General features: G+C 44.5%; 58 protein-coding genes, 2 tRNA genes, 3 pseudogenes and 1 other annotated feature (1 of these 64 running past the window's edge). Of the genes and pseudogenes, 34 read left to right on the top strand and 29 right to left on the bottom strand.

Features of this window, described 5'->3' with window-relative positions; genetic code table 11:
- Positions 1-406, bottom strand: partial view of an NAD(P)H-dependent glycerol-3-phosphate dehydrogenase gene (locus MAS10914_RS0114780; protein ID WP_017316717.1) — the 5' end (the start) only. It extends 515 nt beyond the left edge of the window; the window shows 406 of its 921 coding nt (coding positions 1-406); it begins with the start codon at positions 404-406; the stop codon falls past the left edge of the window.
- A 158-nt stretch (positions 407-564) separates the two neighbouring features.
- Entirely contained in the window at positions 565-1,443 is an 879-nt protein-coding gene (gene lipA, locus MAS10914_RS0114775; protein WP_017316716.1) for a lipoyl synthase, read from the bottom strand.
- 126 nt (positions 1,444-1,569) lie between these two features.
- Between lipA and MAS10914_RS0114770 the strand changes: the two genes are divergently transcribed.
- The 5 genes and pseudogenes from MAS10914_RS0114770 (at position 1,570) to MAS10914_RS32830 (ending at position 3,059) form a co-directional block, all read left to right on the top strand.
- Positions 1,570-1,643, top strand: a tRNA-Pro gene (locus tag MAS10914_RS0114770).
- Between the two features lie 303 nt (positions 1,644-1,946).
- A pseudogene (locus MAS10914_RS0114765) lies at positions 1,947-2,129 on the top strand (RNA-guided endonuclease TnpB family protein); the annotation flags it as partial.
- Positions 2,130-2,184: 55 nt separating this feature from the next.
- Entirely contained in the window at positions 2,185-2,412 is a 228-nt protein-coding gene (locus tag MAS10914_RS0114760; protein WP_017316714.1) for a hypothetical protein, read from the top strand.
- A pseudogene (locus MAS10914_RS31590) lies at positions 2,402-2,801 on the top strand (type II toxin-antitoxin system RelE family toxin). Before MAS10914_RS0114760 ends, MAS10914_RS31590 begins: the two are co-directional and overlap by 11 nt.
- 18 nt (positions 2,802-2,819) lie before the next feature.
- Positions 2,820-3,059, top strand: a complete 240-nt coding sequence (locus MAS10914_RS32830; protein ID WP_071599831.1) for a hypothetical protein — start codon at positions 2,820-2,822, stop codon at positions 3,057-3,059.
- Here MAS10914_RS32830 and MAS10914_RS0114750 read toward each other — a convergent pair.
- Positions 3,005-3,877 (bottom strand): hypothetical protein, encoded by an 873-nt coding sequence (locus MAS10914_RS0114750; RefSeq protein ID WP_017316712.1) that lies wholly within the window; start codon positions 3,875-3,877, stop codon positions 3,005-3,007. The genes MAS10914_RS32830 and MAS10914_RS0114750 overlap by 55 nt on opposite strands.
- Positions 3,878-3,901: 24 nt before the next feature.
- Between MAS10914_RS0114750 and MAS10914_RS35565 the strand changes: the two genes are divergently transcribed.
- The 3 genes from MAS10914_RS35565 (at position 3,902) to MAS10914_RS0114740 (ending at position 8,253) form a co-directional block, all read left to right on the top strand.
- Positions 3,902-4,099, top strand: coding sequence for a hypothetical protein (locus tag MAS10914_RS35565; protein ID WP_232224165.1), 198 nt, complete (start codon positions 3,902-3,904; stop codon positions 4,097-4,099).
- Between the two features lie 138 nt (positions 4,100-4,237).
- Positions 4,238-4,825 (top strand): hypothetical protein, encoded by a 588-nt coding sequence (locus MAS10914_RS0114745; protein WP_017316711.1) that lies wholly within the window; start codon positions 4,238-4,240, stop codon positions 4,823-4,825.
- 122 nt (positions 4,826-4,947) lie between these two features.
- Entirely contained in the window at positions 4,948-8,253 is a 3,306-nt protein-coding gene (locus tag MAS10914_RS0114740) for a CHAT domain-containing protein (protein ID WP_017316710.1), read from the top strand.
- A 104-nt stretch (positions 8,254-8,357) separates the two neighbouring features.
- On the opposite strand, the gene MAS10914_RS0114735 is transcribed toward MAS10914_RS0114740, so the two are convergent.
- Both MAS10914_RS0114735 and MAS10914_RS32825 read right to left on the bottom strand, forming a co-directional pair.
- Complete coding sequence (locus MAS10914_RS0114735) at positions 8,358-8,795, bottom strand: DUF6918 family protein (protein WP_017316709.1); 438 nt, start codon at positions 8,793-8,795, stop codon at positions 8,358-8,360.
- 544 nt (positions 8,796-9,339) lie between these two features.
- Positions 9,340-9,537, bottom strand: a complete 198-nt coding sequence (locus tag MAS10914_RS32825) for a GUN4 domain-containing protein (RefSeq protein ID WP_269635089.1) — start codon at positions 9,535-9,537, stop codon at positions 9,340-9,342.
- A 254-nt stretch (positions 9,538-9,791) separates the two neighbouring features.
- Between MAS10914_RS32825 and MAS10914_RS0114725 the strand changes: the two genes are divergently transcribed.
- From MAS10914_RS0114725 to recJ, 3 genes are all read left to right on the top strand, one after another.
- On the top strand, positions 9,792-10,619 hold the full coding sequence (locus MAS10914_RS0114725; protein WP_017316707.1) for a PD-(D/E)XK nuclease family protein: 828 nt from the start codon (positions 9,792-9,794) through the stop codon (positions 10,617-10,619).
- A 29-nt stretch (positions 10,620-10,648) separates the two neighbouring features.
- Entirely contained in the window at positions 10,649-11,290 is a 642-nt protein-coding gene (locus MAS10914_RS0114720) for a GNAT family N-acetyltransferase (protein ID WP_017316706.1), read from the top strand.
- A gap of 148 nt (positions 11,291-11,438) precedes the next feature.
- Positions 11,439-13,808 carry a single-stranded-DNA-specific exonuclease RecJ gene (gene recJ, locus MAS10914_RS0114715; protein ID WP_017316705.1) on the top strand — a complete coding sequence of 790 codons (2,370 nt, stop codon included), beginning with the start codon at positions 11,439-11,441 and terminating at the stop codon, positions 13,806-13,808.
- Positions 13,809-13,814: 6 nt separating this feature from the next.
- Here the strand turns inward: recJ and MAS10914_RS0114710 are convergent, their stop codons facing one another.
- On the bottom strand, positions 13,815-14,516 hold the full coding sequence (locus MAS10914_RS0114710; protein WP_017316704.1) for a YdcF family protein: 702 nt from the start codon (positions 14,514-14,516) through the stop codon (positions 13,815-13,817).
- Positions 14,517-14,816: 300 nt separating this feature from the next.
- Between MAS10914_RS0114710 and ctpB the strand changes: the two genes are divergently transcribed.
- The 3 genes from ctpB (at position 14,817) to MAS10914_RS0114695 (ending at position 18,120) form a co-directional block, all read left to right on the top strand.
- Entirely contained in the window at positions 14,817-16,163 is a 1,347-nt protein-coding gene (ctpB, locus tag MAS10914_RS0114705; protein ID WP_017316703.1) for a carboxyl-terminal processing protease CtpB, read from the top strand.
- 148 nt (positions 16,164-16,311) lie between these two features.
- Complete coding sequence (locus MAS10914_RS0114700) at positions 16,312-17,280, top strand: glycosyltransferase (RefSeq protein ID WP_017316702.1); 969 nt, start codon at positions 16,312-16,314, stop codon at positions 17,278-17,280.
- Positions 17,281-17,424: 144 nt separating this feature from the next.
- The gene (locus MAS10914_RS0114695) at positions 17,425-18,120 is read left to right on the top strand and encodes a response regulator transcription factor (protein ID WP_017316701.1); all 696 of its coding nucleotides are present in this window, start codon (positions 17,425-17,427) and stop codon (positions 18,118-18,120) included.
- Between the two features lie 608 nt (positions 18,121-18,728).
- On the opposite strand, the gene MAS10914_RS0114690 is transcribed toward MAS10914_RS0114695, so the two are convergent.
- Positions 18,729-19,010 (bottom strand): Npun_R1517 family heterocyst differentiation transcriptional regulator, encoded by a 282-nt coding sequence (locus MAS10914_RS0114690; protein WP_017316700.1) that lies wholly within the window; start codon positions 19,008-19,010, stop codon positions 18,729-18,731.
- Between the two features lie 471 nt (positions 19,011-19,481).
- On the opposite strand from MAS10914_RS0114690, the gene MAS10914_RS0114685 reads away from it, so the two are divergent.
- The gene (locus MAS10914_RS0114685) at positions 19,482-20,027 is read left to right on the top strand and encodes a LeuD/DmdB family oxidoreductase small subunit (RefSeq protein ID WP_017316699.1); all 546 of its coding nucleotides are present in this window, start codon (positions 19,482-19,484) and stop codon (positions 20,025-20,027) included.
- 52 nt (positions 20,028-20,079) lie between these two features.
- On the top strand, positions 20,080-20,454 hold the full coding sequence (ndhM, locus tag MAS10914_RS0114680) for an NAD(P)H-quinone oxidoreductase subunit M (RefSeq protein ID WP_017316698.1): 375 nt from the start codon (positions 20,080-20,082) through the stop codon (positions 20,452-20,454).
- 137 nt (positions 20,455-20,591) lie between these two features.
- On the opposite strand, the gene MAS10914_RS35560 is transcribed toward ndhM, so the two are convergent.
- The 5 genes from MAS10914_RS35560 to MAS10914_RS0114660 all read right to left on the bottom strand — a co-directional run bounded on the left by MAS10914_RS35560 (position 20,592) and on the right by MAS10914_RS0114660 (position 24,168).
- Positions 20,592-20,735 carry a hypothetical protein gene (locus MAS10914_RS35560; RefSeq protein WP_232224164.1) on the bottom strand — a complete coding sequence of 48 codons (144 nt, stop codon included), beginning with the start codon at positions 20,733-20,735 and terminating at the stop codon, positions 20,592-20,594.
- Positions 20,736-21,083: 348 nt separating this feature from the next.
- Positions 21,084-21,353 carry a hypothetical protein gene (locus MAS10914_RS0114675; protein ID WP_017316697.1) on the bottom strand — a complete coding sequence of 90 codons (270 nt, stop codon included), beginning with the start codon at positions 21,351-21,353 and terminating at the stop codon, positions 21,084-21,086.
- Between the two features lie 404 nt (positions 21,354-21,757).
- Positions 21,758-23,170 (bottom strand): amidohydrolase family protein, encoded by a 1,413-nt coding sequence (locus tag MAS10914_RS0114670; protein WP_017316696.1) that lies wholly within the window; start codon positions 23,168-23,170, stop codon positions 21,758-21,760.
- Between the two features lie 17 nt (positions 23,171-23,187).
- Entirely contained in the window at positions 23,188-23,502 is a 315-nt protein-coding gene (locus MAS10914_RS0114665) for an Mpo1-like protein (protein WP_017316695.1), read from the bottom strand.
- 138 nt (positions 23,503-23,640) lie between these two features.
- Complete coding sequence (locus MAS10914_RS0114660) at positions 23,641-24,168, bottom strand: sterol desaturase family protein (protein ID WP_017316694.1); 528 nt, start codon at positions 24,166-24,168, stop codon at positions 23,641-23,643.
- 224 nt (positions 24,169-24,392) lie between these two features.
- Here MAS10914_RS0114660 and MAS10914_RS0114655 point away from each other — a divergent pair, with 224 nt between their 5' ends.
- Both MAS10914_RS0114655 and MAS10914_RS0114650 read left to right on the top strand, forming a co-directional pair.
- The gene (locus MAS10914_RS0114655) at positions 24,393-25,523 is read left to right on the top strand and encodes an SGNH/GDSL hydrolase family protein (protein WP_017316693.1); all 1,131 of its coding nucleotides are present in this window, start codon (positions 24,393-24,395) and stop codon (positions 25,521-25,523) included.
- A gap of 18 nt (positions 25,524-25,541) precedes the next feature.
- The gene (locus MAS10914_RS0114650; RefSeq protein ID WP_017316692.1) at positions 25,542-27,236 is read left to right on the top strand and encodes a GH3 auxin-responsive promoter family protein; all 1,695 of its coding nucleotides are present in this window, start codon (positions 25,542-25,544) and stop codon (positions 27,234-27,236) included.
- Here the strand turns inward: MAS10914_RS0114650 and MAS10914_RS30215 are convergent.
- Positions 27,202-28,398 carry an MFS transporter gene (locus MAS10914_RS30215; RefSeq protein ID WP_033365266.1) on the bottom strand — a complete coding sequence of 399 codons (1,197 nt, stop codon included), beginning with the start codon at positions 28,396-28,398 and terminating at the stop codon, positions 27,202-27,204. The genes MAS10914_RS0114650 and MAS10914_RS30215 overlap by 35 nt on opposite strands.
- Before the next feature lie 157 nt (positions 28,399-28,555).
- Here MAS10914_RS30215 and MAS10914_RS0114640 point away from each other — a divergent pair, with 157 nt between their 5' ends.
- The 4 genes from MAS10914_RS0114640 to MAS10914_RS0114625 all read left to right on the top strand — a co-directional run bounded on the left by MAS10914_RS0114640 (position 28,556) and on the right by MAS10914_RS0114625 (position 33,588).
- On the top strand, positions 28,556-29,647 hold the full coding sequence (locus MAS10914_RS0114640) for an aromatic ring-hydroxylating dioxygenase subunit alpha (protein ID WP_017316690.1): 1,092 nt from the start codon (positions 28,556-28,558) through the stop codon (positions 29,645-29,647).
- A 476-nt stretch (positions 29,648-30,123) separates the two neighbouring features.
- On the top strand, positions 30,124-31,404 hold the full coding sequence (locus tag MAS10914_RS0114635) for an aminotransferase class I/II-fold pyridoxal phosphate-dependent enzyme (RefSeq protein WP_017316688.1): 1,281 nt from the start codon (positions 30,124-30,126) through the stop codon (positions 31,402-31,404).
- Between the two features lie 82 nt (positions 31,405-31,486).
- On the top strand, positions 31,487-32,635 hold the full coding sequence (locus tag MAS10914_RS0114630; RefSeq protein WP_017316687.1) for a hypothetical protein: 1,149 nt from the start codon (positions 31,487-31,489) through the stop codon (positions 32,633-32,635).
- On the top strand, positions 32,632-33,588 hold the full coding sequence (locus tag MAS10914_RS0114625; protein ID WP_017316686.1) for an NAD-dependent epimerase/dehydratase family protein: 957 nt from the start codon (positions 32,632-32,634) through the stop codon (positions 33,586-33,588). The genes MAS10914_RS0114630 and MAS10914_RS0114625 overlap by 4 nt, the downstream gene beginning before the upstream one ends.
- A gap of 126 nt (positions 33,589-33,714) precedes the next feature.
- On the opposite strand, the gene MAS10914_RS0114620 is transcribed toward MAS10914_RS0114625, so the two are convergent.
- Together MAS10914_RS0114620 and MAS10914_RS0114615 are read right to left on the bottom strand one after the other, a co-directional pair.
- On the bottom strand, positions 33,715-34,497 hold the full coding sequence (locus MAS10914_RS0114620; protein ID WP_017316685.1) for an ABC transporter ATP-binding protein: 783 nt from the start codon (positions 34,495-34,497) through the stop codon (positions 33,715-33,717).
- 288 nt (positions 34,498-34,785) lie between these two features.
- Entirely contained in the window at positions 34,786-36,027 is a 1,242-nt protein-coding gene (locus tag MAS10914_RS0114615; protein ID WP_017316684.1) for an FtsX-like permease family protein, read from the bottom strand.
- Between the two features lie 254 nt (positions 36,028-36,281).
- On the opposite strand from MAS10914_RS0114615, the gene MAS10914_RS0114610 reads away from it, so the two are divergent.
- Positions 36,282-37,961 (top strand): serine/threonine-protein kinase, encoded by a 1,680-nt coding sequence (locus MAS10914_RS0114610; protein ID WP_017316683.1) that lies wholly within the window; start codon positions 36,282-36,284, stop codon positions 37,959-37,961.
- A gap of 243 nt (positions 37,962-38,204) precedes the next feature.
- Entirely contained in the window at positions 38,205-40,118 is a 1,914-nt protein-coding gene (locus MAS10914_RS0114605; RefSeq protein ID WP_017316682.1) for a serine/threonine-protein kinase, read from the top strand.
- Between the two features lie 284 nt (positions 40,119-40,402).
- Here MAS10914_RS0114605 and MAS10914_RS0114600 read toward each other — a convergent pair whose 3' ends face one another.
- The 9 genes from MAS10914_RS0114600 to rplS all read right to left on the bottom strand — a co-directional run bounded on the left by MAS10914_RS0114600 (position 40,403) and on the right by rplS (position 45,455).
- A complete protein-coding gene (locus MAS10914_RS0114600; RefSeq protein WP_017316681.1) occupies positions 40,403-40,777 on the bottom strand; it encodes a response regulator in 375 nt (124 codons plus the stop codon).
- Positions 40,778-41,094: 317 nt separating this feature from the next.
- Positions 41,095-41,505 carry a 50S ribosomal protein L7/L12 gene (gene rplL / locus MAS10914_RS0114595; RefSeq protein WP_017316680.1) on the bottom strand — a complete coding sequence of 137 codons (411 nt, stop codon included), beginning with the start codon at positions 41,503-41,505 and terminating at the stop codon, positions 41,095-41,097.
- Between the two features lie 113 nt (positions 41,506-41,618).
- Positions 41,619-42,203 (bottom strand): 50S ribosomal protein L10, encoded by a 585-nt coding sequence (gene rplJ, locus MAS10914_RS0114590; protein WP_017316679.1) that lies wholly within the window; start codon positions 42,201-42,203, stop codon positions 41,619-41,621.
- 91 nt (positions 42,204-42,294) lie between these two features.
- Positions 42,295-42,493 (bottom strand) — a sequence feature (ribosomal protein L10 leader region).
- Between the two features lie 52 nt (positions 42,494-42,545).
- Entirely contained in the window at positions 42,546-43,259 is a 714-nt protein-coding gene (gene rplA, locus MAS10914_RS0114585; protein WP_017316678.1) for a 50S ribosomal protein L1, read from the bottom strand.
- A 125-nt stretch (positions 43,260-43,384) separates the two neighbouring features.
- Positions 43,385-43,810 (bottom strand): 50S ribosomal protein L11, encoded by a 426-nt coding sequence (rplK, locus tag MAS10914_RS0114580; protein ID WP_017316677.1) that lies wholly within the window; start codon positions 43,808-43,810, stop codon positions 43,385-43,387.
- Positions 43,811-43,815: 5 nt separating this feature from the next.
- Positions 43,816-44,457, bottom strand: a complete 642-nt coding sequence (nusG, locus tag MAS10914_RS0114575) for a transcription termination/antitermination protein NusG (protein WP_017316676.1) — start codon at positions 44,455-44,457, stop codon at positions 43,816-43,818.
- Entirely contained in the window at positions 44,457-44,678 is a 222-nt protein-coding gene (gene secE / locus MAS10914_RS0114570) for a preprotein translocase subunit SecE (protein ID WP_017316675.1), read from the bottom strand. The genes nusG and secE overlap by 1 nt, the downstream gene beginning before the upstream one ends.
- A 193-nt stretch (positions 44,679-44,871) precedes the next feature.
- Positions 44,872-44,944 (bottom strand) — tRNA-Trp (locus MAS10914_RS0114565).
- A 148-nt stretch (positions 44,945-45,092) separates the two neighbouring features.
- A complete protein-coding gene (gene rplS / locus MAS10914_RS0114555; RefSeq protein WP_017316673.1) occupies positions 45,093-45,455 on the bottom strand; it encodes a 50S ribosomal protein L19 in 363 nt (120 codons plus the stop codon).
- 146 nt (positions 45,456-45,601) lie between these two features.
- Here rplS and MAS10914_RS0114550 point away from each other — a divergent pair, with 146 nt between their 5' ends.
- From MAS10914_RS0114550 to MAS10914_RS36195, 3 genes are all read left to right on the top strand, one after another.
- A complete protein-coding gene (locus MAS10914_RS0114550) occupies positions 45,602-46,570 on the top strand; it encodes a glycosyltransferase family 2 protein (protein WP_017316672.1) in 969 nt (322 codons plus the stop codon).
- Positions 46,571-46,785: 215 nt separating this feature from the next.
- The gene (locus tag MAS10914_RS31585) at positions 46,786-47,496 is read left to right on the top strand and encodes a dynamin family protein (RefSeq protein ID WP_232224163.1); all 711 of its coding nucleotides are present in this window, start codon (positions 46,786-46,788) and stop codon (positions 47,494-47,496) included.
- Positions 47,497-47,574: 78 nt separating this feature from the next.
- Positions 47,575-47,703 (top strand): hypothetical protein, encoded by a 129-nt coding sequence (locus MAS10914_RS36195; RefSeq protein WP_017316670.1) that lies wholly within the window; start codon positions 47,575-47,577, stop codon positions 47,701-47,703.
- A 125-nt stretch (positions 47,704-47,828) separates the two neighbouring features.
- Here MAS10914_RS36195 and MAS10914_RS0114535 read toward each other — a convergent pair.
- Positions 47,829-48,410 (bottom strand): annotated as a pseudogene (locus MAS10914_RS0114535) (IS66 family transposase); the annotation flags it as partial.
- Entirely contained in the window at positions 48,346-48,711 is a 366-nt protein-coding gene (locus MAS10914_RS35555) for a DUF6444 domain-containing protein (RefSeq protein ID WP_017316668.1), read from the bottom strand. The gene MAS10914_RS35555 and the pseudogene MAS10914_RS0114535, both read right to left, overlap by 65 nt.
- Positions 48,712-48,807: 96 nt before the next feature.
- Between MAS10914_RS35555 and MAS10914_RS35550 the strand changes: the two genes are divergently transcribed.
- Positions 48,808-49,137, top strand: a complete 330-nt coding sequence (locus tag MAS10914_RS35550) for a hypothetical protein (RefSeq protein WP_017316667.1) — start codon at positions 48,808-48,810, stop codon at positions 49,135-49,137.
- 163 nt (positions 49,138-49,300) lie between these two features.
- The gene (psb34, locus tag MAS10914_RS34255) at positions 49,301-49,456 is read left to right on the top strand and encodes a photosystem II assembly protein Psb34 (protein ID WP_017316666.1); all 156 of its coding nucleotides are present in this window, start codon (positions 49,301-49,303) and stop codon (positions 49,454-49,456) included.
- 24 nt (positions 49,457-49,480) lie between these two features.
- Here psb34 and MAS10914_RS36190 read toward each other — a convergent pair whose 3' ends face one another.
- Positions 49,481-49,615 (bottom strand): hypothetical protein, encoded by a 135-nt coding sequence (locus MAS10914_RS36190; protein WP_269635056.1) that lies wholly within the window; start codon positions 49,613-49,615, stop codon positions 49,481-49,483.
- A gap of 97 nt (positions 49,616-49,712) precedes the next feature.
- Positions 49,713-50,897, bottom strand: a complete 1,185-nt coding sequence (locus MAS10914_RS0114515; RefSeq protein WP_017316665.1) for an RNA-guided endonuclease InsQ/TnpB family protein — start codon at positions 50,895-50,897, stop codon at positions 49,713-49,715.
- 72 nt (positions 50,898-50,969) lie between these two features.
- Between MAS10914_RS0114515 and MAS10914_RS34980 the strand changes: the two genes are divergently transcribed.
- The 4 genes from MAS10914_RS34980 to MAS10914_RS31580 all read left to right on the top strand — a co-directional run bounded on the left by MAS10914_RS34980 (position 50,970) and on the right by MAS10914_RS31580 (position 54,512).
- A complete protein-coding gene (locus tag MAS10914_RS34980; protein ID WP_198014977.1) occupies positions 50,970-51,137 on the top strand; it encodes a hypothetical protein in 168 nt (55 codons plus the stop codon).
- A gap of 669 nt (positions 51,138-51,806) precedes the next feature.
- Positions 51,807-52,361 carry a reverse transcriptase N-terminal domain-containing protein gene (locus MAS10914_RS30200; RefSeq protein WP_017316664.1) on the top strand — a complete coding sequence of 185 codons (555 nt, stop codon included), beginning with the start codon at positions 51,807-51,809 and terminating at the stop codon, positions 52,359-52,361.
- A 599-nt stretch (positions 52,362-52,960) separates the two neighbouring features.
- Complete coding sequence (locus MAS10914_RS0114505; protein WP_084786453.1) at positions 52,961-53,530, top strand: reverse transcriptase N-terminal domain-containing protein; 570 nt, start codon at positions 52,961-52,963, stop codon at positions 53,528-53,530.
- A 490-nt stretch (positions 53,531-54,020) separates the two neighbouring features.
- Complete coding sequence (locus MAS10914_RS31580; RefSeq protein ID WP_017316662.1) at positions 54,021-54,512, top strand: reverse transcriptase/maturase family protein; 492 nt, start codon at positions 54,021-54,023, stop codon at positions 54,510-54,512.
- Between the two features lie 17 nt (positions 54,513-54,529).
- Here the strand turns inward: MAS10914_RS31580 and MAS10914_RS0114495 are convergent, their stop codons facing one another.
- Positions 54,530-56,575, bottom strand: coding sequence for a recombinase family protein (locus MAS10914_RS0114495; protein ID WP_017314043.1), 2,046 nt, complete (start codon positions 56,573-56,575; stop codon positions 54,530-54,532).
- Positions 56,576-56,766: 191 nt separating this feature from the next.
- On the opposite strand from MAS10914_RS0114495, the gene MAS10914_RS36185 reads away from it, so the two are divergent.
- Positions 56,767-56,898, top strand: a complete 132-nt coding sequence (locus MAS10914_RS36185) for a hypothetical protein (protein ID WP_269635038.1) — start codon at positions 56,767-56,769, stop codon at positions 56,896-56,898.
- Positions 56,899-56,943 lie beyond the last annotated feature (45 nt).

Raw genomic sequence — 56,943 nt, 5'->3', positions numbered from 1 at the left:
CCGCTGAAGCGACACTGCTAGCAACGACCGTTGCAGCAGGCAATTCCTGTTGTATTTCTTTAGATAAATTGGGACCAGAGAGAACAACGACTGCATGGGTAGGGAAAGCTTCTTGCCAAATTTGTGAGGGTGTACAAGTGGTTTGAGGATCTAAGCCCTTTGTTGCTGTCACAAAAATAGTCTCTGGGGAAACGGGCGAAGAGACTAGTTGAGACGTAACGGCTCTCACACCCTTCATTGAAACAGCAGAAAGGATCATATCAGCACCTTGTATTACCGTAGCCAGCGTTTCGGAACTCCGACGCGACCACACGCGCACTTCATGACCATTAGCCTTTGCCAGAACTGCAAGAGCCGTCCCCCAAGCACCGCCACCTAAAATTGTGACCAATTTTTGATTAGTCATTCGTCATTACTTACAGCGGTTTGCAACTGGGTGAGGTACACAAAGACATAATCAACCACAGATGGACACAGATGGACACAGATAAATTAGTACTTCATTCAGAACAGAAGCGCTATATATATTTTCTCCCCCTACTCCCTCCACTTCCCCGACTCCCCCTACTCTCTCAGCCGGGGGTAACGCTCCATCAATTCCCTCACTTGCTCTGCATGATAGGAACTTCTTGTCAAGGGTGAGGAAACAACTTGTAAAAATCCTAGTTCTTCACCGAAGGCTCTCCAAGCAGCAAATTGGTCTGGGGTGATAAATTCATTCACCTTCAAATGTTTTTGACTGGGTTGAAGGTATTGCCCAATGGTCAAAATATCGCAATCCACGGCTCGTAAATCTCGCATAACTTGGCGGACTTCCTCATCGGTTTCGCCCAGTCCCACCATAATACCGGATTTGGTGTATACCCAAGGTGCAAGTTCGCGAGAACGCTGCAACAATTCCATTGTCCGTTCATAGTTCCCCTGCGGACGTACGCGTCGATACAGACGAGGAACAGTTTCTGTGTTGTGGTTGAGAACTTCTGGTTGTGCTTGGAGAATCAACTGTAGCGCCTCCCAGTGACCGCACAAGTCGGGAATGAGTACCTCAATAGTGGTTTGGGGTGAGATAGTGCGAATAGCTTCAATACATCTGACAAACTGTGAAGCCCCTCCATCTGGCAAGTCATCGCGGTTGACAGAAGTGATAACCACATGATTCAGTTTCATGCGGCGTACAGCTTCCGCCAGTCGTGCTGGTTCCGTAGAGTCCAGTGGTTTGGGTTTTTTCTCAAAGTCAATATCACAGTAGGGACAGGCTCGTGTACAAGCTGGTCCCATAATTAAGAATGTCGCTGTCCCAGCCTTAAAGCACTCACCAATATTTGGACAGGACGCTTCCTCACAAACCGTATTGAGGGCTAAATCCCGCAAAATTTCTTTAACGTTACCAACGCGTTCCCATTGAGGCGCTTTTACCCGCAACCAGTCTGGTTTAACACTCACAATCCGCTTCTACCACTTTATTTGTACAAAGTAAATGCTAGCAAGGTTCATGGGTTGGTGGATGAATTTGCATACTGCTTTGTCATTCAGCACTCTTTGTGATATCTTATATAAGAGTTATTGTGCCGGGATGTGGCGCAGCTTGGTAGCGCACTTCGTTCGGGACGAAGGGGCCGCTGGTTCGAATCCAGTCATCCCGATTGGTGTACATTGGCAAATTATATGTCGCGATTCGCAAATTCGTGTTGTTTTTCGCACATTAATGTCGCTTTGGTGGTTTTAATATAGGTAATTTAATTACACTAAGTTTTCGCAAATTAATGTGCAGACGGTCTTGATATGAAGTTCATTTCACCACTTTTGTAATGTAATGACGAACTTCAGAATCATCCCGAACGAAGTGCGCCTTTCAACCTTCCCATTGAAAAATGTATCTGTGAAGTAGCAATAACAAAAATTGCTATTCTCCTTTAACCCACCCCTAGCCGGGATGGTCGTTGAAACTTATGCAATCTAACGATTTGGTAGCCTATGAAGACTTGAATGTGAAAGGGTTGGTACGTAATCGTCATTACTGCAAGTCAATCAGCGATGCTGGCTGGTCAACTTTTCAGTCATGGTTAGAGTATTTTGGTCATAAGTATGGAAAGGTAACAGTTGCTGTGCCTCCCCACAATACAAGCCAAAAATGAACGAAGTTCAACTTATTGATGAATCACCAACAAACCGAGATATTAACTTATGCTAATTGATAAAATTATCCAAGAACTGCGAGACATTCCCGAAGATAAATTAGCAGAAATTTATGCCCTAATTCACTACTTTCGCCTGGGCTTAAAGGAAGAGTTATCTGCTGAAGAAACACCCAATGAAATTGTAATTGAAGGTATTCACCAAGGCATACGAGAGGCGTTGAGTGGACAAACTATACCCCTCTCGGAAATGTGGGAAGGTATTGATGCAGAGTGAACCATCGCCCATTCAAATTGCTCTTACACCACGTTTTAAAAAGGATCTACGAGAACTTGCTAAAGGCTATCGTTCAATTCGTAGTGATTTACAACCATTAATTGAGCAACTTCAAGCAGGTGAAATCCCTGGAGACAGAATTGCTGGAGTTAAATATCAGGTTTTCAAAGTTCGTCTCAAAAATAGCAACATTCAAAAAGGAAAAAGTGGAGGCTATCGAGTCATTTATTATCTAAAAACTGCTCAAGGAATCATCCTCACTACATACAATTTATTCTAAATCCGATATTTCTGATGTTAGTAATGAAATCATTGAAGAAGCGATCGCACAATATGAAAAAGAAAATCAAATAGTTGACAGTGGACAATTAACAGTGGACAGTGAATAATTTTAGCTGAATTTAAACTTGCTGAAAGAAACTAGAGTTTATCAAGAAGCGAAAGAAGAAGGTAAGGAAGAAGGAAAACTAGAAACCAAATTGGAAATGATACCAATTCTGACTTTTCTCAACTGCGGTGTAGTGGATCGCCTTCTCACCTTCGATGCTGCCCAAGAATTGATTCCAGAGGCGAACTGTAAGCTAGATTTTGTTTATTTAGAAACTTCTGGGCTACGAATCAATATATGTCCTTTCTCACCTTGTTGAACAGCCAACACCGCTGGACGTTCATTAGGTTTTGCATTTGGGGGCAATGTTTGAAACAAATAAATCCAGCCGCCACGTTCTAGGAGTATGCGCCAAACTCGTGGTTGATTGGGATTGCTAGTATCATTATCTTCCCTGCCACGCAGGTCATCGAATAAACCTCTATCTCCTATAATTCGGTAGCCTTTTAAAGCTGGATCTGCAAACACATCATCAAGTTTGCGTCCTAATGCAAATTTTTCTTCAGGTGTAATTAAGGTTACAACAGGTAAGGTGGAATTTTGACCAGCGTCTCGACGAGCATCTGCAATGCCTTGCCACCGAGCCAACCAAAATATGAAAATTAATACCCAAGATACTATAACTATTTCATTCACCAATGAGCGCAAAAAATCAACCGAACGCAGTTGCACAAAAGTAAAAGTCGCCAGAGAATCTAATTGTTTACCTATCCATGAACGCCTACGTTGGGTTGCAGGGATGACTCGATTTGATCGAAATCGCTTGAATGTGTTAACAAATGCTTCAGTTATTATCCAAATGAGCCATAAAGTGAATTGAATCGCAATGACCGCTAGGAGAAAAGCGAATACGGTTCTCAATATTGCCCAACCATCTCCTAGAAATATTTGTAGGGGAACAAAAAGAAAAGACTGTGCCGGAAAGTCGAGGTTAGTGACTTCTAGTTGAAAAAAGTAGAAATATGACCAGCGGTAAATCCAGCCTGCAAAAAACAGCGCAATACCCAGTAAACCAACGACACTGGCAAATTTACCTAAAATATTGGTTTCCTGGCTAGGTTGGGGAGCTTGGGTCACAAAAGCATTCCAAAAGTAAAGAAATTGGCAATTTTAATACAGAATTGTACAACTTGTAGTGTCGTCTATGTCATTCTGAGTGGAGCAAAGCGGAACGTAAGCGCAAAGCGCACGCTAAGAGCGAACGCGCAGCGTGTCCCCTTGGGACTCAGAATCTCCGAGATACTTCGCTACACTCCGTTTCGCACCCTGCGGGAAGCCGCAGAAGCGTCTACAGTATGACATTCTCGACTTTGCGTAAGTCCTGAGTACTATCTATCAATTCATCAATATTATTTGCCTTATTTTACGGAAATTTCTTAAGTTGTTGAGAAGTATAACTAAAGAAAGTGAAATGCTATAGAAAACACTTTTAAAACTATGAAACCTTATTTTAAGGGATTAGTTGTAGCAGTTTTAGCTACGGTAACAGGACTAGCAGCAAATTTCCAAGCTGTTACTGGTCAGAATGTAGAAAAGAAAAATTTCTTGTTGACACAAGCACAAGTCCAAGTGCAGCCAGTTGCAGTTTCTGTAGCGTTACCAGAACTCGCACATATCTCGCTTAAGGGGGGTAAATCACTTAGTGGACGAGTCACAGCAATTGACCCATCAGGGCAAACACTATTGATGCAGCGTAGTGGCAAAACCCTCTCGATTCCTTTAAAAGATGTTGAAAAAGTTGTTTTCAGAAATAGTGCTCTAGTTTACAAAAGTGATGAACGTCCGGTTATACGCGGTCAACGAGAACGCCCTCAAGGTCAGCCAGTCACTTGGAGCAATCTTCCACTGAGTAATTTTACAATTAAAAACGCTACTGAGGCGGTGGTAAACTTAGTGCCGTCTGTAGTTTCGCTAGAGCGGTTGCGCGGTATTCAGTCAGTAGCAAAAGATAGACAGTATGTGGTGGATGAAATGCAGTTTAATCTGCAACAAAAAACAATGTCTATTCGAGCCACACCCTATTAACAGTTATCAGTTACCAGTTATCAGTTACCAGTTATCAGTTATTAGTTATCGGTTAATACTTACTGTTTACTGTTCACTGTTCACTGATTTAACACCAGAGCGAATTGATATGAATTGGTTGTATGAAAAAAATTATCAGTCGTCTACTGGCTTTGGGTGTGTGCATAACTCCTGTTTCCGCGTTGCTCATGGTTCAACCCAGTTGGGGACAGGTTCAAAGTTCTAAAGCTCAACAAGCAGAACGATTGTTAGAGCAAGGAATACAACAAACACAGCAATACCAACACCAACAGGCAATACAAATATTTCAGCAAGCTCTCACTCTTGCACGAGAACTGCAAGATAAAAAACTGGAAGCAACTGCACTGGTTTGGCTTGGTTTTAACCACAACCAAATTGGTGAGCGTCAGCAAGCACTAGCGTACTACAACCAATCTCTGCTCCTATTTCGCGCAGTCGGCGATCGCTCAGGCGAAGCCACAACCCTCAATAACATCGGTCTAGTCTACGACGCTTTAGGACAAAAGCAAGAAGCACTCAAGTTCTACAACCAATCTCTGCCCCTTTCTCGCGCCGTCGGCGATCGCTCAGGCGAAGCCACAACCCTCAATAACATCGGTGGAGTCTACGACGATTTAGGACAAAAGCAAGAAGCACTCAAGTTCTACAACCAATCTCTGCCCCTTTCTCGCGCCGTCGGCGATCGCACAGGCGAAGCCAGAACCCTCAATAACATCGGTGGAGTCTACTCAGATTTAGGACAAAAGCAGAAAGCACTCAAGTACCTTAACCAATCTCTGCCCCTTAGACGCGCAGTCGGCGATCGCACGGGCGTTGCAACAACCCTCAATAACATCGGTCTAGTCTACTCAAATTTAGGACAAAAGCAAGAAGCACTCAAGTACTACAACCAATCTCTGCCCCTTAGACGCGCAGTCGGCGATCGCACGGGCGTTGCAACAACCCTCAATAACATCGGTCAAGTCTACTCAGATTTAGGACAAAAGCAAGAAGCACTCAAGTACTTCAACCAATCTCTGCCCCTTTCACGCGCAGTCGGCGATCGCACGGGCGTTGCAACAACCCTCAATAACATCGGTCTTGTCTACTCCGATTTAGGACAAAAGCAAGAAGCACTCAAGTTCTACAACCAATCTCTGCCCCTTAGACGCGCAGTCGGCGATCGCACGGGCGTTGCAACAACCCTCAATAACATCGGTGGAGTCTACGACGATTTAGGACAAAAGCAAGAAGCACTCAAGTTCTACAACCAATCTCTGCCCCTTAGACGCGCTGTCGGCGATCGCACAGGCGTTGCAACAACCCTCAATAACATCGGTGGAGTCTACGACGATTTAGGACAAAAGCAAGAAGCACTCAAGTTCTACAACCAATCTCTGCCCCTTTCTCGCGCAGTCGGCGATCGCACGGGCGTTGCAACAACCCTCAATAACATCGGTAAAGTCTACTCCGATTTAGGACAAAAGCAAGAAGCACTCAAGTTCTACAACCAATCTCTGCCCCTTAGACGCGCTGTCGGCGATCGCACGGGCGTTGCGAGAACTCTCAATAACATCGGTCTTGTCTACGACGCTTTAGGACAAAAGCAGGAAGCACTCAAGTACTACAACCAATCTCTGCCCCTTACACGCTCCGTCGGCGATCGCTCTGGCGAAGCCACAACCCTCAATAACATCGGTGGAGTCTACTCCGCTTTAGGACAAAACCAAGAAGCACTCAAGTACTACAACCAATCTCTGCCCCTTTCTCGCGCAGTGGGCGATCGCACGGGCGTTGCGAGAACTCTCAATAACATCGGTGGAGTCTACTCCGATTTAGGACAAAAGCAAGAAGCACTCAAGTACTACAACCAATCTCTGCCCCTTTCTCGCGCAGTCGGCGAGCGCTCTGGGGAATCTATAACTTTAGGTAATATTGGTATATTGTACCGGGATATAAATCGACCTACTGATGCCATCTCAAATTTAGAGCAATCTCTCAAAATTATCTTGGAAATGCGCCAAGGTTTACAGCGGCAAAATCGTCAAAAGTTTCTTGAGGTTAACGATTGGAGGAGTGCTTATCTAGTCGATGTCCTCATCGAGCAGAAACAATATGCCAAAGCTTTTGAATGGGTTAACTTATTCACCACGGCTGATTTAGCTGATTACACTCGCTTGATTAACGCCAAAGTTGCCAATCCACAAGTACAGCCAAGGCTTGACAAGTGGAATAGGCAAAATCAAGAACTCGAAGCTTTGCGACAGCAACTACAAGATAAGTTTTCTGAGGGTTTATCTCAACAAGTTCGGCAATTAGAAGCACAAGTTTACAAAGATGCTGAAGACATTTCCCAGCGTTATCCTGAAGTGGCAGAACTGTTTGAAACCACACCCCCAGATATTGAAAAGCTGAAATCTTCTATCCCAACAGGAACGGTTGTTGTTCAACCAGTCTTACTGAATAATTCTATTGCTATCTTTGTTTTAACCAAAGACCGTTTGAATGTGGTTAAAACACAGATTGATCGTACTAAATTTAATAAACTTCTCGCCAAGTATCTCACACAAGTGCAAAATGATGGTGATGATAGCTATATCGAAACTGGCAGCAGCCCACTCTACGATATCCTGATTCGCCCTGTAGAGAAAGAAATTCAGGCTTTGTCTCCCAAAGAGTTAAGTATTATCGCCAGTGGTAAACTCCGTTACCTTCCTTTTGAAACTCTTTACGACAAACAAAAACAGGAATTCTTAATCAAGAAATATCCTGTCAACTATCTCACCCGCATTTCTACTCGTTCTTTAGAACCACCGACAGCGCAGAATCTTGTAAACCAACAACAAGCTGTCTTGGCATTTGGTAATCCCGTACCTCGTGATCCACAAAATTTACCAGGCGCAGAGCAAGAAGTTAAAAATATCACTCAACTGTTTCCCACAAGTCAAGCTTACCTCCACGAAAAAGCCACGCTGAACAACTTCAAAACTTACGCCTTCCGCTTTCCCTTGCTGCATTTAGCAACTCACGGTTGCTTCCAAAACCAAGATTGTAAAAAATTAAACTTAAAAAAGAATACATTACTCTTTGCCGATACTCAATTTGATATTGCTGATGCTGCTCGTTTGGGGCTACAAGGTACGCAACTCCTGACTCTTAGCGCTTGTCAAACTGCTCAAGCAACCAATTCTTCTGGAGAGGGAATTGTAGGTGTTGCTTACATATTTGAGCGTGCTGGTGCTAAAGCAGTGATGGCGGGTTTGTGGGCGGTTGATGATCCAGCAACGCAGAAACTGATGATTTCGTTTTATCAGAACCTCAAGCAAGGTATGAGCAAAGGTGAAGCACTGCAAAAAGCGAAGCTAGAGCAAATTGAGCGTCATCCTTATTATTGGTCACCGTTTGTCTTGATTGGTGATGCGCGTTGAAGATTCGCGAGCCAAGTAGGAAATTTTAGCGCGTTGATGACTCGATAAGCATCTCAAGATAAAATGTTGAGATGCTTATCGATTCATAACTATTGAATAGGCGTTTAGCTGTTGGCGTAGTTATCGATTATCTTAGCTAAACCCGGTACCGCTTCCTCTACATGCTTCTTAGCTGAGTTGCGGAGTTTGTTATATACACCCTGCACGGTCGTGTTTTTGCTTTTCTCGATTCTGGCGTCGGTGACGCCCAGCAGTGCGTCCGCTGTGCGAGACCGGTTTTGTGTGAGATGTTCGACCGCGTCGCCCGTCTGTTTGCCCTCACTCCAAATGGGATCGAGTGCCGCGAAGGCTTGCGGCAGAAGTCTCCCGATGGCTTGGGTACAGTAATTGGGAGCGATACCCTTGACGGCAGCGTAGCCGGCTTTTAATGCCAGACCAGAAACTCCTCCCATTGTAGCGACCTGCGTGTCTATCAACTTTGTGCAGTCAGCCACGACCATATTCTTTTTATCTGGGTTTGAGAGACCATCGCTAAGTCCCATTTCGATTCTCCTTAATGTCACGCTTAATTTCTATGCAACTAATTTTCCTGGCGAGCAGGAAATTATAGAAAATGATATGAGAGTTAGAGGATGTTCGTAACCTTTTTCAGGTTAGATCAACTTAGTTCACCGAGAAAAAGTGAGCCAAAAGAAAACTAAAGCCATGACTTAAAAGAAGTTAAACAGTTAGGTGAAAAATCATGGTTAAATATGTTTTCTTCTTGCATGGTTAGAGTTATTTTGGAAATGCCTAAAGTACTGCACCCAATCAGGTTTCGTAACTAGTTTGATGTTTCAAGTGAATTTTCAACATTAACTGTTCTAACCATGATTGCTCTTTGTATCAACTAAAAAAACAATAACATCTTAAAACGATTCATAGCTTTGTTAAGTAGGAAAACAAAGTAATTTCATCATTTCTTTAATAACCAGTCAGAAAAGTTAAGATTAAATTAGGTAGTGATAATTTTTGGGGACGGACATATTTCAAATATTCTTAGACTTTCATGGTAGCAAGTTACAGCCTTGCTACTTTTTCCTCTATTTATAAAATTTGTAAAAGCTGGTCAATGGTGCGTAGGTCTCGTGCTGGCAATTTTTGGATGGATGGGACATTCAGCAAATTCCCCTCTCGACCAGCTGCTTTCAGTATGACCATTTCCGTTTCTTGGTCAGCCTCTTGCCACCGCCCATATGCTAATAAGTCACCCAGTCTAGTGTAATCTACACCACAAGCGCTAATCAGCTTTTCCGGATTGTTCCGATTTATTTAATCTCAAAATCAAGATTTTTCACTAGAGTATCAATGCTCCTGAAGGGATAGGCATAAGTGTAATTACTTACTAGTCTAGCTTTGATGAAATCAGCTATCATCTGCATCTATAAAATAAAGCAAGAAGCGATTTTGTCGTTTTAAGCTGGTAAGTTGCATAAGTACATATGCTGGCAACGCGCTTGCTTTTCTCAATATAAGTGCTAACCTCTAAAATAGTATGTATGCAGTCAACTCAAACACAACTCTTGCGACTTTCGCAAGGACAACTGAACATCTTAGAACGTTGTCCCCGCCAATTTCAATACACCTACTTAGAACAACTCCATTCTCCCGCAGATCCAGAACATGAGGAACGGCAGACTTTAGGAAGTCGCTTTCACCTGCTGATGCAGCAGCGAGAAATGGGTTTACCCATTGATACTTTCCTGCAAGAAGATGCCCAGTTGCAAAGCTGGATGAGAGCTTTTGCTGATGCAGCACCAGACATTTTAACACCTGCACCTGGTAGCCAAACTTTCCGCGAAAGTGAACACTACCGAACTCTGCAAGTTCAAGACTATTTGCTCACAGTTATCTACGATTTATTGATTGCAGACAACCAGCAAGCACAAATTCTTGACTGGAAAACTTATCCCAAACCGCCCAATAAAAGCAAGTTGGAACAAAACTGGCAGACACGTCTTTACCTGTATGTTTTAGCTGAAACTAGCGATTATCTGCCAGAAAATATTTCAATGACTTACTGGTTTGTCCAATCAGAAGGTCAGCCGCAAAGTATTAAATTTAGCTACAACACTGTTCAGCACCAACAAACAGCAAAGAGACTTAATCAACTTTTAAGTCGATTAACCTATTGGATGGAACGTTACCAATTGGGAGAACCATTTCCACAAGAACCAGAGGGTAGCAAAGCTTGCGATTACTGTCAGTATACAAAGCGTTGCGATCGCTCCCAACACGGTTCTGAACAAATGCCTACAGCAAAGTCTCCTATAACAGTAGACACGAACTTACTGAATCTAGCTAGCATTCAAGAAGTCACTCTGTGAATTACAGATAACTTCTTGATTATTATTTTATGCATTTTGATGAAATCGAAGCGGTATATGTCCGCGAATTAGGAATAGATGACATAGCCCCCGTTTATCACTTGGGGGAAGAGTTATTTACCAGCGATTTATATCCGTATTTATATCGTTGCTGGGATGAGTGGGAGGTGATAGGGCTTTACAACACAGATCCAGAATACTGCCTTGTTGCAGAAGTTGATGGAGAACTGGCAGGATTTATTTTAGGAACTATTATTACCAAAGCATCCTGGACTTACGGATACATCCTGTGGTTAGGAGTCAGTCCTAAATTTCAGCGTTGCGGCGTGGGAGACAGGCTGGTTGATAAAGTCATTGCACGTATGATTGAAGATGGGGCGCGGTTCATGCTGGTAGACACTGACCCAGCAAATACTCCAGCCGTGAAGTTTTTTAACCGCAAGGGTTTTGGTAATGTCCGTCAACACGTTTTCTTGTCGATGAATTTAAGCAGGCACGAATACTATGGCAGACTGATTGAATACGAACACCAAAAAGCTGAAAGGGCAGGTTACAAGCGTTCTCGTCCTGCTATAAGAGCAACACGCAAGTCTGATGGAGTTGCAAGTGAAGTCGCCTTGAATACTTTGGTAAGTGAACCTCATACCTCTGAGGAAGAAGCGCCCGTTTAATTAACTTAACTGCCAAAATCATAATTTAGTATTTGGAACCGCAGATGGACGCAGATGCACGCAGATAAATCATCTGTGTCCATCTGTGTCCATCTGTGGTTTTATTTCTCAGAACTCGGTTTTTGTTCATAGATATCTTAATCTCTATATGTCAGAACAACAGTGGATCCTTGCGACAACTGAACAACCCCCAGAATGGTTTATCCAAGCGGTGAAGCAATATGCACCAGCATCAGGTGGATATTTTGCAGCACAGCTGTTATGGCAACGAGGAATACGAGACGATGCACAACTAGCGGCTTTTGTCAATCCAAAAGCTTATCAACCCGCGAATCCGTTTGAGTTTGGACAAGAAATACATCGGGCGGTGGAACGGTTGCAACAAGCACGAGAGACTGGTGAAAAAATCGCTATTTGGGGAGACTTTGATGCTGATGGTATCACGTCTACTGCTGTGTTGTGGGATGGCTTGGGACAATTTTTTGCCCAAAACACTCAGCTTATTTACTACATTCCCAATCGCTTAACAGAATCACACGGACTGAATTGTCAAGGAATTGAGAGATTAGCAAAACAAGGTTTTCAGTTAATTGTGACGTGTGACACTGGCAGTACAAACATTAGTGAAATTACTTATGCCAAGCAACTAGGTATAGACGTTATAGTTACAGACCACCACACCTTACCTCCGGAACGTCCCCCAGTGACGGCAATTATTAACCCCCGCTATTTGCACCAGACGCATCAGCTGTTTCATCTTTCTGGAGTAGCGGTGGCTTACAAGTTAGTGGAAGCCCTTTATCAAACCCTACCAAATGTCCCGCAACAACCGCTACAGGATTTATTGGATTTAGTTGCGGTTGGGTTAATTGCTGACTTGGTGCAGTTGAGTGGAGATTGTCGTTACTTGGCACAATTGGGAATTGGGCAACTGCAAGAAGATTTTAAAAAAACACCAGGGATGCGAAGGCGACCAGGGGTAGGGCGATTATTGGAATTATGCCAAAAAAGTGGCGATCGCCCCACAGATATTTCCTTCGGTTTGGGTCCACGAATTAACGCAGTTAGTCGCATTCAAGGGGATGCCTCTTTTTGCGTGGAATTACTGACCAGTCGCGACCAAAAGCGTGTCAATGAACTTGCAGAAGTCACAGAATTAGCGAACACTCGCCGCAAATCTTTACAGAAAGATGTTGCCCAGCAAGTCGCGCAAAAGCTTTCCAAAATGGACTTATCAACTACTAGCGTCATCGTCCTAGAAGACCCCCAATGGGCTGTTGGCGTTTTGGGGTTAGTCGCAGGACAAGTCGCACAGGAGACAGGACGCCCAACTATCCTTTTGAGTACGGAGGGAGTAGGGGGATTAGGGGGAGAAAATACTTCTTCCTCTTCCCCATCTTCCCCCACTTCCTCCACTTCCTCCACTCTTCTTGCCCGTGGTTCCGCCCGTTCGGTCAACTCGGTTGATTTATACCAATTGGTCAAACACCAGTCACATTTGTTGCATCGATTTGGCGGACATCCCTATGCAGCAGGATTAAGTCTGCCTGTAGAAAATATTCCATTATTTACAGAGGCGATTAACCAAAGGTTGCGCCAATCTTTAGGAGGAACAACCCTGACACCGACCGTGCAAGCAGATTTAGCTGTAACAGTGGCGGACTTGGGGAAAGAGTTATTTTTAGAACTAAAACTGCTAGAACCCTGTGGAATGGGAAACCCAGTTCCAAAACTTTTGATTCAAAACTGCTGGTTTGAAAATGCTTGGCATCGTAATCAACAAGATTGGCAAGGGAAAAAGGTACAGTACATAAAAGCTGAGTTTGATATTCGGGATGGTTCGACGAGAAATCCTTTTCCTGGTGTGTGGTGGGGACACTACAAAGATGAATTATCTATAGGAAGGTGTGACTGCATCGCTGAACTAGACTACAACACCTTCAAAAAACGCTACGAAATCCGACTCATGGCGGTGCGTTCTCGTCAGCAATCAGCAATCAACAATCAGAACTCAGCACTCGTAATAGATTGGCGCAACATCTCCACTCTCCCCCTCCTCCCCTCTCCCACTTCCCCCCTCCTCCTCAAAGATTGTCCAACAAGTTGGGAGGATTTACGCGCGCATTTGAGACGTTCACTGCACAACCAACAACCTCTAGCGCTTGCTTGGTCAAAACCAGACCCCAAACCACCAGAACAAATCTGGCTTACCCTTGTGGGACTTGCCAAATATCTCAGTCGCACAAATCAACTTGTGACCCGTATGCAGTTGTTGGAAAAACTTGGTATCAATGACCAAGCCTTACTTTTAGGGTTAAGAGGTTTGAAATATTTGGGTTTCAAAATCTCACGCCAAGACCGTTTGTTAACTTTCAGTCAGCATTCCACTATTGAACCCTCTCTAGCAGAAGCTGCTGTGGAAAAATTTTTAGCCGCTGTTCGCGAAGAACAATTTCAGCGTGAGTATTTTGCTGAAGTACCCTTATCAACAATTGAGGCGATCGTCAATAGTCAATAATCTCCCCTACTCCCAAATTTGACCCTGACGTTCGCATTGAAAACCCTGATTCTGCCAAAAATTCATATTTACCTCTGTCAATCTCGTAATATTGGAACATTGCGGCTGAATAATCGGGCTGAACCCTGCCCACAACAAACTACGTGTGACATCTAGTCCTGTTTTGAGCCAAGACTCCTTATTTCCTGGAACACCTTGCTCTTGAACAATGTCTGGTTCCACCCAAATACCATGAACACCAAAAAGAATCTGTGCCATCCATTTAGCACGCGGGAAGTGCGTCGGCGAGGTAATTAGCTTCACCTTATGCACCCCCCAACGGCGGAGGATGGGAATGGAATAGTAAAAATTACCGAAGGTGGAATCCGCGCACTTTTCCAACCAAACATTTTGCATTCTCTGGAGGGCTTGCCGCTGAAAAATCAGCCAAATACAGGGGTCTGGAGAACCTCGAGAAATTAAAATAGGGGTTTGCGGGTATTGTTTTGCCAACTGGGCAACATAAATTTCCCGACGAATGCTGCCACCAAGCACAAAAAAGGCATCTGTTTGCTTGGAAGATACAGAAAGTAAGGTTATAGTGTTAAAAACTAGCCAGCTGACTAACACAAGGCACAGCCCAAAAGTTAGTCTTTGTAAAAATTGCCGCCTTCTGGGCAATTGCTCTGACACTGAGCTAAGTGGACTGTTTGTAACTTTACGTCTCATAATCGCTACTCAATACAAGCTTTCTTTCGTAGAGTCGGCAACACCAGTTGAGCCAGCTAAGTGCTATTTTATAGGGTAATATTGACTGCTTATATGGCACTGATGAAAGTACCACATAGTGGCAGTAAGCTTGCGAGAGAAGTAAGCTAGAGTTAAAAAGCTGCATGAACAGGATGCAGTATTCTCAAAGAACATCAAGGAAAAGTGATGAAGAAATTATAGTTGAGAAGAAAAACTTATAAACCCCAGGAAAGCCGGATTGCTACACTGTCAACAACACAATTATTCCAGCTAATATACATGAATCGATCTGCGAAACGTTACTCGCCGCTCCAACTAGCCTTTATTAGCGGAGCAATCGCCTCAACTGCTACATTGTCCGCATTTGGTTCAGTTTGGTGTCGCTCCGTGCGTGCCGCTCTCCAAGATAGCCCGAAAGCGGTAGTCGACGTAGTCTGGCAACTAGTGAATCGTGAATATGTAGATGGCTCATTTAACAAACAAGATTGGTTAGCAGTTAGGCAAAGTCTGCTCAGTAAAGACTATACTTCCCAACAAGAAGCATACACTGCTATCCGCCAAGCATTAGAAAAATTGGGGGACCCTTACACTCGGTTTATGGATCCCAAACAGTATGAAGCCCTAACTAATCAAACATCTGGGGAAGTCTCTGGAATTGGCATTCGGATGGAATTGAACGAGCAAACCAAGAAGCTCACCGTTATCGAAGCCATAGAAAATTCCCCTGCACTCAAAGCTGGTATTAGATCTGGCGATTGGATTGTGGCAATTGACGGCAAACCCACAAGCCAGATGAAAGCGGAAGATGCGTCAAACCTAATTCGCGGCAGAGCAGGTACTAAGTTGACTTTGCGGCTAGGAAGAAATGGGCAGAGTGCTTTTGATGTGAATCTGACACGGGCAAGTATTGAAGTGCCGACAGTGCGTTACAGCTTGAAGCAAGAAGGCAATCGCCGCGTTGGTTATATACGCCTGCGAGAGTTCAGTGCTCATGCTGGAACTCAGATGCGACGCGCTATCCGCGATTTGAATGCTAAACAAGTCGATGGCTTTGTATTGGATTTGCGTAGCAACCCTGGCGGTTTGTTGCAGGCGAGCATTGAAATTGCCCGGATGTGGATGGATAACGGTGCCATTGTCAAGACTGTGGACCGTAAGGGAGGAAGTGAAGAAACTAAGGCAAATCACACTGCCCTGACAAAACGCCCTGTGGTGGTACTAGTGGATAACAATTCAGCTAGTGCTAGCGAAATCCTGACGGGCGCACTCAAGGATAATAACCGAGCGGTCGTTGTTGGCAGTCAAACCTTTGGTAAAGCCTTAGTACAGTCGGTTCATGAACTCGCAGATGGTTCCGGCGTAGCTATCACTATAGCTCATTATTACACTCCTAAGGGAACAGATATCAATCACAAAGGGATTGCGCCAGATATCAAATTAGACCTAACAGAGGCACAACAACGTCAACTAGCAGCAAATCCAGATTTGTTAGGAACTAAGAATGACCCTCAATATGCACGAGCACTAGCAGTTCTATCTAGCAACAGCTTTGCTCGACCCACTCAGCAAAATCAACCATTGCAACAACAACCCATGAGCAATCGCGCTACAGATTTGAAATTTTAGCTGAACTTCCAAATTTTGGATTGGGAATACTGGACAAAGGAGACTGGTTAGTAGTTAGTAGTTAGTAGTTAGTAGTTAACAACTAAAAACTAAAAACCAACAACAAACAACTAACAGTCCTCAATTCCTAATCCAAAATCTTAAAGCTATGAATAGTGAAGCAGTTGAGACAACCACTGTTAATACCTTCTTACCAAAGGTATCAGTGGTTGTGCCTATTTATAATGGTGAGGCTGATTTACCAGAGTTGATCTCTTGTCTTTTGGCTCAAACTTACCCAAAACACCGGGTAGAGTATTTGCTGGTGGACAATAATAGTGGCGATCGCACTTTTGCCTTACTTAAAGAAGCTGCCGAAAATAGCTCTATCACAATTCGTCCCCAGAGCAAAAATCACATTCAAAGCTCCTACGCCGCCCGTAACGCTGGCATTCGCGCTGCAAGTGGTGAGATACTTGCCTTTACCGATGCGGATTGTCGTCCGCAACCCGAATGGCTTAATGCATTAATTGCGCCTTTCGTCAAGTCAGATGTTGTCATTGTTGCTGGTGAGATTGTGGCGCTACCGGGAAGGACACTGCTAGAACAACATGCAGATCGTCAAGAAACCCTCTCACAAAAGCACACCCTTGCTCATCCCTTCTGTCCCTACGGTCAAACTGCAAATTTAGCGATACGACGACAAGCTTTGGAACAAGTGGGTTTGTTTCGTCCTTATCTCACCAGTGGTGGGGATGCTGATATCTGTTGGCGAATTTTGCGGCAAAATATCGGACGTTTAGAATTTGCCCCCAATGCTATTGTAAGGCATCGCCACCGCGCCACCCTCAAGGAACTAGAAAGTCAATGGCGGCGCTACGGGCGCTCAAATCGTTATTTGCATGAACTCCACGGTGTCGATTTGATGCGCGACATGACCCTCACCGAATGCTTCTACCGTCTGGGACGTTGGTTGGTGAAGGAAGTCCCAAGGGACAGCGTGAAGGCTTTAACAGGTAAAGCTAGGCTTATCGATTTAGTAAGTACCCCAATTGGATTGTACACTGCTAGAGCGCGTGCTGCTGGGCAACGGGAAGCCAAGTTGCCGGAGAACGCCATGATAATTGAGCGGTTGTGATCATTCTGGATTGTGAATTTTTGATTTTAAATTACGACTTGAGAATTAACTTAAAAGTAAACATTATTCTCCCCATCACCCTAGTAGCCCAGCGTCACTTAATTTCGCTAAATTGGAGAAAAGTCGCGCAAAGGGAAACGGTAAATGGCAGCTCAATTGTTACTGGTAGATGATGAACCGGGATTGCGTGAAGCCGTCAAAGACTATTTGCAAGAAAGCGGTTTTGGCGTTCAAGTTGCCAGTAACGCCCGAGAGGGCTGGGAGTTGATGCAGCAAAACACACCTGACTTAGTGATTTCTGACATCATGATGCCACAGGTGGATGGCTACCAGTTCCTCAAGCAACTGCGGGAAGATCCTCGCTTCCGATCGCTGCCAGTGATATTTCTCACTGCTAAGGGCATGACAACTGATCGCATCCAAGGTTATCAAGCTGGTGTTGATGCCTATCTGCCCAAGCCCTTTGATCCAGATGAGCTTGTGGCAATTGTTGAAAATTTACTGGAACGGCGCGTCGCTAGGAGTCCAGCGACAAGTGAAGACGGTGAAGCGCCTGATATCACCGAACTTGCCAATCAAATTGCCCAAATTAAAGCTTTGTTAACTCAAAAAAATGCAATAGCTCAATCTCCGACACCTTTTGCCATTGACTTAACCCCCAGAGAACAAAGTGTTTTAAACTTGGTTGCTGAGGGGTTGATGAATAAAGAAATCGCTCGTCGTTTAGAAACGAGCGTCCGAAATGTAGAGAAGTATGTTAGCCGTTTGTTCAGTAAAACCGGCACCAATAGCCGTACAGAGTTAGTTCGTTTTGCTTTAGAACACGGTCTTGCAAAGTAGAGATGAACCAAGAAAACAGTAGGCAGACGGCTCAAGTGAAGAATGGCTTTGGTTGAGTCTTCTGCCTTTGTGTTTTCTGGTTTAAGATGTCGGAAAGTTACTTATAGCGACTTTGATGTCTACTTCTTCCCACTTCTACCAAGCCAGAAGAACCCTAACTTTGAGCGCGTACGTGAGTTTGAGGCTAGCTGACCCTACTTAACTAATTGAAAAAAGGCACAATTTATTGCCAATACTGACTAGCTCGATTTTTGCTGATTTTAGTCAGATTTATCTAAAAAATAGCAGAAAATTTGGGTCTTATTCAAGCTCCTTCAATTTCTGGAGGAATAATGTGGATGATAGAGCAATTACCCTGAAATCTAAATTTTTCATAACCATAACCCCGCTAAGAAGCCAGGCATGAATGCAACATCTAGTAGGCACCCATTTGTGTCCGTCGTGCTAAGGGTGAGAGCTATTGCAAGCCCCAGCGCTATGGTTCGTGGAGGTTGGTTAAGCAAGCCAAGTCATTATTAGAACAAATCAACCAATGGGCAAAGTCAACGAAAGCCAATATTTTATGCCCGATACATTATTTGTCACTACTCGGATGACAACAAATTTAACTATTGACTCACCTCAGCAGAGTTGCGTAAGCGCATCAGGCGACGTCGCATTTGCGGGGATGCCTTCAACTCAGGCACTTCTTGCGCCTTAACAGTTGTATGTAAGGTTTCTAAAAAGTCGTCAGATCCCTCAGTTAAAGCGTCTAGCAGTACCTGCAGAAGTTGGTCGCGATCGCCTAACAGACTTTTTTCCTCTATTAACCGGAATTTCAGATGGATTTCGCACTCATAAACACCTACATCGATACTATTTACCTGCCGTTGTAATGCTTCAGAGTTCATAGTTTTTAGGCTTCCTTGTACTAGATGGGAATTTGGGTGAGCAGCTATCTTTCAAGCAAGAATTCCTTATATTTTTTTACTCTCAAAGTGTTTGAATTAACAATTCTTGTTTGTCAATAAGCAATGGAATCGCATTTTACTCTCCTGTTTACTTTCAAGCTGACTTTCACGGTCTAGATTCTCAGGTTTTTACAATAGGTATGGTTCAAGTAAACCATAACTATTATTCAGTTTTTAAGATTCTATGCAATAAAGTTTCTGTAAGAACTTGTTTGAGCTTTTTAAAGGTTTTTACATCAACTTTATCTAAACGTCAATAACAGTTTGAGATTTTACTTAACAACTCGTGCTACTACGTAAGTAAATTCGCTGATTATTTTCTCTCTCAATGATAGCCAGACATTGCTGCACCACAATTCCGTAAAATTACTAAATGTACGATTTTTTTATTTAAAAAGGCAGGAAACCTAAATGACCAAAGTAATTAGGGGTAAGATTTTTGTTCTCGATGACAATATAGACACAGATCAAATTATTCCAGCCGAATATCTCACCTTGGTTCCTTCCAAAGCGGATGAGTACGAAAAGCTTGGAAGTTATGCTTTAGCTGGCTTACCCAATCGCTACGGCAAATTTATAGTTCCAGGCGAAATGAAAACAACCTACCCGATAATTGTGGCAGGAGAAAACTTTGGCTGCGGTTCCTCACGGGAACATGCCCCCATAGCCTTGGGCGCTAGTGGTGTCAAAGCAGTAGTTGCCCAGTCCTATGCCCGCATCTTTTTCCGCAATTGCGCTGCTACAGGTGAACTTTATCCTTGGGAGTCGCTGGAAAGGTTATGCAACCAGTTTGAAACAGGTCAAGAAGTATCAATAAATTTTGAAGGCAATCAATTGATAAACCACACCCTTGGTCAGATATACAACCTCAAACCCTTAGGAGACGTGGGACCAGTGATTGATGCAGGTGGTATCTTTGCCTATGCTCGTCAGACAGGCATGATTTCTTCCCGCTAACAATTCCGTCTACAATGATTTCAGCGCGATTAACCCACATATCTAACTGCTTATGGACAACCCGATGCTGCTCAAGTCCACAACCCGGCACATACGGATTTTTGCCGCTGAAATAGACCGGGATGGAGAACTCGTTCCCAGTAATCAGGTTTTAACCTTGGATATTGACCCAGACAACGAATTCAACTGGAATGAAGATGCTCTGCAAAAGGTTTATCGCCAGTTTGATGAGCTGGTAGAAGCATATAGTGGTACAGACCTCACAGACTACAACTTACGCCGCATTGGCTCGGACTTAGAGCATTTTCTGCGCTCACTCCTGCACAAAGGCGAAATCAGCTACAGTCTGTCCGGACGTGTCATTAACTACAGCATGGGACTTCCCCAAGTTGCATCTAACGAAAATCAAGAGAGTTATGGGTTATGAATCAAGAGTGAAGAGTGAAGAAGTTTTTGTATTTTCTTTCTTCTTTCTTCTTTCTTTTTCTTAATGATGATTCTCAATGGGAAAATTCCCAAAATACCAGGCTGGTCTGCTGTTAATGCAGCCTGCCTTTTCTTTTGCTAGTTGTACTCAACTCTTAGGTATACGCTGCTATCCTCAGTACTGATACCTTTTTCTTCCATTTTTGCTTTAATTGGGACAGGATGGTGAATTGCTAGATTCTCAAATTCCTCTCCCCAACTTACTTGGTATGGTTCAGTCAAATTTTGGGAACTTAAAACTTGAAGTGAAGTGAGATAAAAGAAACCTTAACGCTATTGACTATTGCTCGTTAACTATCAACGGTCTTATCCCCTATACTTTAGTCGGGGGATGATCTCAAAAAATAGTTGCACTACCCAAGTCTAATATTTGCCTATAAAGAAATGTCAGCCGGTTGAGTAGTGATTCACAACAACCATTATGCTGATTCTTTTTGTCCTACTTTTAAACTAGTTGGTAATGCACTCATTGCCATTAAACTAGACAAACCGTTAGATTTAGTTCATAAAAAGCGGTCGGCAATTAGCTACCTGAAAGCTAATTGCTAACCGCTGACCGCTAAATATCTATTACCAAATCCTATTGCCTTCTTCGTCAACTCGTGCTTGTCGAATGACATCAGAAATCTCTTCCGCATCTTTCACATGATGTAAAGCCTTTTTCTCACCATTTGGCTCGTCAACGACAAAATAAGTTGGAACTTCAATATGGTCTCCTGTGATATCTGGAGAATCAACGGCAAGTTGTTTTGCCTTTTCTTCAACGGTTTGTGGTTCTTCAGAAATCACATCACCAGGGTTAACTGCACGATGAATATCTTTTTGTGTGTTATCTTCCATGAGACTCTCACCAGTTATTAAATGTGTCAAATTTGTGCTGTTCCAAGTGGTGGGTTTAGCAATAAGACAAAGCAGAGGTCTTTGCTAAGAATGAACAGCACTTAACAACCTTAGTTAAAGCTGCCCTCAGCTTTAACTAAGGTTAATTAAATTCCACCTACTTACAAATTAAGGAAAAACCCAATTTATCTCCTCTTTCTGATGGAGTAAGTAGGTTAACAAAAAAAACGTAAAATAGGGGGAGTGCAACAATGAAGTGATGAGCACTGCCTGCCCCATCAAGAATAACGCTGACCACTGAAGAAGACCTTATTCTTAAGTAAGAATTTGAGTACCTGTGTGCGCCTAAAGGTGCAAGCACGGTTCCTGATCACAGGGGTGGAGCGTTACCGCTCCCCCTTGACTCAATCCTGAACGATGCTGGTTAGACTCGAGGTCTCCTCCAGTAGTTTAATGGGCAAGGATTGGCGCAAGCGATCGCCATAGAGAGACAGTGCATTGCCGCCAAGCAGGAGTTCTAAATGCTCTCGGTCATAATCGGCGACAGAGGCAGCATCCTTAACACAGTTATGGAGTACGCCGTCCCAGTGACCGTAATCGCCTGAGAAACAAGCCACACGCTTACCTACGTCCCCCATCCCAGCAGGAAGATAAGCAGGAGCGGGGTCATCTGATTCAAAAGAGGTGAAAATTTGACCTCTCTCAAAGTACTCCATGGGGTCTCTATGACGAAGTTCATAGTGTTCATAGAGGCTGGCATCATCAATCTGAGTGGGGTCATGCTGGGCATTCCACAAAAGGTCAAAGAGGTTTTTCGCCTGACTAATCAGGTTGATATTGTTGTGCGTGCCTCTTTCCTGAATCATCAGCTTGGTGAACTCCATCAAGGAGGGGCGATAAGGATGCTTAGGGTCAAAGTCGCGGATGCGTTTTTCCCAATGCTCGTGAAAGGCATGGGCAAGATCCGGCAACCAACCGCAACCACCTTCTAAAAAGCCTACTCGCAAAGTGGGGAATTGCTCAAATGCACCATCAAAAATCATCCGCGCCAAAGCTAATTGTTGCTGGTTGCGCTGCACAAAAACGTGCGTGAGGACGAAGGTTTCCATATGGTCTGCAATCCCACCCACCATGGAAGAACCAGGACCACCGTGAATACCAAGAGCAACATTCAAGTCTACTGCTGCTTGGAGGATGGGACGAAAGTCAGGATGGCTAATCGCTTTACAAGTGCGGATCTCTGGGAATGCTTCTGGTGCTTTGGGATGGGGGATTGCTAAGTTCGGGGCAACAGCAACGCCAATCATGCCGAGTTCATTAACGCAACGATGCATTTCCGCAACCGCAGCGTCTACGTCTTGTAGAGGTAAGACACCAATTGGTTTGAGCCGATTATCGTATCCCCGGCAGTCATCGGCAATGTAACTGTTGTAGGCACGACAAAGTGCTACGCCCAAGTCCTTGTCCATAATGCTAGAGAAGATTAAGTTGAGCGTGCCATAAATGACATGAACATCAACACCTTCTTGATCCATATGTTCAATCCGTACGCGATTGAACATAGCGCCTAGAGTTGTGTCGGGATGAAGCGTCCGGAAACCACCTTTACCCAGCCCCTGAGGTTGCGGGAACATCCGCATCAAGTCATTTTTACCCGTTACCGGGTTAAAATCCATGATTCGCGCCCGTTGGTCGCCGAGACTATCGCTGACTAAACCAATGCGATCGCGAAACTCCCGCTCAAGATAATCCCGCATCACTAAGGGATTTTCTATCTTATGGGCATCTGCATCAATTACCACTAGACCTTTGTACATGAATTCTCCTCTTAAATTTAGGCAGTCTGGCGCTTAAAGTAAGCCCAAGCTTGACGTAGACCAAACAAGTTCTCAAACGACCACATGATCGAGACTAAGATAGTAATCCCGGGATACTTGACAAAAGCGGGTTCATTCTTCTCAAAAAATGCATGTCCGCCCAGAGCAAAAACTTGGGTGAGCACCAAGCAAACGAGCGTCCACCGCCAATCGTAGAACAGCGAAACGACAGCTGCGATCGCCAAGATGTTCGTTAAGTGGTGCAAAATCTGGTTGATGGGATGCCGATGACTCGCCACAAAGTGGGTTTTGGCTTCCTGGAAGTAGCTCAAATTGATTCTCCTGCGGTGAAACCCTAATCAGTCAAACTCCAAGCTTTGTAGGCAAAGATATCACTAACATTCTTGCCAAAGTGAGAGATTGACATTTTTTTAGTTATTTAAACCAAATTTTTGGTAGTTAAGACGCTTCTACCTCCACCGGAGTTGTAAATAACCCCGTGGCTGCTGACTCAGTTCCTCTTCACCCAGCCATTCAACAGGTTTGTAAGTGCCAAAAACATGATCCCACCAATCCACTGCTAGGCCAAAGTTGTGATGCCACATACCGTATTTGTGATGTACGTAGTGAACCGGCATCTTCATCCAGAAGCACTTGGTTGGGTTTTCGTGCTGTAGCTGATGGGCATAAGCTGAGAAGGCGGCATAAACTAGTCCGCCGAGGAACCAACCGATTCCAGCTTCCCAAGAGTAGAAAAACATTAAGCACATGACCACAAAACTGCCCCTGACATAGTCTCGAAACTCCCACAGCACCCCTTGTCCTTCGTTGCGACGGTGATGGTCGCGGTGACGTTCACCAATCCGGGGTGAGATGTGCATTAAGCGATGTAGCCAATATTCCACTAAACTAGCCAAGACAAACGCTAGGGCAAAACAGGCGATTCCTACTCCTACGGAGAAGGCTGGACTAACGGAAAGCTTCTCCAACGCGGTCATGGACTCCCTTCCTCACACTTGTTCTGTATAGCAACGTATATCCAGAATATTCTAATATCCTATAGGGTAACGAACATATCATTCCCAACAATGCACGCCATTTTCTTTAAGAAAACATGACTGTTCCAACAAGTTTTGACATAATTAGTTCTTTGAGTCAATGAATTCTCAGAAAAATTGTTAATCTGAGAATTCAAACATTGGAAAATAGCAAAAACTTTTAAATGAGAAACAAAAATATCAAAAAAGCAATCTTAATAACAGGATCTCTGTTACCTTTTCTGTTGCCTCTGCAAGCAACAGCCGCAACTTTTAATAAAATGTATGTTTTTGGTGACAGTCTATCCGATACTGGCAATGTATTTAATGTCACTCAAGTTGCTAATCAACTCAATCCTACCATATCAATCGACCCGCCAAGCCCACCCTACTTTAATGGACGTTATTCCAATGGTCTGATCTGGGTGGATTATCTAGCAGATGCTTTGGGAGTAAACCTGACTCCATCCACTAACTTGGCTGTAGGTTCTCCTATCACAATCACTCCGAGTGGTGAATTTGGAGTGAATTCTTTGTTCAATGGTGCGACGACCACCCAAAGCGTTAACTTTGCCTTCGGCGGTGCGACATCAGGCTTAGGTAACGCTAGCGATCCAAGTTTACCAGGAGTGCTGACGGAAATAGAAGCATTTACAAGCGACTTGGCGCGAGTCAATCAGTCTGCTGATTCGGAAGCGCTGTATATTGTATGGGCTGCTGGTTCTAATGATATCAGTGCTGGTAACTTAAGTAGTACGGTATTTGCGGAAAATGTATCCCAAGGGGTAACATCGCTGTTTAATGCCGGTGCGAGAAACATCATGGTGCTTAACACGCCTGATTTGGGAAACACACCCAGCGCGCGTAGCCTTGGTTCCAATGTTTCTACTTTGCTGACTCAATTGAGTTTGGCTAATAACTCCAGTTTAGCCATCACCTTCAACAACTTAAATCAAACACTTCCAGGCATCAACTTAATACCTATTGATGTCAATTCTTTATTTCAAGAAGCGATCGCCAATCCAACAAAATTTGGTTTCTCAAATGTCACTGAAGCTTGCTTAGATTCAGTCACTTTGATCGCCTGTACTAACCCAAACGAATATTTATTTTGGGACAGCATCCATCCGACGACCGCAGCCCATGCGATAGTAGGAGAATTAGCCTTTGAGAAACTGAAGTCCAAGCCTGCGGCTGTGCCAGAACCAACGTCTTCAGCATCTCTAGGGATGCTCATGCTTGTATGGTTGCTGCGGACTGTAACAGGGGCTAGTAAAAGTTTCTGGCGGCGTTGTCACCCCGTCAGACATTCTTGACACAAGTGTGAGGATTTCATGACCAATTTCTTGCTGCTACCTTTGACGGTTGTTGCTGAACGTGCTAAAGAAAATTTTGTTAAGAAAACCCGTCAAACCGATGCGGTGCAGGAGCAGTTTTTACACCAACTGTTACTCGCTCATAAAGATACCGAAATTGGTCGCAAATATGGGCTAAGAGATATCAAAACTATTGAGCAATTTCAAAAGCAGATTCCAGTTCTGCCTTACAGTAGCTATGAAGCGTATACCGAACGAATTGCCCAAGGTGAAAAAAATGTTTTAACCCCTGATCCAGTTGTTTATTTAAATCTTACAAGTGGTTCAACTGGAAAAAAGAAACTCATCCCAGTTACTCAGAAATTTCAGAATTCTTTGCGAAAGGCTAACCTAAGCAGCATTGGCTTTTTAATTGCAGCTTTACGAGCCAGGAAATTACAGTTTGGCAAAATGTTAGCAACTAACTCAGTACAACTGTTAGGACGTACAACTGGGGGTATTGAGTACGGTCCAGCGAGTGTCGGAGTCCTTCGTATGGGCAAGTTTGTCTACGAGCAACTGTTTGCTCACCCTTACGAGACTCTGTTGCCTGGCGATAGCCTAGCCCGCCACTACATCTCCCTGCTTTTTGCCCTCAGCGAAGCGTCCGTGCGGGGAATAGGGGCAAACTTTCCCATGCTCGTCCTGCGAACCTGCCAATACTTGGAGCGCTATACTGAAGACCTGCTCCAAGACTTAGAAAAAGGGACTATAGCGAGTTGGTTGGAACTGGAACCCGAATTGCGATCCAAATTAGAGCAAAGATGGTCAGCAAAACCCAGCCGTAGTCAACAATTACGAGAAATCTGGAAGTCAGAAGGACTGCTCACCCCAAAACTTGTTTGGCCGAAACTATCCTTTGTCGCAACAGCACGCGGAGGAACGTCAGATTTTTACTTTGAACGGTTTCCCACCTACTTTCAAGACACCCCAGGATTTGGTGCAGTCTACTCATCTGCAGAAGGGACTGTTGGGATTAACCATGACCTTGATAACGATGGCAGCATTCTAGCAATTGAAAGTGGCTTTTTTGAGTTTATTCCGCAAGACCAGTGGGAAGCAGAGCATCCGAAAACGGTACTTGCCAATGAAGTCAAGACAGGAAAACTCTACCGGATCGTCATGACCAACTATAGTGGTTTCTATCGTTACGATGTTGGGGATGTTGTGGAAGTCTTGGGGTTTTACGAGCAAGCTCCACGACTCGTATTCCGTTATCGTCATGGTGGACTGCTTTCTTCGATAACGGAAAAGACAACAGAATTTCATGTGACTCAGGTGATGCAGACACTCCAACAAGAATTTGGCATAAGCTTAGAGGATTTTTGTATTACCTTGACAGCAAATGATATTCCTGCCCATTATCTAGTCAACATTGAACTCGCCTCCGGTCAAAAGCTGAATGTTCCTCAAGCCTTTCTAGAGAGGTTTGACCACAAGCTAAAGGAAATTCATACTTCCTATGAAGTCAAGCGCCCAGGTCAAATCCCACCGCCTCGGCTGAGGATTTTAGCCCCTGGAAGCTTCACTATCCTCCGCCAACGTCAGCTGCAAAAGGGAATTCCCGATTCTCAACTGAAATTTCCCCATATCAGCGAAGACCGGAGTTTTCTCGCTGGACTGAAGGTAGAGCAGGAAGTTAGGCTTCCGGAAGATCGGGAGGATTCCGATTAACGTATTTAGTATTTGTAGCAACTAGGAACAGCAATAGCCCTGCCACCAGACATACACTTGCTGCGGTATAAAAGACTTCTTCGAGTCTGCCATAACTGAGCACTGGTCCAAGTAGGATGGGACAAAGGAACTGTCCTAAGAAACCAGCACCCGTTCCAGCTGCTAGCACACTTGAGCGCAGTTTTGCAGGGGCTAGGTTTGCGAGGGCGTTGTAGAGGTTGGGTAGCACAATGCCAAATCCCACGCCAAAAAGCACCGCTGTCAGCACAATCAAGCCTAGTTGGCGCAGGAACGGGATCGTTCCCAATGTTACAGCCATCAATCCAAAGCCGAGTGCTGTGGAACGCTCTAAGCCGAAGCTTTGAGCGAACTGCCTAGCTCCAAATGCTGATATACTAGCAGCCCCAACTGCCCGTGATGCTAGGACAACGCCATTCAGGGCTGCTCCGGCTCCAATCGTTGCTTTGAGGTAGAGCGGTGCATAGATGACCACAGTATACATCGCGATTGATGCCAGACTAAGGGACAGTAACAACCATAATGTATAGCCATGCCCTAAAACTTGGCTGAGTTTGTGGCGCGATTGGACTGCAGTCGCTTTCGTCGGTATCGATTTCCTTAGGATGAAGGCTGCCATGAACGCTAGGGGCAATCCTAATCCATACAGATAAAAAGCAAATTGCCAGTGAGTTGCACCGACCCAGCCACCCAATAGAGGGAAGAAAATGCCAGCAATTGTGAGGGTACTGGTTGCGTGACCCAAGGCTTGCGATCGCGCCTCACCTTCATACATACTCGTCAGCAAGCCTAGACTAGCTGCGGCAATTCCACCACTTGCTGCGCCCAGCAACCCCCGCATCACTAACAATAAGCCTAATGAGTGCATGAAAGCTCCTGCCGTGCCAAACAGCGCGTAGAGAACCAAAGAGGCTACTAGCACACGTACCCGACCAATTCTGTCTGCTAAGATACCGAATAGAGGGCTAAATAGAGCAATTGTCAAGCAATGTATACTTACGAGATTACCTGCTAACCCTGGGTTAAGGTGGAGTTGTTGAATCATCTCTGGCATGATTGGAGCAACAACTCCCCCAGCCATTGTGGTTAGAGACCCTGCCGCCAGTAGTACTAACAATCTAAAATCATTGAACACACTTAACATAAGCTAGAAAATTGAAATTTTTGGCAACTATAGCGTAGGTTGAGTACTTTAGCTAAGTAGACGTAGGAGTATGCTGTCTGGATTCGTGCTCAAAAGTTGATTGACTTATGAGAGACTAGGAAGCTAAATACAGAAACAGGCATAGAGGCACGAACGCATGGAACTGGCTCCGACCTTAACAAGCCAGACAGTTCAAAATGCTGTCCGACAAGTAGGCATCAACCCCAATTACTGGTACGCGGTTGGTTGGGCAAGCCAACTCAAGCCCGGTAGCATCATGCCCGTAGTAATTTGGCAGCAAGCAATTGCCATTTACCGCGATGAGAGCGGTCAGCTGCATGCCTTAGAGGATGTATGCCCTCACAAAGGCGTAGCGTTGCACAAGGGCAAAGTACAAGGCTGCAACTTGGCTTGTGCTTATCATGGCTGGGAATTTAACCCTCAGGGTAATTGCGTTGGCATTCCTTACCTTCCTAAAGAACAAAAACTTCCCCGCGCCCAAGCCCGCAGTTATCCAATTCAGGAAAAATACGATCTCATCTGGGTTTTCCTTGGTGATTCCACCTTAGCCCAAACCTGTCAGCCACCCGATATTCCTGAATTTGACCAATCTGACTGGTTTATGGTTCCTGTCCCTGCCAAAATCAATGCACATTTTTCTATCTGCAATGAAAACTCTATGGATGTCTTCCATGGTTTTCTACATCAAAATTTGCAGGGCTGGTTCGACCCAGTCTTAATTAGTTTACAAGAGACTGACACATCAGTTCGTACCGAATATCTGGTTTCCTATAAAGGTCATATGGCCAAGTTCTTAGGATTGAGTGAACGAGCTGACCAGGTGACAACCCTACCTGTCTCAACTGAGTATCGCTACCCTTACTTTTACAGTTCTCTGGAGGGAATTTCTACTCTATACCTGATGCGGCTGCCGGTAGGACCAACTGAATCTCGGTCGATTGCCTTGTTTTTCTTCAAAATTCGCTTTCCCAAATGGATACTCAGACCACTCAAGCCACTGCTACAAGCCTTCATCGAACACTTTGTGTTGCGGAAATTTCTAGCCCAAGACATCGAAATGATAGAAAATGAGCAGCGAACCTATTTAGAGAATCCGCATCGGCGCTATGTGGAAATTAACCCGGCTATTATTGCGGTTCAGCGGCTGGCTATCCGGCAGTACGAGCAATATATGCAAAATAAGAATGAAAAGAACTCAGAACTCAAGCAGATCAGAACTCAGAATTAACTTGAAAGACAACTCACAAGCAGAATCCACCCCTTCCTCGCTAAGGAAAGCTATTGAGCGCCCCTTCTGGGCGAGGCATCATATCCTATGTGCCGAGTACTTATATTTCTTCTACTCATTACTCTTTCCTCAGCGCTGTTTTGGTGGTCAATTGCAAAACAATCGGAACCGAGACTTGGAAAAATTTGTCTGTCGATCTAAAGCTATCGTTTTAGATCAAGCGGAGCTAACCAAAGAAAATGCAATTGGATGAAGGCAACTGTATTAGCAGTGGCGGCTTTTCTAACCAGCTTGCTACAAAAGCGTGTTTTGGCACTACCTTAGTAAGGTGATTTGGCTGGATGTATTAGTAGACACTATTAAGTCTTCTCCCAGCCAACATTTTGCCAGATCTATATAGCAAACACCCAGCTTGTGAAAATATACTGTTGAGCTAGAAGCGATACGCTATCTAGGAAAAGGTGAGGGGTAAATTCGTGCAAATTGTAAAAGAGTATGTGCAGCGCTGGTACGAAAGTGGACTTGATCCTGATGAGTATGTCTGTCATAACAAGCAGGGTAATTTAGTCGAAATTGAAGAGGCGGCAACTGGTGAACGTCGAACCGTTCTCACCTTTTGTACAAATGATGTCTTGGGGTTAACTCACGAAGAAGCCGTTAAGCAAGCTGCCATTGATGCCATTTTGAAATACGGAACGTCTAACAGCTCCACATCGGTTTTAAGTGGTCGCATTGACCTACATCGGCAGCTGGAAAACGAAATTTCTGCTTTCAAGCATCTGCCCTACACGCAGTTATTTATGAATGCTTGGATGGCAATGCAAGCCTTGATGGATGCTTTCTGTCACCTGGCAATTCCAGTGCCAGGATTTCAGAATACCCGCGAGACGCTCATTCTCACCGATGTCCTCAACCACGGCTGCATCGTCTCAGCAGTTGTGAACGCAGGGACTCGTTCCGGGAAGGTATTTGGGCATAGTCCCCGCGTCCGTGTCAAAGCATACCGCCACTGTGATGTCAATGACTTGGCTCGCAAGCTGCGACGGTACGCTCAACCAGATGACCGGATTATGGTGGTTTCCGATGCCGTATTTTCCATGGATGGTGATATTGCTCCCTTACCTGATATGCTGGACGTGCTGCAAAATTACCCAGGCAGCGTCTTGCTGATGGACGAGGCTCATGCCAGTGGAGCGATCGGCGCAACGGGAAGAGGAATTTACGAACATTTTGGTATACTACCGCTGCAAGCAGTTGAGCGGGGCATTGTGCCGCTGATTATGACGACTTTCTCCAAGTTTGCTGCCTCAGCAGGCGCCGCAATTAGCAGCCATGTGGCGGAACTTAAACCACTGCTTGATGTCTCTCCCACCTCGATTGGCACAATTTCTTTGCCACCACCAGTCACTGCTGCTGCCTTAGAAAGTATCCGTCAGGTTCGCTCTTCCCCCGAACGGGTACAAAAACTTCAGGAAAATACTCGTTACTTGCGATCGCGCCTAGCTGAACATGATTTTCTAGCCATTGGCGAGACGAATGTTATCCCAGTAATCTTACCACAGGAGATTAATCCGAAGCTCTATGCTAGAGAACTGATGGCAAAACACGGTATCTGGGTTTCTCCCATTTGGTTTATTGCTAAACCCCGTATCCGGATTACCTCTAACGCTCTCCATACTCAAGCGGATATGGATCGTCTAGTTGCGGGAATGCTAGCTATTCGGGACTTATTGTACAAACCTACGATTAGTGCTTAACAATTTGAGATTTTGGATTTTGGATTTTGGATTCCGATACAATATCTGAAATCTAAAATTTCAAATTTTTCCTTTTACCAAAGTGTTAAAACAAACAGCAGCAATTGAGATCCGCTCTGTAAACACTCCGGCAGACAGTGAGTTGTTTCTGGATGTCCCAGCGCTGGTTTATGCCAATGACCCTCATTGGGTACCACCTTTACGAAGCGATGTGGTGAAGCAGTTTGCTCCCAGTAATCCCTTCTTTGAATACGGTAAGTTACAACAGTTTATTGCTCTATCCCAGGAAGCAAAAGGTGATAGGGCAGTGGGACGTATTGTTGCTGCAGTTAATAATCGGTTGATTGAGCGAGAAGGCGAAAATGTAGGTTTATTTGGTTTTTTTGAGTGCATTTCAGATTTTACCATTGCTCAAGCCCTACTGGAAGCTGCCTGCCAATGGCTACGAGAGCAAGGCATGACTGTGGTTCGGGGTCCCATCGATTTATCTACGCACAATAAATGTCTATTTTTAGTTGATGGATTTGACTCACCACCAATGGTGATGATGCCTTACAACCCGCCCTACTACCCAGAATTTATAGAGCGTGATGGCTGGTACAAAGCTAAAGATGCTTACGCCTATAATTTCTTGCTAGATAAACCCCTGAGCGCAGAATTTGAGAAAGCTTATCGAATTGCTTGTAAATCTGGTGTAAAATTCCGCCCACTCAAAACCAAAGGTCAAGCCTTTGAGCAAGATTGCATCAGCCTCTATCACCTCTTTAATCGTGCCTTTGCTAATAACTGGAGTTCCACACCGCGAAGCGAGGAAGAATTTTTGGAAGAGGCTAGAAGCTTGCAACAACTAGTAGACCCGGACGTCTTCCCAATCGCGGAATACGATGGCGAAATGGTCGGTTTTTTTATGGGGCTACCTGATTACAATATACCGCTCAAACACGTCGGGGGCAAACTGAACTGGCTGGGTATTCTCAAATTTCTCTGGTATCGCCGTCAGATTGACCAGGGACGAGTCGTTGTTATTTGTTCTTTACCAGAGTATCGGCGGAAAATGGTGCCTCTTGCCTTGATTTATTTGGGTATGCAAGGTGGAATGCAAAAGGGCAAACCCTACAAACGGGCAGAACTCGGACATGTTTACGAAGATAATTTTCCCTCCCGCAAACTGATTGAAGCAAGTGGCGGTAAGATTTATAAAACGTACCGAATTTACGAAAAATCCTTATGAAAGCGCTAGTGACTGGAGCCAACGGATTTACAGGCTCTCACTTAGTACGAGCTTTAGAGCAACGAGGCTATTCCGTTGTCGGTTTGGTACGCAAGTCCAGCAATTTAGCTCGTTTGTCTGATTGCCATGTGCAATTGGTTTATGGTGAAATCACAGACACGGATGCACTGCGAGCCGCGATGACTGGGGTAGACACGGTTTTTCATACCGCCGCTTATGTCGAGCTTGGGCTAGTTGATGAAGCTCAAATGGAGCGGGTGAACGTGCAGGGAACCCAAGCTGTGCTGGAAGTTGCTCAGGCATCTAATGTCACCAAAATGGTGTATTGCAGCACGATAGGCGTGTTTGGCGACACTAAGGGAGAGGTCGTAAATGAAACATTCAAACGGACACAAACTGACTTTTCGTCTGCCTATGATCGCACGAAATATCAGGCTCAACAATTGGTAGATGAATTTGCTAAGGGCGGTTTTCCAGTTGTCAGTCTTCTCCCTTCAGGGATTTTTGGCTCTGATGATCCCCACTTTGGTCCGGTGATGCAGCAATTTCTTAAAGGACGGCTGAAATTATGGGCTGGTGGCGATCGCATCACTGGTATTGTTCATGTGGATGACTTAGCCGAGGCAATGATTCTGGCGGCAGAAAAAGGTGTTTCCCAACACTACATCATTTCTGCTGGTGAGTTGACCACGCGTGAAATGTTTAAAGTTCTCAGTCAAGAAACAAATATTCCAGTTCCCTACGAAGCACCTAAACCTCTGGTGAGACTTTTGGGAAATCTACTCGATCCCGTCGGACGTATACTTAAATGGCAGCCGCCCCTTAGCCGAGAGCGAGTTCATTATCTTTATGATCGTTGCGTCCGGGTAGATGCTACCAAAGCCCGTCAGGAACTGGGTTGGCGTCCCCGTTCAGTATCAGCAACTTTGCACGAGATAGTTAATAGTCATTAGTTATTAGTCATTAGTTCTTCATATGGGCGAATTCGGCGTTGCTGATCTCCGTAGGCGACTGGCGTCACGTCTTTACAAAATAGTAAATTTCTAAATTCATACCTCAATTCAGTAACGCCGCGAATTCTAATGACTAATGACCGCAGCACTTTTTTGTTTGAGAACCCCATCTTCCATGTAAGCGACTCGGTCGGCTACATCTATAATTCGGGGGTCGTGTGTCACAATCAACACTGTACAGCCTTGTTCCTTCGCCAACTTACGCAGTAAATCAGTCACAGTATGCCCACTGTGAGAGTCCAAGGCAGCTGTTGGCTCATCTGCCATAATTAGTGGGGGATTGCCTGCTAAAGCACGCGCAATTGCTACCCGTTGGTTCTCTCCCCCGGACAAATCACTCGGTTTCTGATTGGCTTTATCCCCTAACCCAACTTGTTCAAGCAGGACTTGTGCCTGCTGTCGCGCCCAACGCCCGCGAATGCCTTTGAGATTGAGCACGACTTCAATATTTTCAGCTGCTGTCAGCGCCGGAAACAGGTTAAACCCTTGAAAAATAAAGCCGATATTTTGCAGTCGAAACTGTGCTAGCTTAGGGCGAGACATAGTTGTAATCTCTTGTCCTAGCAAGTAGACATTTCCAGCAGTTGGCGTCAGCAGTCCAGCTAAAATTGACAGCAGGGTGGTTTTTCCCGATCCCGACGGTCCCATTAACAGTTGAATATCGCCGTTTGGGATTTCCCAGTCAACTCCTTTAAGAACTTGATAGGACTGTAGCCCTGATTGGAACGCCATCTCTATGCCTTTGATAAGGATGGCTTTTGTTGCAGCATTGGTTGAACCTCTTGGGGTAGAAGTAACCTGGTTTGGGATTTGATGCAACACAGTAGAGTGAATTTGAAAAGGACTCATTTGTTAAGTTTTTTAGTAAGTATGTATGCTTTAAACGTCAAAAAATGATGGTGACGCGATAGTATAATAAGCTACGCATATAGCTGCCACTTATATCTATTTTACTCACTTAAATATTTAAATTTGTAAAGCCTTAGATATAGTCCGCTTGTGTTAATACTTATTTGCATAGACCCTTAACTAAGGGTTTAAAGGTCAACCTTGAATGACAAGGGTTTAAAACCGAGAGCCTAAAATTTGCCACAAGGTAGTACAAATAATCTGCTAATTTTTCCGTAAATGTTTAAATTACGCCTTAAAAACAATTGCAGGATCGAGACGGGTGACTTTTTGGATCGCAAAGATAGCTGAACCAACACACATGACGACTGTGAGACCAAAAACTGCGATCGCAGTTTTTATTGTGATTAAAATCAGAATTCCCTGACTTGCCAATGTCCATGCTGCAACGCCCAAGCAAAGGGTTATGCCGGGAACATACCCTAGAACTGCCATCCACAGCGCCTGCTCGACAATTACACCGTATATAACCCAATTAGACGCGCCCATTGCCTTGAGTGTTCCAAACTCCTTAAGATGATCTGACACAGAAGAGTAAAGGATCTGACCAACGACAATTGCCCCAACAATCACACCCACCGTTGCACCGATGCCCAGAAGAAACCCGATTCCAGTTCGCTGTTGCCAGTAAGTTTGAGTCCTTTTGACCATTTCACCACGAGTGTAGGCACGGGTGTTTGGTAAAGCGGCGTTTAATTTCTGCTTGAGTGCTTGTAGATCGTGACCTGGTTTGGCTCGAATCAATATATAAGTGATAGGGTCTGATGAGGCTAACGGTTTTGGCGTAGGAGTAGAAGTCTGAGTGGGTTGTACATAAGTGTTGGTACACACGAAATCCGTCGAACCGGATGGTAATCGGCAGGACAACGTAGAAGTCTTACCGGAACTTAAGTAAGCGTTGGCACTTTCTAAGGAGGTGAACATATAAGGATTCGATACAATTGAGCGGTTTCCTTGCGTTAAGCCAACCAACCTTACTGGTAAAGTATTAACTTCAGCTGTATCACCTAGGCGTCGTACGTTTAAAGTCCCCTGATTAGCTGTATCTAATATCACAGTATAGGGCTGCTTTAAGGCACTCACACTTCCTTGTACAATATTTTGCGGTATAAACAATTGCCCCTGTGGATCAAATCCGATGACTCTGACTGGCGCAATCTCGCTTGCCGGGTGACGCCACATACCTCCGCTAGCAATGAGCGCTTCTGCTCGCTCCACGCCTGGTATCTGTTGAGCTATATTTATATGCGCTAAAGGAATTGGCAGCGTCAGGTCAAGGTACACCATGCTATCTGATGCCACCCAAATATCTGCCGTGGAATTGTTAACTAACTTAGCAGAGGAGCGAGTAAACCCATTGAAGATACCAGTCTGAATTGTCACTAGGCTAACAGCAAACATAATCCCTGCCTGCGCTACAAGGAAGCGAGGAATATCTTCAAGCAGGTTTTTACGGGCAATTGAAACCATAGTAAAAGCTGGTATAAAAATAATTTATTTGATGTATTAGCATCTGTAGTATGGTTAGAATCGGCTCCTCCATAGCGGGTGTTAAATATATAGAACCATCACCTCGACTAGAAAGTACAGCGGGGTATGTGCCAGTTAATTACCTGGAACAAAATGAAATCCCTACATCTGACCCTTAGCGCATTGACCACTTGGCAACAGGAGAAAAGGGTAAAATGTCTGACAAATATCTTTCTCCTGACCAACGCTAATTTATGCAAATGCTGCTGAACAACCGCTATCGAATTCTTCGCACTTTAGGAGGCGGTGGATTTGGTGAGACTTTTCTAGCAGAGGATACCCAAATGCCCTCACTCCGCCGTTGTGTCATTAAACAACTCAAACCAATTCAGGATAATCTCCAAGTTTACCAGTTGGTACAGCAGCGGTTTCAGCGGGAAGCAGCAATTCTAGAAGACTTAGGTGATGGTAGCCATCAAATTCCCCGATTATATGCTTACTTTCCAGAAAAAGGTCAATTTTACTTAGTACAAGAGTATATAGAAGGACAAACTCTCGCATCAAAATTACAAGAGCAAGGCTTGATGAGTGAGAGTGCACTCAAAGAAATATTAACAAGTATCTTACCAGTTCTCGAATATGTTCATAGTAAGGGCATCGTCCACCGTGATATTAAGCCAGATAACATCCTCATTCGCCATGCCGATGGTAAACCTGTTTTAATTGACTTTGGCGCAGTTAAGGAAACAGTAGGAACGATGATGAGTCCTTCTGGGAATTCCACAAGGTCAATTGTCATTGGCACACCAGGATTTATGCCTAGCGAACAATCTGTCGGACGCCCTATGTTTGCCAGTGACATCTATAGTTTGGGACTCACGGCGATTTATTTACTGACAGGCAAAACACCGCCAGAGTTAACAACTGACCATGCTACAGGTGCTCTTGTGTGGCGGCAATATGCTTTGAATATCACTCCCAGTTTTGCTGCTGTATTAGATAAAGCCATTCAGTTTAATGCACACGAGCGTTTCGCTAGCGCCAGAGAAATGTTGCAAGCTTTGTATGCTGGCGCTGCGTTAATGGCTCCGACTGTTCAAGTGGTTCCTCCAACCATAGTTTATACTCAACCACCCGCAACAAACGCACAGCCGCTCGAAATACCTCAACAGACCATTCCTGTCAGTCCAGGGTCTACTCCTCAACCTTCCCCTCAAACCGATGGACAAAACAGTGGGCAAAAGAGTGTCCTTTTGAGCAGTTTAATTACAGGTGGTTTGATTGGTGCATCTGTCATTATTGGTTTTGCCCTCAGCAGAGAACAACCTCAACCAGAGGTGGAACAACCACTGGCACAGCAGAACACATCGATTCCCTCTTCTCCATTCCCTTCAGAATCTCAAGAGACTGCTGTGCCCCCTATGCCAACAGAACCTAGTCTTTCAGAACCTACCACAACACCTTCTGAAACTTTAGAGCCTGTGCTACCAGAACTAACGACAGATCCTAAAACTCACCTTCCCAAAGTTGCTAACACACCTGTTCCTACCCAAACCCCATCTTCTCAAGTTCCTCCCACAACACAATCCCCGACAAACAATCACCCCTCACCAGCAGAAGCTGTGCAAAATTATTACTTCACTCTTAATCAGGGTGAGTATAGAAGTGCTTGGAATCAGCTAGTTCCAAGCTACCAAAACAATAAACGTCTTCACCCTAATGGTTATCTTTCTTACATTGACTGGTGGGGGGGAAAAGTTAAGAGTGTAGATGTTGAGCGAGTTAGCATAGTAGAAGCAAGTACAGAAAAAGCTACGGTAGAAGCTCAATTAAAATATTTTATGAAAGCTGGACAAGTAGTCCCTACTTCTGTGCGCTTCTTGCTTTTGTGGGATGCTGATAACAGCAGATGGATTGTTAGTGATGCCCAGTAGCATTGCTTAAGAACATAGTCATCAAGACAGGATACATTCTGTCCCTATGGTCGTCATGGGTTTAGTATACATATATAAAGGGTAAGCATCTTAGGTCAGAGTTTGTTGGTTTATTTCAGTCCCTGATAGGGATTCATACAGAACTACTCTCGCCCTTAATGGTAAGACTTTGGTGAGTAAACCATACACTGTCCCATTGGGCTACGTCATATTCTATCCGAAGGAAAACTGGGATAAGGGAGCATGACAACCAAGCTGCTGAACAATCGCTATCAAGTTATCCAGGTACTAGGTGCCGGTGGATTTGGTGAAACTTTTTTGGCGGAAGATATGCATATGCCTTCTCGCCGTCGCTGTGTGATTAAGCAACTCAAACCCGTAACAAATGACCCCCAAACCTACCTGGTGATCCAAAAGCGGTTTGAACGAGAAGCTGCAACCTTAGAGTATCTGGGCAAAGGTAGTGAGCAAATTCCCGAACTCTTTGCCTACTTTTCTGAGAGAGGGCAATTTTACCTCGTTCAAGAATGGATTCAAGGTCAAACCTTGGGAGACATAGTTAAGGAACAAGGGGTACTCAGCGAAACGACAGTTAAGGAAATCTTATTGAGTTTGCTGTCCGTCTTGGATTATGTTCACAGCAAAGGCATTATTCATCGGGATATTAAACCCGATAACATCATTGTCAGCTCCTCGAATGGCAAGCCAGTCTTAATTGATTTCGGCGCAGTTAAAGAAACAATACGTTCAGTCATTAATCCTTCAGGATATCTCACGCAATCGCTGGTCATTGGAACACCAGGATATATGCCTAGCGAGCAAGCCATTGGACGTCCAGTTTACGCCACTGACATCTACAGCTTGGGCATGACGGCAATTTATTTGCTCACTGGCAAACATCCGCACGAATTAGAAACGCAACCTCAAACTGGCGAAGTTATCTGGCATCATTTTGCTCCTGAGGTGTCCCCCAATTTGGCGATGGTACTGAATCAGGCAATTAAGCCTCATGCAAGCGATCGCTACACTACCGCGAGCAAAATGCTCTATGGTTTGAAATCTGCAACTTCTCTTGCCACGGTGGAACCAACGGCTGCTGCTCAACCGACAGTCCCCCTGTCTCCAAGTGCTGGTGCATCATACCCATCCCACCACACCCAACCATTGTCTTCCAATCAAAAAGCTCCTGTTATTTCTACTTCTTCCACTCCAGCCAATTGGCAAAAATCGGCTTGGATTTTGGGGAGTTTGGTTGTGGGTAGCATGATTGGTGCAGTTGCCATTGCCAGTATGAGCCGTCAAGGGTCTGAAGTTCCCATTGCTAGATCGCCTGTGTCTACACCGCTTTCAGAAGTTAACGAGACAAATCCAACCCCTCCAACAGCATCCCCGACTCCCACTTCCGAAGCCAGCACATCTAGAAATAGGACGGTTGTTGCACCACCTCCAGTTGCTACTGCACCTAACCCACCACAACAGCAACAGCCAGAAACTGATAGATCTGCCCCACCCTCAGTTGCGTCTAACTCACAACAAGAGTCATCAACTGAACCAGAACCAGAAGAACAAGAAGAGCCAGAAGAATCCCCAACTCCACGTGCTTCCACGTCAGAAGAATCCACTGCAGAACAACAACCTACACCGCAAAAAGAGGAACAGCTAGCGACTCCTCCTGCTCCTGCACCAACCCCAGAGGCTTCCACCCCACCTCCACAGCAGGAAAATGCTGCAAATACCAATACCAACTCTCGCAACGTTCCTGCTTTTCCCGTTGGCTCTTCAGAAGATGCTGTCAAAGCAGCGTTAGGAAATCCTCGTAGGGTTTCCAGAGGTGCATTCGGGAGAACTCGTGCTTATCTTTATCAGCATGACCCAAACCGCGTTGACCTTGGTTATTTATTTGACCGTAAAACAAGAGTGCTGCGCCAAACCGAAGTCTCTTTTGCCCCATCTGTCGAACCTGAGGTCATGCAAACGACATTGCAGGGGATGCTAGGGGGTAATGCTTCTGGTGACATTAAGCAAGGACTGCAACAAGTCTATGAGCGCAAAACTAATGAATACTCTTTTAACGTTGGGGAATTAAAAGGGATGATACAACGCAATTCAAAAGACCACATCTACATTGCAGTCTGGGATGTCGACTTACACCGATAAAAAAAGTAGTTTCATCCGACTCCGCTATTGCGCGGAGTGTAGCACTGGAGACCATCGCCTAATTCCAGGCTAATAGTGTAGAGACGCTTAAGCGTGGTTCCATTCCCAGTACAGTTCAGTTAACAGCCGTCACCTTCAAGGGTGCTGTGTACACTAACTATCTGTTCAGCCGAGGCAATGCGTTTCAGTCAAACCAGTACCGCAGTTTCTTACGGTAGGGTTACCCTCCAAGAGAACTGCTCGCTACAGGAGGGGAGCCACTGCGTTACTACTTCCTTGTTTTTTTAGCTCAAAATTTCTTTAATTCTTGTTATAAATCTATCAAAATTAATGGGCTTACGAATAAAATCATCTGCTCCTATATTCAATCCTTCTTGCACATTAACTTCTTCATAACCCGTAATGAGCAGAATTGGAATATGGGGTAATCTGTTATTTTGGCGAATACGTTGGGTCACTTCTATGCCGTTCATCTCAGGCATGATCACATCCAGCAGCACCAATTCAGGTGGTGAAGCCTCAATTTTAGCTAAAGCCAAAGTACCATTAGCTGCCGTATCAACTTCATACCCTTCTGCTTCTAAAGCAGTTTGAAGCAAACGTAAATAAAGCGTGCTATCATCTACAACCAGGATACGACGACGTCTAGAAGATTGCATAAAGCAAAACCTTATTAGTCATGAGGTAGACAAACCTGGATATTTTGAGTATTTATACTTAATTATCATCATCACATATCAACTTAATATTTAAATCACTCCTTTGATAGTTGACTTTTGATATTGACTTTAGAATACAAATATCAAATAAGTAGTCTAGCTGACCCCAACAGAGCATCTAGATGCTCATGGGGTGTTCTTCCTTCTAACCTTCACTTGCCTCCAAATAGCAAAGCAGCAGCCCAAGTCAAACTCAATACTGGGCTGCTGCCTGATAATTACTAATTAGTAATATGTAATTCGTCATTAATGACGAATTACTTCACTGTTACTTTACCGCCAGCATCTTCGAGCTGCTTCTTAGCTTCTTCAGCAGCATCCTTAGCAATGGCTTCCTTAACTGGCTTGGGTACAGATTCTACCAAGTCTTTCGCTTCCTTGAGACCCAAACCGGTTAACTCCCGTACTACCTTGAGTACAGCAATCTTCTTCTCGGCTGGGACTGTTTCGAGAATAACGTCAAACTCGGTCTTCTCTTCTACTGGTTCAGCCGCAGCAGGTGCGCCAGCACCTGGAGCAGCAAGACCGGGCATCATCATCATCCCACCGCCAACAGGAGCAGAAGCATCAACTCCGAAAGCCTCTTCAATTTGCTTAACCAATTCAGAAGCTTCTAGCAGGGTCAAAGATTTCAACTGATCCAAAATTTCATCAGTTTTTGCAGACATGGGTAAACTCCTAGTGAATCGTAAAATGTTGAAAAAAAATACAAACCGAACTCAAAGATAATTCTGAGTCTTCAAAATAGCTACTCTCACTCAGCACTCAACACTCCATATTGTTATGCAGCTTGAGAGTCTTCTTGAGAGCCGCCTTCCTTTTCGGAAACAGCTTTGATAGCGCGTACCAGGGAACCGGGGACTTCTTTGATTCCCACAGCCAGTTGTGTTGGCACGGCATTGAGTCCCACTGCCAACTTGGTAGGAATTGCCTTGAGACCCCCAGCCAAGCGAGCCATGAGTTCTTCTTTTGAAGGCAGTTCCGTCAGTGCCTTGACATCATCTTGTGTCAAGGCTTGTCCATCCAGCACACCGCCACGAAGTTCTGTTTTCTTGGCAGCTTTCTGGAAGTCCTGGTAAGTCTTAATTGCACCCTTCATGTCTTCCTGAACAAGCAGGAAGACAGAAGAACCAGTGAGGAACTCCGTCATTGGCTGCCATCTGCTATCACCTTCAACAGCGATTCGCATCAGCGTGTTTTTTGTTTTTTTGCAGACGGTGCCAGTTGGACGCATCTTTCGCCGCAAATCAGTGATTTCTGCGACTGTTAACCCTTGGTAGTCAATGATGAGCGCCAGCTGAGACTGACTCAAAACTTCTTTGAGTTCAGCGACTATCTCTTTTTTGTCTTCTATCGTTCTAGGCATACTGTCTCACCTCCTTTAATTTGTTAGTTGTTAGTTGTTAGTTGTTAAAAAGTTAAGACTAACCACTACCCACTAACCACTAAACTATTCCCAGAAAAAAAATAAACCCCAGCTCTCGCAGCCGGGGTTTGGCGGTAAAGATGCGTTATACAATGCGTCTCTACCTTGTCATCCTTATGTCGCAGTACTCACACTTGTCATACGTGTTACTGGCAGCAATCGGGGCGAAAACCTCGGCAGGATATTAAGCCAATAGCACCTGCTGTCTTAAGCTGTTGCCTATTTAATTTTGTTTGGGATTTGCTTGTAGAGACCTGCCAGAGCACGTCTGTACAACACGCATTATGCTTCGGTCAGTTTCAAATCGCGTAGGGCGTTAATATCTACGCTAATTGATGGTCCCATTGTGGCAGACACGTACACTGTACGCCAATAACGACCTTTAGCTCCTGATGGACGGTTACGGTCAATTGTTTCTTGCAACGCCTTCAAGTTGACTAATAAATCCTCTGGAGTGAAGGATACCTTCCCAAACATAACATGGACAATACCAGTTCGATCAGCTCGGAACTCTAATTTACCTGCTTTGAATTCAGCGATCGCACTTGCCAGGTCGAATGTCACTGTCCCTCCCTTGGGTGAAGGCATCAAACCACGCGGACCGAGCAACTTACCCAGCTTTGCCACCTGAGGCATTATATCAGGTGTGGCAATGAGCTTGTCAAAGTCCATCCTACCTTTTTGAATTTCGTCAATCAGCTCTTCTGAACCAACGACATCAGCACCAGAATTAGTTGCTTCTGTGACCTTTTCCCCTCTGGCAATGACTGCCACACGTACTGTTTGTCCTGTTCCTTTGGGCAGTACAACCGTTGTCCGCAGCTGTTGGTCAGTGTACTTTGGGTCAATCCCCAACCTGATGTGCGCTTCTGCTGCTTCGGGGAACTTTGCTGTTGCCGTTTCTTTCACAAGGGCTAATGCGTCTAGGGGTGCATAATCCCTGTCTTCAACTTTTGCTAGCAGCGCCTGCATTCGGCGCGATACTTTCTTCGCCATTTTTCTCTCTCCTGGGGTCTATTACGAAGCTTTGCCTCTCCCCCGAATAATTTTGTTATTTGTCCTTTGTCATTTGTCCTTTGTCCTTTGTCTAAAGCTAATGACTAATGACTAATGACTAATGACTAATCTGTAACTGTTACGCCCATATTTTTTGCGGTGCCTGCGATGATGTTCATCGCCGCTTCAATATCATTGGCGTTGAGGTCAGGCAGTTTGGTTTGGGCAATTTGTCGCAATTGCTCTTTAGTAATCGACCCAACTTTCCTTTTGTTCGGTTCGCTGGAGCCTTTATCAATTTTAGCTGCCTTGGTAATAAGTACCGATGCAGGTGGAGTCTTGAGTACAAATGTAAAACTCCGGTCTTCATATACCGAAATTTCTACCGGAATCACCGTTCCAACTTGATCTGCTGTTTTGGCGTTGTACTCTTTGCAGAACATCATGATGTTAACGCCGTGCTGACCCAAAGCAGGCCCCACTGGCGGTGCTGGGTTGGCTTTCCCAGCATTCAGGGCCAATTTAATGACCGCTACGACTTTTTTCGCCATTCTTATTAGCTCTGTTTCTGAACCTGATTAAATTCCAATTCTACTGGTGTATCCCGTCCAAAAATCGAAAGCAAGGCTTTGAGCTTACTCCGTTCTGGACTCACTTCAATCACCTCACCTTCAAAGTCCTTAAACGGACCAGAAAGCACAATTATCTTATCACCAGTAGCCATGTCAATTTTGACGACTGGCTCCTGTTCGCTGGTCTGTTTGAAGATTCTTTCGACTTCTGTGTGACTCAGCGCCAGAGGTTTTACGTGACCGCGACCCTTGCCACTGCCACGTTTTTGTTCTGCTCCCACGAAATTAATCACATGAGAGGTATTTCTCACCACCTGCCAGGTGTCGTCATCCATCATCATCCTCACTAGCACATAGCCAGGGAAGACCTTTTCTTCGGTATGCTGGCGACTCCCATCCTTACGGATTTTCACTGCTGGTGTATGTGGAATCTCCACCTGGATGATTTTATCAGCTACATCAAAGGTTTGAATGCGCTGCTCCAAGTTTGTTTTGACACGCTTCTCACAGCCAGAGGCTACTTGCACTGCATACCAGCGGGCTTCTTGCGAAGCATCTGACGCTGTTTCTGCGGCATCCTCTGAGTGCAGCGTTGCGTTGTACTCTCCGTCTGTTGCAGAAGTCATCAGAACACCTGTTGTGCTGCCCAAGTAAAGAATTTATCTATCAAATATATCAAAGATGCGGAGAGAGCCATCATTAACAACACACCTGCTGATTCACTCACCAGCTGCTGCCGACTGGGCCAAACCACTTTATCGAACTCTTCCTTTATTCCATTGAAAAAGTTCGCTATGCTAAACCCATTGTTCGTTTCTGTCATTTCCGCTTCGTTTTTTTTGCCCACGGTCGCCTCTCTCCCCCCATTCCTGATACAGAAGACTATTGCCTGTTAATTTCTATGCTTTTGTTACAGCTAGTACTCAAACTACCTTGTTTGTAGCAAAAATCTGCAAACACAAAAATTATGCCCGAAACATTCAAGCATACTGCTATATTAGCAGATGTGCATCATTTTCGGGCTTTATTTTTGCTTACAGCGCGCCCTGGAGGACTTGAACCCCCGACATCAGGTTTTGGAGACCTGCGTTCTACCAACTGAACTAAGAGCGCACAGGCTGTCTTTTATTCAGTTATTACACTTAACTTACTCTATTTTAACCCATGTTGGCAATTTTTTTGTTGACTTTGGCTGTTGGAAATAAATTAGCGGCGTGAGCCGCTTGATTGTTTAAGCCTTCTGCCATATCTAGCTTTTAGATCACAAAGCGCGGTCAAAGCGCTGCTTGATTCGGGTAGCCTTACCAACACGATTGCGTAGGTAATACAGCTTAGCACGCCTTACCTTACCACGACGCAAGATTTTGATGCTGTCTATCCGAGGAGAATGCAGCAGAAACACCCGTTCGACGCCTACACCTTGGAATACACGACGGACTGTAATGGTTTCATTGATACCGCCATTGCGCTTACCAATCACCACACCCTCGTAGGGTTGTACGCGGTATTTGTCGCCTTCCTTGATTTTGACTCCGACTCTGACTGTGTCGCCCACAAATATTTCGGGCAAATTAGATTTTAGTTGTTCCGCTTCAATAGAGCGGATTATCTCTTGAGTATTCATAGTTCACAAAAAAACTCACAATCAACAATAATAAATCGACAACTACCTTCTAGTCTAGTTATTTTAAATAGAGAATTTTTTTACTCCTATTTCATAGAGAACAGAAGAGTCTTTTCTATACGGCTGTGCAAAGAAGTGTTAGATGTATGAAATTTAGCGTCGTCATCACGACCTACAACCGCTTGAAGTTACTACAACGAGCAATTGACTCTGTCCTAAACCAAACCATACCGTGTGAGCTGATTGTCTCAGATGATTGTTCATCTGATGATACCCAAGCCTATGTGAAAAGTTTAAGCACAGAGCTTTGTGTTCGTGAAAATGCACCACGCCTTGTTTACTATCGCAATGAAGTAAACCAAGGTCATGCAGCAGCGGTCAATGCTGGAGTTCTTCAGGCTCGTGGAGATTGGATTAAGTTTTTGGATGATGATGACTATCTCGCTCCAAATTGCTTAGAGGAGATGGTAAAGGCAATCGCACTGCGACAAGATGCTATTATTTGCTCTTGCATTGCTGCTCAGGTGGACAGCAATGGAGTTGAACTGAGCCGCACGCCTATTGTTGGTCCAGGGTTAGCCTATTATATCCCACAAGCAGATATTCACTACGGCATGTTGCTGGAGCTGGTTCCCTTTGGCACGCCTGTTCAAGTCGCGTGTAAGCGTGAAGCGTTCTTGCAAACTGGTGGGTGGGATATCACATTAACTAACTGTGATGACATTGATTCGTGGATTCGCATTACTCAGCATGGCGATGCTATCTTTCTCAATCAGTGTCTTGCCTACCGCACTATTTGGTCTGGTAGCTATGACCAAAAAATTTCTCTAAAAACAAAGCTGGATACTAATATTTTGATGAAAGAAAAAATTCATGCCTTGGTTAATGAGAAGCATCGCTCAAACATCCTACCTCTTCAAGATATTAGAAATTACTTAAAACTACATTGGACTATAGTGGCACTCAAGAACAGAAAAATTAAGTGCTTTCTTAAGCTAGTAGATCCAGCAGTGCTTTCTTTAAATGCATGGTGGATTTTGCTAACTGCTATTTTCACAAGGCGAGTGAATCGGGACAATTCTCAGATTCATAAATATGTATTAATTAAGTCTTAGTTGATTTGGTGTTCTGGGCTGATCGCATTATATTTGCACAATTTTTTATGGTAAGGGAAAGGGTTTACCAGAAGCTAACTCTCCTATTTTAAAAGGAGAAAAATTCAAGAAAATTGGAAGCCTCAGCTATTCTATGTCAACTGTCCGTATGGTGATCGAAATTCGATTCCACCCATTACAGCGGTTTGCATTTGGGTGAGGTACACAAAGAAATAATGAACCACAGATGGACGAGGCAGTGCGTTGCGGTGAATCAGCCCTGCAACGAAGCCTATAAAGTACAAAATCTTGAGTTGAGAATGGCAATTGTTGCACCGATGAAGGCTGGTAAGTCTACCATTACAAATGCCATTATTGGACAGGAGATTTTGCCAAGCCGCAACTCCGCCATGACGACGCTTCCCACAGAGATTATTTTTGATGCAGAACTGACCGAACCAGTTTTGTCTCTGAGTCCAGTTTTGTCTCTGAGTGCAGAGGTATTGTCAGTTTTTCAAGAAACAGTGTTATCTTTGCGCCAGAAAATTGAAGATTTAGGGATGGAGGGAGTGCAAGAAAAACTTGCTCAGTACCCACATTTGGCGGAAATGCCAAAGCAAATTCTGAAATCTGTATGCGAAATTCCCGCCAAAAGTGAAGGGCGTGAAAATATCATTCATACTTTAACTTTCTTAAATGATATTGTTCGCCTGTGCAGCATCCTAAACCCAAGTGCAGACCAGATACAATCCTTGATGGATGCTCCTAGAATATACACTCCATCTTGGCGTTTACAAAAAGCAGAAGCACAACCGGAACTTGGTAATTTAGTAATTGTCGATACACCGGGACCAAACGAAGCGGGAGAAAATCTTCGCCTACAGGCTGTAGTAGCAGAACAGCTTTGCAAAAGTTCAATCGTGTTGATTGTTCTTGACTTTACATAGTTAAAAAACGAAGCCGCAGAGACAGTTAGAAAAGACGTTCAGAAAGTAATTGAATTACGTGGCAAAGATAATTTGTATGTGTTAATTAACAAAGTTGATCAACGCCGTGAAGGTGATATGAGTCCAGAGCAGGTGCAGCAGTTTGTGGCTGCGGAATTTGGCATTGGTGATGCAGATAATAAAAATCGTGTCTTTGAAATTTCGTAAGCGACCACGGGGTAGTCGCAGATTAAAAGACAATGCTTCTCTTTAGTTAAAGCATTTGCAGGAATAAATGCCAGAGATTCCAGCAGGTTGAATAAAGGTAAATAACCGGATCTCAGCAATGGGGATTAGGCAGCATTTATTACTTGGTCGGAAGAATCAGCGACTTCAGGAAGTAAAGAAGGGGCTGGCGAATTAGCGCGTGCAGCACTTACTGCTGATACCATAAAATCCAAAACATTTCGACGCTGAGACTTTAAAGTAGTAACAACAGTTAACATCCTTTGGACAAAACGACTATCCGCCTGGGTTTGGGAGCCAAAACTAGTACGTCGCCATATAACCGCAGGACGTATGGCTCTCTCAGCAGCATTATTTGTTGGTTCAACACCTTCAACCGTCAAAAATAACCATAAAGCAGGTTCAACTTTCAGTATTTGGCGGCAAGTGCGAACAGTTTTAGCCAGTGGTGTCTTTTCTACCGAACCAATTTCATAATCGGCAGCCTCTTGTAGAGAAAACTTGATGGAGTTACGAATTGGTTGGACTAAAAGTTGAAGTTCACAATGCTTCAAAGTTCCATCTCTGACTCGATGCCAAAGTTCAAATAATTTCTCCTGTTGTTTTACCAGAGCCGTTCCTAATTCAGCTGAAACTCCGGGACGCTCTGATATTTTGATGAATTCTCGCCTTAAGTGTGCCCAACACAATCAAAAATCGACTATGACCCTTGTGCCCTGGTTGCCCCCCTCGCTTTTTACCACTCTTCTTTTTTTCTGGTTTTTTTTCGGCATGAAGTGGATCTGACGATGGGGGAATGCTGGAGTTTTTTGATGTGCAATTGATTTTTTCTAATAACTCTTGCTGTTTGGCTTCTAAATCAGCCAGCCTTTTTTCTGATTGCTTTATATGCTGCCCCATTTTCTCCACCAGTTGTTTGACGCTGGCTGGAGTCTTGTCCCAATCTAAGTCGGAAATTTCAATTCCGTAGGCGAGGCAGTTTTCTTCCATGTAGTTTAATCTACCACCTCAGTAACCCATTTTTCACTGTAGCGTTTCAGATCCTGTGAACGGTTACGTTTAGCTGATAATGTACCTTTAAGAGCTTTGGCAAAACGTGGCTGTAAAAACGTCATTGTAATTCACTTAAAAAATGGTGCTGCTTGGAATCGCCATGACTTTCCTGAACAAACTGTAATTGAAATTAGACCCGAAGAGAGAATTGAAAAGTCCGAAACTCCGATAATTGGCAAAATCGATAGCTACCTAGATTTTAGTTGCGATCGCATCGCCGAACTAAAAAAGCGTGGTTACGAAGATGCAAAACGCTGCTTAATTCCAATTATGGAGGTTTTTAGAACTGTGAAAGACCAACGTCAGTCTCATAATTCGTTGGTTAATTCTACACAGCGTCTCCTGAACGACCCACCCCTGTGAAAATACTGTAGGTAAGTTATTCAATAGACCTGCCTCAATAATTGCATTTTCATAAGTAGCTTTTATTGAAGCTATCAGTCTTTTTTTGTCAAGCTTTATTGACCATTTGTAACAAACTTGTTATATTTATTTACATAATATAACAAGTTTAGAGCAAAGAGCTATGTATACCACTGTTAATCAAGAAGGCATTCTCAATAACTACGCAACCGAACCCCAGATTTACTATGCTGACTACCCCTCACAACAGCAGCAACGTCAATATGCATTGCAGGGTGCATTCGCTACTTTGATTCTGGTTGATTTTGGTGTTAGCTAAGATTTTTTGACTTCCGTATCGGTACTAATTGACATTTGGACTTCTCCTCGTCGCCTCGGTTGCTTTCACCGAGGTTTTTTGTTGCTGTTGTGGAGTGCGGCTGCTGCTTACGGCGGTGTTCCTTCGGCACGCCACTACATAGACTACAAAAGATTTCATGTTTCTGTTTGCGGAATAGGCAAACTAAACAGTGATTTCAAGAGTAGAATTGACACTCCCCACCCTAGCTGACGCTTGAGGGTGGGGATTCTGTAATCTACGTCGTAACTTGCTCTACCAGGGTTGCCCCAAGTAGCGTAGCGGTTGCGACTCCTACAGCGTTACTTCGGGACTGCCCGTCCCTAGCTTGTCGTGCAAGATTTAGAATATTTATCGCTGCGTTCACATCTCTTTGTAGTTCGCATCCACAGTTACATTTATGGGTACGAGTTGAAAGAGACTTTTTTACAATTGCACCACAATCCGAACACTTTTGAGATGTCATCCTAGGATTGACGGCAACAACTGTGGTATTTACCTTACGAGCAAAATATTCTAACCAACGACGAAATAGAGTCCAAGCCACATCATTGATTGACTTGGCAAGACAGTGATTCTTTACCATGCCCTTCACATTTAAGTTTTCATAGGCGACTAAGGCGTTAGCCTTGCATACGCAACGCGCGAGTCTCTTCGCGTGTTCACTACGTTGCCTACTTACTTTTAAATGCTTTTTTGCATATCTCTGTCTTGCTCTGCGTCGTTGGTTTTTGCCTTTTTCTTTTTTATATATCTGACGTTGAGCGTGCTTAATGCTCTTTTCGGCTTTCCTTAAAAACCTTGGGTTTTCCTCATGATGTCCGTTAGAGTCAGAGTAAAAAAACTCAAGCCCAACATCAAGACCTATCTCACTATTACCTGTTCTCTGTTCAGATTTAACCTCGATATCAATCGCAAATTGGCAGTAATATCCATCAGCTTTACGAACTAAGCGAACACGCTTAATTACCTTTTGAGGATAGGTGTGAATGTCCCATTTTCCTAGCAGCCCGAGACTACCAATTCCTTTTTTATCGGTAAAGGTGATACGTCTTTTTGTCGGATGCAGTGACCATCCTGAAGTCTTGTATTCAACTGAACGATTATCTTTTTGAAATCGTGGAAAGCCCTTTTTACCTGGCTTTTTAGACTTGCAATTGTCATAGAACCTAGCAATAGATAGCCAGGCTCTTTCAGTTGCAGCTTGACAAGCCATTGAGTTTAATTCTTTTACAAATCCAAATTCTTTACGCAGTGCTGTTGAATAGTTATTTAGAGCAATCTTGTCAATCTTGGATTCACGAGGTGCGTCCATCCAGTAACGAATAGCCTTGTTTCTAATGAATTGCGTAGCTCTGATAGCTTCGTCAATAGCTTGATACTGTTGACGTTTTCCCTTAACTTTGTACTCTAAGACCAGCACTGCGTTATCACCTCCTTGTTTCCTATTTGTGATATCATTACTTTAATGCAGAGGAAACAAATAGGAAACAATGTGAAATCAGAATACATTAGAATTCGTACAACACCGCGTCGATTTAATAAGTTAAAATTATTAGCTGAACAACGAGAAAAATCTATGACTCAACTTATAGAGGACTGGATTGACTCGTTACCCAACCCGGAGAGAGACAATTCCTCAAGCACCCCACTCACTCGTTGAGCGAGGCTTATCTTCGTTTCGGGGCGGGGGTCTTACACGAAAAAATCAGCCAGCCTTACTACAACGGTGCGATTCGTTCACTCGAAATGAGTAGGAATACCCACAGATGAGTGGCAAGGTCACTAAATGAACCTTGACAACTAAATGACCATGAGGGTAGATTACCTCGAAATCCTAGAGTAAAAGGTAAAAGTCCCTCCCCACAGGTGCAGTGGTGACAGCATCACCCCTAGGGTAGCGACTAGCCATCAATCCCTAAAGCGGGGCGAAAAAGAGGTTAAACTGGTAGCCTAAAACTGGTTCCCTCTGAGCAAGAACCTATGAGTAGCGCGAGCAAAGATGCGACTGAACCGTCGTCATAAGGAACCAGCGAAATAAGGCTATATGCGCTGGAGCCAAAAGGCAATGGATAAAGGGGCTGATAATCGTTGTTTATCAGCAAGCACTCCCAATAAAACCCGGCGGATAGCATTACTCTAACGGTTCAAAACAATGGTCATTTGGAACGAAGTAACCTAACGTCTACTCTCAGGTGGTCGATACTGAGCAGGTGCTAACCGTATGTAGCGTTAGGAGAGATTGAGTCAGAAGCGAATGCCTTGTGTAATGACAAGGATATGCTGACGGACTCACGGTGATTTGGAATGTAGAGTCACAATAGCAATATATATGGCTAATACACGAGAAGTCACAACGGGAATAAACGATGAATCAATCCCTTCCTTGAGGGATAAACCAACTCGTCAAACCGAAAATGATAAATCGATGGTGGAATGGAGGCACATTGACTGGCACAAGCTAGAAAAACGTGTCTATAAGTTGCAAAAACGAATCTACAAAGCCTCAGTCCGTGGTGATGTCAAAGCGGTTCGCAGACTCCAAAAGACGCTGATGAAGTCCTGGAGTGCAAAGTGTCTCGCGGTTAGACGGGTTACACAAGACAACCAAGGTAAGAAGACGGCGGGTGTGGATGGTATTAAATCACTGACCCCAAAGCAACGTCTCACCTTAGTCGCCAAATTAAAATTAGGCTCAAAGGTATCGCCTACCAGACGCGTATGGATTCCAAAACCTGGTAAGGACGAGAAAAGACCTCTGGGTATCCCGACAATGTATGACCGCGCTTTGCAAGCTCTCGTAAAAATGGCACTTGAGCCAGAATGGGAAGCTAAATTTCAACCAAACTCATATGGGTTCAGACCAGGAGTGCGATTCGTTGGGTAGAAACTAACCCTGAAATGGGTGGAGGATTACCCGCAAGATACATAAGAACCTTGACAATTTGGTAGTCATGTGGGTGAGGTTCACAAAACCAAGTCCCGCCCTCCAGGTGCAGGAGTGAAAGCACACAGAGCGCAGTCTCCGAACTGTGTCCCCCAGGGTAGCGACTAGCCATCAATCCCTGAAGCGGGGGTGAAAGGTGACAATGCTAGAAGCCTAATCTGGCAATCATCGAGCAAGAGTTCATGAGTAGGAATACGAAGGTGCGTTTGAACCATCGTCAGGAATAACCAGCGCAATCAGGCTGAAACGCTGGGAGTCCCAAAAGGGCAAGGATAATGGGGAGTTGGCAAGAACCTGGTTGACCAACAAGCACTTCCTCTAACCCCGGTGGATAGTACCGCTCTAAAAACTCCAACAATGACTATCAGAAACGAAGTAACCTCTCGTATAGTTCTCAGTCCGAGCAGGATTGAGCAGGTGCTAACCGTATACTGCGAGCAGGAAAGATTGATTCTCAAGCAAATGCCTTGCTGTAATGGTGAGGATAGGCAGACAGAATCACGGTGATTTGGAAGATGAAGTTTCCAGTAGCAGTAAATATGTCTAATACGAGTTTAAAGACTACGGGGGAATGGCGCTCTATTAACTGGCGAAAGCTGGAACGTAGAGTGTACAAGCTGCAACAGAGAATTTATCAAGCCTCTCAGCGTGGTGATGTGAAAACATTTCGCAAACTTCAAAAGACGTTGATGAATTCTTGGTCAGCAAGAGCATTGGCGGTTCGTAGAGTTACCCAGGATAATTGCGGGAAAAAGACGGCGGGTGTGGACGGCGTTAAATCACTGACCCCAAAGCAACGTCTGACCCTAATTAACCAACTAAATCTGGGTTCTAAGGTCTGCCCAACTAGGCGTGTATGGATTCCTAAGCCTGGAGTGGAAGAGAAGCGACCTTTAGGAATACCTACAATGGGGGACCGCGCCTTGCAAGCGCTTGTCAAGCTGGCATTAGAACCAGAATGGGAAGCGCGATTTGAACCTAACTCATACGGGTTCAGAGTCGGAAGGTCATGTCATGATGCAATCGAAGCAATATTTAATACCATCAGGTACAAACCGAAATTTGTGCTTGATGCCGATATATCAAAGTGTGTGCGCCGCGACAGTTAATGCGGTATCCCCAACCAAGTTGGGAGAGAATAAGGAGAAAGTCTCTAGGTCAACCAACTAACCTGGAGTCGAAAGACAAAAGGGACAACAGCATGTTGGTAAAGCTGGGAATAGAGAAAAGGCGTGAAAACTATTGTTCGGCAAGACCTGTGTGACATGGTGAAAGTTAAACTACCTGAAGCCCAATTCTGACGGTATACGCGATTGCCTATTCCTACAACGCCTAAAAGGAATAATCGTTTGTGTGTGGTTTTAAACATTTAAACCATACAACTCCTTCAAACGAAGTCAGCCAGCGATGAGATGGCTTAACGAATGAATGGGACACCTAAATCACACTGTTACGTACCGAGTTAATAAAGCGCGGGATGACTTACAGGGGGCGACCCCTATGGTTACAGAGTTCTCATAGTAGTCCGAGGACGGGAAAGCCGCCCACATGGCGAAGGAGAACAGGTATTCTTCACACTTACATCGAGAGGTACGCGAGATGCGAAACGCCGAAACGGTTTTAAGTGTAATCCGAGACAGAGGTTATCGTGACTTACCCCTGGATGATGTCTACAGGCAACTTTTCAATCCCAAGCTGTACCTACTGGCGTACAGTCGCATCTACAAAAATGATGGGGCAATGACACCAGGAGTCACAACTGACACTGCTGATGGGATGTCCATTAAAAAGATTGAAAACCTCATAGAAAATATTCGCTATGAACGTTTTCGGTGGACACCAGTGCGGCGAATTAATGTTCCCAAGAAAAATGGGAAAACTCGACCCCTAGGAATTCCCACTTGGAACGATAAATTGGTTCAGGAAGTAATACGTTTGATATTAGAAGCGTACTACGAACCCCAATTTTCTAACAGCAGTCATGGTTTTAGACCCAATCGTGGATGTCATACGGCACTAACAATAATAGACCGTACTTGGCAAGGAACCAAATGGTTTATCGAAGGAGATATTCGTGGATGTTTTGATTAGACATCTTGATACTCCTATCAAAAACGCAAGTTGTAGACGAGTCCAGCTTTAAGTTTTTGGAATTGCTCTAGCGTATCGGGCACATCAGGGAAAAGATAAAGCCCTGTTGATTCGTCCTTGCTGATGGCGATCGTTCCCTTATGAATGCGATCGTAGATCCAGTGGGGTGAAAGTTCTAAAGACTTGGCAACTTGGGGAACCGTGAGATAACCTGAAATTTGACGGGGATGAGACTGGCTACGGTTCTGAAAAATGCGATGTTTAAGCCGGATAGTTTTGACCGTACTGGGTAAAAGAGTTGTGCGTAGCGGCGACCGATGACCTTGTGCCGTCAGTTGTTGAGCAATAACTTGGTCATCAATACCTTGAAGGCTTTGAGCAACAACCTGAGTTTCCAATTCGTCCGCATTAGTAAGTTCAGCCAACGAACCTACTGGAATTGGTAGGTCAACAGTAGTAGTGTCACCTCCTTTCCAAATAATCCGAGTGCGAACTGTGTCGCGGACAAGACGATGAATGACAACTTTATCGATGAGACAGCGTAGCAGAGATTTTTTTTGCACTTGGGTTAAGGTGCCAGTGTGCCAAAGTTCGGGGAGCCTTTGCCCAATGTTAATAAAAGCAGTTTTGAGTTCTTTTGGTAACTGAGTTACTGTTTGAGGCTGCTGACGTTGAGCATAGTTTTCTTGGGCAAGCTTTAGTTCACGTAAAGCATTTTCCCAACGCTGTTCTAGTTCGGCAGCTACCAATCGGTTATCCGGGTCAACTCGATTAAACTGTCTTTCGGCTAGTGCTACTTGATACTGTAAACGTTCGATTTGTTGAGAATGCGCTCGTTCCACTGTCTCTAAAGACTGCTGTTGGGTTTTGACAGCTTTGTGATAAGCATCTAGCTCTACAGCCGACAGAGCTTCTAAAAAGGCATTGACTACGTACTCATCAATTACATCAGCAGGAATATACTGACAAACAGGTACACGATACTGCTGCCGCAAGTAGTTACAAATATAGCGGGTTACGCCTTTGTACTGCACAACCATTTTGTGGCCACATTCGCCACAGTAAACTAGCCCATGCAATAATGCTGCACCAGGGCGAGGGATACCACGGGTTTTATTACGGTCATACTCAGCATAGTTGTCCATAAGCTGTGCCTGATTCCGCTCGTAGGTTTGCCAACTGATGTAAGCCGGATATATGTCATTGACTCGGATCTTCCATTCTGCCATTGGCAGATGCTTTTGTTGTGGCTGATTTGAAACCAAGCCCCTTTTAAGAGTACGTGTACGTCCATATACAAACGCACCAGCGTAGGCAGGGTTTTTCAAAATTGACAAGATAGCCGCCACACTCGGCTTGCGCCAGACAATATCGCCGAATCGATTCCTTCGTGGAAGCAACAGCCCTTCACTGTTGAACATCTGCAACACTTTGGAAGCTGACTTGCGCTGCCCAAAAATCTCAAACACCAAATTAATTCGGTCAATCACTTCACGATTTGGGTCTTTATGCACCACTCCCAGCTCATCACGAACTAGACCCACAGGTAAAGTCAGTGCCAGTTCACCACGCTGAGCCTTGCTGAGAATCCCCGCATTTAAGCGAGAGCGAATCGTATGCAACTCTACCTCTGAGATTTGTCCTTTGAGTCCAAGCAACAATCGACCGTTGGCGCTACCAGGGTCATAAACACCATCCCGGTCAGCAATCAAACAGCTTTTGTAACCACACAGATCCAGCAAGGGATACCAGTCTGAGCAATTGCGCGACAGGCGGGTAACATCATAAGAAAGGATAATCCCTACCAGTCCTAACGTCACTTGGGCTAATAGTTCCTTAAAGCCTGGTCGCTGTTGTGCAGTGGCAGCAGTTATTCCTAAATCACTATCAATTACTTCAATATTATCGTCTGACCAGCCCAGTTCAATCGCTCGTTGACGTAGGGCATATTGCAGACGGAGACTCTCCTGGTTGCTGAGTAATTGGTGCGGCGTAGATTGACGAATGTAAATTATCGCTTTGCGGGTCAGGTGGTGACGTGTTACTAATTCGGATGTGGTCATAAATTACCTCCTCGAAGACGGTTTGGAGTTCGTCAACGATCGCTTGTTGGAGCTCCGGAGTGAGTCGGCTCCAGATTGCACGCGGTTGGATTGACATAAAACCTCACATTGCTTAGCCAGCGTGACCAACTCAGTCACACTTTCTAATGTGAGCTTAGTACTTAAATATCGTTGAGGAGGGACTAATTGCGTTGCTGATACAGGAATGCGTAATCGCATATAACCCCGATAAGCCACAACTACATGACCAGCACCGTTTGGTGGATTTGATAAAGACACCACAGCAAACCGCCGCCCAAACAACGGGTGCATCACGTCAGTGACTTCTATTTGGGTTAAGTCTTCTAATGGGTTCTTGAGATGGGCAT

Source organism: Mastigocladopsis repens PCC 10914, from assembly GCF_000315565.1.
Lineage (GTDB): Bacteria > Cyanobacteriota > Cyanobacteriia > Cyanobacteriales > Nostocaceae > Mastigocladopsis > Mastigocladopsis repens.
The sequence above is the reverse complement of the archived record's forward strand: the minus strand, read 5'-3'. Positions and strand labels throughout refer to the sequence as shown.

Excerpts from the sequence above, each read along its gene's own strand:
- MAS10914_RS0114760 (WP_017316714.1), top strand. The coding sequence starts at position 2,185 with ATGCTAATTGATAAAATTATCCAAGAACTGCGAGACATTCCCGAAGAT.
- MAS10914_RS0114745 (WP_017316711.1), top strand. The coding sequence starts at position 4,238 with ATGAAACCTTATTTTAAGGGATTAGTTGTAGCAGTTTTAGCTACGGTA.
- MAS10914_RS0114740 (WP_017316710.1), top strand. The coding sequence starts at position 4,948 with ATGAAAAAAATTATCAGTCGTCTACTGGCTTTGGGTGTGTGCATAACT.
- MAS10914_RS0114735 (WP_017316709.1), bottom strand. The coding sequence starts at position 8,795 with ATGGGACTTAGCGATGGTCTCTCAAACCCAGATAAAAAGAATATGGTC.
- MAS10914_RS0114725 (WP_017316707.1), top strand. The coding sequence starts at position 9,792 with ATGCAGTCAACTCAAACACAACTCTTGCGACTTTCGCAAGGACAACTG.
- MAS10914_RS0114720 (WP_017316706.1), top strand. The coding sequence starts at position 10,649 with ATGCATTTTGATGAAATCGAAGCGGTATATGTCCGCGAATTAGGAATA.
- recJ (WP_017316705.1), top strand. The coding sequence starts at position 11,439 with ATGTCAGAACAACAGTGGATCCTTGCGACAACTGAACAACCCCCAGAA.
- MAS10914_RS0114710 (WP_017316704.1), bottom strand. The coding sequence starts at position 14,516 with ATGAGACGTAAAGTTACAAACAGTCCACTTAGCTCAGTGTCAGAGCAA.
- ctpB (WP_017316703.1), top strand. The coding sequence starts at position 14,817 with ATGAATCGATCTGCGAAACGTTACTCGCCGCTCCAACTAGCCTTTATT.
- MAS10914_RS0114700 (WP_017316702.1), top strand. The coding sequence starts at position 16,312 with ATGAATAGTGAAGCAGTTGAGACAACCACTGTTAATACCTTCTTACCA.
- MAS10914_RS0114695 (WP_017316701.1), top strand. The coding sequence starts at position 17,425 with ATGGCAGCTCAATTGTTACTGGTAGATGATGAACCGGGATTGCGTGAA.
- MAS10914_RS0114690 (WP_017316700.1), bottom strand. The coding sequence starts at position 19,010 with ATGAACTCTGAAGCATTACAACGGCAGGTAAATAGTATCGATGTAGGT.
- MAS10914_RS0114685 (WP_017316699.1), top strand. The coding sequence starts at position 19,482 with ATGACCAAAGTAATTAGGGGTAAGATTTTTGTTCTCGATGACAATATA.
- ndhM (WP_017316698.1), top strand. The coding sequence starts at position 20,080 with ATGGACAACCCGATGCTGCTCAAGTCCACAACCCGGCACATACGGATT.
- MAS10914_RS0114675 (WP_017316697.1), bottom strand. The coding sequence starts at position 21,353 with ATGGAAGATAACACACAAAAAGATATTCATCGTGCAGTTAACCCTGGT.
- MAS10914_RS0114670 (WP_017316696.1), bottom strand. The coding sequence starts at position 23,170 with ATGTACAAAGGTCTAGTGGTAATTGATGCAGATGCCCATAAGATAGAA.
- MAS10914_RS0114660 (WP_017316694.1), bottom strand. The coding sequence starts at position 24,168 with ATGACCGCGTTGGAGAAGCTTTCCGTTAGTCCAGCCTTCTCCGTAGGA.
- MAS10914_RS0114655 (WP_017316693.1), top strand. The coding sequence starts at position 24,393 with ATGAGAAACAAAAATATCAAAAAAGCAATCTTAATAACAGGATCTCTG.
- MAS10914_RS0114650 (WP_017316692.1), top strand. The coding sequence starts at position 25,542 with ATGACCAATTTCTTGCTGCTACCTTTGACGGTTGTTGCTGAACGTGCT.
- MAS10914_RS30215 (WP_033365266.1), bottom strand. The coding sequence starts at position 28,398 with ATGTTAAGTGTGTTCAATGATTTTAGATTGTTAGTACTACTGGCGGCA.
- MAS10914_RS0114640 (WP_017316690.1), top strand. The coding sequence starts at position 28,556 with ATGGAACTGGCTCCGACCTTAACAAGCCAGACAGTTCAAAATGCTGTC.
- MAS10914_RS0114625 (WP_017316686.1), top strand. The coding sequence starts at position 32,632 with ATGAAAGCGCTAGTGACTGGAGCCAACGGATTTACAGGCTCTCACTTA.
- MAS10914_RS0114620 (WP_017316685.1), bottom strand. The coding sequence starts at position 34,497 with ATGAGTCCTTTTCAAATTCACTCTACTGTGTTGCATCAAATCCCAAAC.
- MAS10914_RS0114615 (WP_017316684.1), bottom strand. The coding sequence starts at position 36,027 with ATGGTTTCAATTGCCCGTAAAAACCTGCTTGAAGATATTCCTCGCTTC.
- MAS10914_RS0114610 (WP_017316683.1), top strand. The coding sequence starts at position 36,282 with ATGCAAATGCTGCTGAACAACCGCTATCGAATTCTTCGCACTTTAGGA.
- MAS10914_RS0114605 (WP_017316682.1), top strand. The coding sequence starts at position 38,205 with ATGACAACCAAGCTGCTGAACAATCGCTATCAAGTTATCCAGGTACTA.
- MAS10914_RS0114600 (WP_017316681.1), bottom strand. The coding sequence starts at position 40,777 with ATGCAATCTTCTAGACGTCGTCGTATCCTGGTTGTAGATGATAGCACG.
- rplL (WP_017316680.1), bottom strand. The coding sequence starts at position 41,505 with ATGTCTGCAAAAACTGATGAAATTTTGGATCAGTTGAAATCTTTGACC.
- rplJ (WP_017316679.1), bottom strand. The coding sequence starts at position 42,203 with ATGCCTAGAACGATAGAAGACAAAAAAGAGATAGTCGCTGAACTCAAA.
- rplA (WP_017316678.1), bottom strand. The coding sequence starts at position 43,259 with ATGGCGAAGAAAGTATCGCGCCGAATGCAGGCGCTGCTAGCAAAAGTT.
- rplK (WP_017316677.1), bottom strand. The coding sequence starts at position 43,810 with ATGGCGAAAAAAGTCGTAGCGGTCATTAAATTGGCCCTGAATGCTGGG.
- nusG (WP_017316676.1), bottom strand. The coding sequence starts at position 44,457 with ATGACTTCTGCAACAGACGGAGAGTACAACGCAACGCTGCACTCAGAG.
- rplS (WP_017316673.1), bottom strand. The coding sequence starts at position 45,455 with ATGAATACTCAAGAGATAATCCGCTCTATTGAAGCGGAACAACTAAAA.
- MAS10914_RS0114550 (WP_017316672.1), top strand. The coding sequence starts at position 45,602 with ATGAAATTTAGCGTCGTCATCACGACCTACAACCGCTTGAAGTTACTA.
- MAS10914_RS31585 (WP_232224163.1), top strand. The coding sequence starts at position 46,786 with ATGAACCACAGATGGACGAGGCAGTGCGTTGCGGTGAATCAGCCCTGC.
- MAS10914_RS35555 (WP_017316668.1), bottom strand. The coding sequence starts at position 48,711 with ATGGAAGAAAACTGCCTCGCCTACGGAATTGAAATTTCCGACTTAGAT.
- psb34 (WP_017316666.1), top strand. The coding sequence starts at position 49,301 with ATGTATACCACTGTTAATCAAGAAGGCATTCTCAATAACTACGCAACC.
- MAS10914_RS36190 (WP_269635056.1), bottom strand. The coding sequence starts at position 49,615 with ATGAAATCTTTTGTAGTCTATGTAGTGGCGTGCCGAAGGAACACCGCC.
- MAS10914_RS30200 (WP_017316664.1), top strand. The coding sequence starts at position 51,807 with ATGGCTAATACACGAGAAGTCACAACGGGAATAAACGATGAATCAATC.
- MAS10914_RS0114505 (WP_084786453.1), top strand. The coding sequence starts at position 52,961 with ATGTCTAATACGAGTTTAAAGACTACGGGGGAATGGCGCTCTATTAAC.
- MAS10914_RS31580 (WP_017316662.1), top strand. The coding sequence starts at position 54,021 with ATGCGAAACGCCGAAACGGTTTTAAGTGTAATCCGAGACAGAGGTTAT.
- MAS10914_RS0114495 (WP_017314043.1), bottom strand. The coding sequence starts at position 56,575 with ATGACCACATCCGAATTAGTAACACGTCACCACCTGACCCGCAAAGCG.